Consider the following 57,671-nt stretch of genomic DNA (forward strand, 5'->3'; position numbering starts at 1 on the left):
TCGCGGCGTACATGACTGCGCGGGAGTTCCCGCGAACGACCACCGGCACCGCCAGTACCGAGCAGAGTCCCTCCGCGAGGACCGGGCCGTCGTAGTGGTGGGTGATGGTGCGGGCCCGCCCGTAGTCGTGCACCGCCGCGGGGTTGCGGCGCGCGACGACGTGTCCGCCCAGGCCGGATCTCTCGGAGACGGCCAGGCCGCGCAGGCCGTCGGTGTGGGTGCCGACGAACTCGCCCAGGTGCAGGGTGCCGTCGTAGACCTCCCCGCCGAACACGACCGGAACGATGCCGGTCGCGGCCACTTTTCGTAGTTCGGTGCGCAGTGCGTCGCGGTCACGCGGACGCAGCAGGGCCGTGGTGTGGGTGGGCACCCTCATCACCCCTTTCCGGGGGTAGCCGGTCGATGCTGTGACACGGATCATAGGTGGCACGACGGCCCCGCGGCGACGGGGCCCCGACGACGAGGAGTGACGATGACCGTCGACCCGACCACCCGCCTTCGCGAGCTCGCGGACCGGTACGACACCCCGCAGGCTTGTGCCGCGGAGTTGCTGTGCGATCGGCACCCGGCCGATGCGGTCGCGTTCACCGTTGTCGAGAGTGACCTGTCGTCGACCGATCTAACGTACGGGTGGCTGCGGGAGCAGTCCACCCGCTTCGCGGCCGCGCTGGCGGACCTGGGCGTCGAGCCGGGGGACTGTGTCGCGACCCTGATGGGCAAGTCGGCCGACCTCGTGGTGGCGCTGCTGGGGATCTGGCGTCGCGGCGCGGTCCACGTCCCGCTGTTCACTGCGTTCGCAACGCCGGCGATCGCGTTCCGGCTCGAGGCGAGTGGTGCGCGTGTCGTGATCGCCGATGCCAACCAGCTCGACAAGCTGGCGCCGGGCGAGGACATGCCGGCCGACGCAGCGTGGCGCGTCGTCGTGGCCGGTGGAGCCGCATCCGGCGCGCTGTCGTTCGATGCCCTGGTGCAGGGGCATGCGGCGGACGACCCGCGCGGCGCCGCGGTCACCATGGGTGGCGATGCCCCGATGGTCCGGCTGTTCACCAGCGGCACCACCGGCACCCCGAAGGGTGTCCCGGTGCCGATCCGCGCGCTCGCGTCGTTCCAGTCGTACATGGAGTTCGGACTCGACGTCCGCGAGGACGACGTGTTCTGGAACGCCGCGGATCCGGGCTGGGCGTACGGGCTGTACTACGCGCTGCTCGGTCCGATGGCGGCCGGCGTCCGCAGCATCCTGCTGCACGCCGGGTTCTCGGCGCCGCTCACGTGGCAGGTGATGGAGCGGTTCGGGGTCACCAACTTCGCGGCCGCGCCCACCGTCTACCGCAGCCTGCGCGCCGACGAGACCCCGGTGCCCGAGTCGGTGACGCTGCGCCGCGCCTCCTCCGCGGGCGAGCCGCTCACCCCCGACGTCATCGCGTGGTCGGAGGCCGAGCTCGGCGTCACCGTCCGCGACCACTACGGGCAGACCGAGCACGGCATGTTCATCATCAACGCCTGGGCCGACGGCCTGCGCGAGGACGTCGTCGCCGGGTCGATGGGCCGCCCGCTGCCCGGCTGGGCATGTGCCGTGCTGGCCGACGACGCCGACGAGCTCGCGCCGCCGAACACCCCCGGCCGCGTCGTGATCGACACGCAGGGCAGCCCGCTCATGTGGTTCACCGGTTACAGCGACGCCCCCGAGAAGACCGCGGCCCGCTTCACGCCCGACGGCCGCTGGTACATCACCGGCGACGCGGGGCAGGTCGACGAGCAGGGCCGGTTCTTCTTCTCCTCCCGCGACGACGACGTGATCATCATGGCCGGCTACCGCATCGGCCCGTTCGACGTCGAGAGTGTGCTGGTGATGCACGACGACGTCGTCGAGGCCGCGGTCGTCGGGATGCCGGACCAGCTGCGCGGCGAGGTGCTCGAGGCGTTCGTGGTGCTGCGCTCCGGCATCGAGGGCACCGACGAGCTGGAGAAGGACCTGCAGCATCTGGTGAAGAAGAAGTTCGCCGCCCACGCCTACCCGCGGACCGTGCACTTCGTCCCGCAGCTGCCCAAGACCCCCAGTGGCAAGGTCCAGCGCTACATCCTGCGCCAGGGTCAGTGACGTTCGGCCTGAGCGCCCATTCCTTGTCTCTTTCCGCGGAAGCCCGCGAGATCAGGCGAGGAGTGGGCGCTCAGGCTTGTCGGTGCAGCAGGGTCTCCAGTCGCGGATCGGCATGCGCTGCTGCGAGCCTCTCGAGATCTGCGGCGACGACGAGGGTGTGCATGTCGTCGATTCCGGTGGCGGCACACCACGAGTGGTCTGTCGGCCACCAGAAGTTCGGCGTGCGTAGTCGGACGGCACCCGCCTCGACGGACCGGGTGGCCCGCACCACCTGATACGACGGCCCGGTCGGGTCCTCCCGCACCCGGGCACACTGGCGGATCGGGTGGTCGAGCAAACCGTTCCACCCGTCCCAGAACAGGCCGTGAGCCGCGTCGTCGAAGTGCGAGTACACCGCGTCGAGCAGTCCGGCCGGCAGGGAGCCCATCTCGGGTGTCGCGTCGAACAGTCCGTCGACGGTCGCGCACGGATCGTCGAATCCGCTGAGTTCCGGGAAGGCCATGCCAGGCTCGAGGCGCACATTTCGCGCCTCGGCAATCTCGGCCCAGGTGGCCGGTTGCGCCTCCCCGTCCGGGCCCAGGTGAGCGGGGTGCAGGATCCGCAGGACATAGGGGAATCTATCGGCCGCCCACCCGCTCGCCGGTCCGGCGTCCGGGTAGCGGTAGGGCGCGAGCCACGTCGCGGCGTCGGGTGACGGATCGCCGACCCATCCGAGGGAACCGGGCATGAAGTGATTGTGCGACATCGGCCTGAGCGCCCATTCTTTGCCGTCGTCCGCGGAAGCCCGCGAGATCAGCGCAGGAGTGGGCGCTCGAGCTCGGTCGTTCGGGAAGCGAGCTGACGGCTCCTCGCGCACAGCGGACTCATTCGGTCTCCAGCTTGTGCAGGATCGGGCGCAGGCGGGCAACGGTTCGCGCGTCCTCGACAGCGATGTCGCCGGTGGAGTCGAAGCGCTCGTCGCGGTCGACGAGGGTTTGGAGCTTCTTCGCGACCGCGCGGCGGACCGTTGCCGGTGCGGCCGCCAGCCGTTCGGCGAGGCGGAGGCCGAGCTCGCGCGCCCACCGGTCGGTCACGGACCCCGCGACCACTTTCACGATTCGTGCGGGAGCGTCGGGCAGGGGCAGCCCGACGTCGAGGAGGGCGATCGCGGCGGCGGCGCTCGTCTTGACGATCGGGCCGTTGTAGTCCTTGCGGTCGGTGACGACGAGATCGGTGAGCAGCGCCTCGAAGTCGGTGCACGCCTCGGGCGGTAGCAACTGTCGGGCGCGCCAATCGAGCGCGAGACCGATCGCTTCCTCGATGGGGCCGCGACCGGCGTCGATGATGCTGCGGACCACAGGCCAGCCGGTTGCGGCCTCGTCCGAGTCGACGGCGGCGAGGATGCGCAGCGCGGTGAGCTGGTTACCTCGCTGGTGGTCGCTTGTCGCGGCCTTCGTGCCTACGAGGCCGCGACACCAGTCGAGGAAGCGACGGTCGGTGCGGTCAGCCCAGTGCGCGAGCACCTCCGACTCCTTGTGCTCGAGGTCGGCGTCGAGGACATGATGGAAGTCATCCGTGTCCTTCGTCAGGCGTGCGAGAGCGAGCAGCACGGTCGCGTCGCCGGTGACGCTCGCCTCGCGGACACGGTCGATACCGGCGGTGTCGCCCCACGTCGCCAGCGCGTCGGCGGACTGCCTCGGCGCGACCGCGAGAAGCTCCCGGACCTCGGGCAGCGCGTCCGCGGCAGCCTCGGCGGGCCAGGAGGCCAGCAACTCGACGAGGTGTCCGGCGCCGTCGCGGGACGGATCGGCAGGAGGCTTCTGCCGCAGCGCCTGCCGGATGCCGGCGACGACCATGGTGGAGGACGGTGCGTGCTCGCGCACGAGCGCGTAGCCGAGCGCGGAACGTCCCGACGCGGAGGTGGCAACCATGAGGCCGCGTGCTGCGGGGTTCGTGAGCAGGGCCTGGGCCATCGGGCGAGCCCACCGTCCGTCGCCGGCCCGCAGCAGGGCGAGCGCGGCATCTGTCCGAGCATCCGTGTCGAAGGTGCTCGACCCGATGGCGGAGGTGTCACCGGTGGTGACCCGCTCGGCGAGGGCAACGAGTGCGTCGCAGACTTCGGGTGTCGCCGGGCACTGCCGGAGCGCTGCGATCATCGACTCCGGCCCGGCTTCGGGGAGCGCCGCGAGTGCGAGCAGACGACGGACCGCGGCCGGAGCGTTGCTCCGGGAACCGACGACGACATCGACGAGCCCGGCGATCGTCGTCTCGTCCGGCATCGGCAGCGCAGCGAGTACGTGAGCCGACGCCTCGGGGTTGTTCGCGCTCAACCACTCCGGAAGGTTTCCGACATCGAACGCGATGTGCGAGGCCACCTCGACGGCGAGCTCCCATCCCGTGACGAGCGCGTCGAGGTCCGTGGTCTCGGTGCTCCCGGCCGCGATCCGCGCGAGCGTCGCCGCCATCATCAGGCCGGGATCCCCGTCGGCGAGAGCCGCCGCGACATCGGCACCGAGAGTCGTGAGCGCGGCGACACATGCCTGCTCGACCTGCGCGGCCGGGCGTGCGTCAGCCCGTGCCGAGAGTGTTTCTACCGCAGCGGAATCGGCCGTGCGGGCCGCGGCCTGCAGCAGTGCCGAGGCCGCGGCTTCCGGGCCGTCGTCGGCGATCAGTGGTCGTACGAGCGCTGCGATTCCGAGCAACGAGTCTCGGGCCGAGCGGACGAGGGCGGCCGTCTCGGCGTCGTCCGCCCCGACCTGTTCATAGTCGTGCACCGCGTCGGCGAACATCAGCAGCAACCACGCCGTGCCCTCAGCATCCGCGGTCTGCCGGGCGCCGAGCACCGACGCGATGGACGTCATCGCAGGCTCGGTCGAGTCGTAGAGGGTTCCCTGATGCAACACCGCCGACCACAGCTCGTGCAGCGATTCCTCGACTGTCTCCGCCCCGGTCAGTCCCTCGATCCAGCCGGGCACGTCGCTCGCATCACCGTATGCGTGCTCCAGCGTCGGCCAGTCGACATCGGCGAGGTGGGTGCGCCAGTGCGCGCTGTTCATGGGTCTCCTTGCCGTGGGACAGCCCGATGTCGGGCAGGCCGTTGTACAGCTTCGCCGCGTCCGCGACGGGCTGCACCGAGTCGGTGTGCCGCCGCCTGGCGTCGGTGGTCGCCGAGGAGTCTGCCATTGCCGGCGTGCGCTCGGCGGGGGAGGACGCGAGGTCTAGGCTCGTCGCACCGCAGAAGCTGAGATGAGGAGGGGCCGTGTTCAGTCGGTTCGTGGCGATCGGTGACAGCCAGAGCGAAGGACTCAACGACGGGGACGACCAGCTGGGCTATCGAGGCTGGGCGGACCGGCTCGCCGAGCGGCTTGCGGAGATCAACCCCGAGATGCTCTACGCCAACCTCGCGATCCGGGGCCGGCTGGCCCGCCAGGTGCGGGAGGAACAGTTGGCCCCCGCGTTGGCGCTCGAGCCCGACCTGGCATCCGTCGTCGCCGGCGTGAACGACCTGCTGCGACCGAAGTTCGAACCTGTCGCGATAGCAGCCGAACTGGAGATCGCGTTCGAGGCGCTGACCGCGTCGGGTGCGCGGGTGCTGACGATGACGTTCCCCACGCTCGGGGCGGGCATGCCGGGCGGCCGGGCGATCATGGCGCGGATCTCGGCGCTGAACGAGGAGATCCGGGCGGCCGCGGCACGGCACGGTGTCGCGGTGATCGACCTCGAGGTGTACCCGGTCGCGACGGACCCGCGGCTGTGGAGCTGGGATCGACTGCACCTCAACGCGGATGGCCACGACCGTCTGGCCGCGGCCGCGGCGACGGCGCTGGGAGTGCCCGGCACCGACCTGCGCTGGCAGGACAGTCTGGGTCCGCTGCCGCCGGTCACCGCACTCGGGCGAATCCGTGCCGACACCGAGTGGGCGGTCCGGTTCCTCGGGCCATGGCTCGGGCGTCGCGTGCGCGGGACGTCGTCGGGCGCCGGGCGCGTCGCGAAGCGACCGGAACTTGCTCCGGTCCGGCGGGAAGGCGAGCGGGATACGACATCGGCCTGAGCGCCCATTCCTTGCCTCGTTCCGCGGAAGCCCGCGAGATCAGAGGAGGAGTGGGCGCTCAGGCCGACAGGGGTCAGCGGGCCGCGCCGCGTCCGCGGATCCGTCCGAGCACCAGCAGCGCCACCAGGGTGACGAGCAGCAGCAGGGTGGTGTTCGCGGCGGCCTGGAACACCTGGCCGCGGTCGGTGAGGCCGAAGATGGCCACCGGCAACGTCTTCCACGTCGCCGGGTACACCATGATGGTGGCGCCCAGTTCGCCCATCGACAGCGCGACGGACAGGCCCGCGGCCGCGCCGAGGGCGGGCACCAGCAGCGGCAGCGTGATCCGGAACAGGACCCGGACGGGGCCGGCGCCGAGGGATTCGGCGGCCTGACGGTAGGCGGGGTCGAGACGGTCGAGTGCGGCGGAGACCGAGCTGAACGCGAAGGCCAGCACCAGCACGGCGTGCGCGAGGATGACGATCCACTTGGTGCCGCCGAGGAGCAGCGGCCGCTCGTTGAACGCGATGAGCATGCCCAGGCCGATCGCGACGGACGGCAGCTCCACCGGGAGGTGGAAGACCGCGTCGGTGACCTTGCGCAGCCACACCGGCGCCTCGCGCGCGGCCAACGCGGCCCAGGCCCCGAGGAACAACGCGATGCCGCCGGCAATGATCGCGGTCTGCAGGCTCACCGTCATGCTCGCGAGGTTGTCGTCGGACAGTGCCGCCGACAGGTTCTTCGTCCCCAGGTTCGAGGGCAGTGGGCCGTTCCACGCGCCCGCGAGCGCGGCGGCGATCACCGTCGCGATCGGGGCGACGAACACGGTCATGACGACCGCGCCGAAGAACGCCAGCGTGAGGTACCTAGCGCGTCGGGTCCAGAGCAGCACGGCTGCCTCCCATCAGTCGGGTGAACAGGAACCGGTAGCCGCCGTACAGCGTGAGCGACAGCGCCACCTGGACGGTCGCGATCACCGCGGCGCCGGGGAGGTCGAAGGTGACGATGCCGTGCGTGTAGATCAGCACCGGCAGGGTCATGACGTCCTTGGCTCCGGTGAACAGCACGATGCCGAACTCGTTGAGCGTCAACAGCAGTACCAGCGAGCCGCCCGCCATCAGTGCCGGCCAGGCCTCGGGCAGGATCACGGTGCGCAGCACCCGCAGGGGAGAGGCACCGAGGCTCGCGGCGACGTCGAGTTGCTCGCGGGGCATCTGGGTGAACGCCGCGAGCAGCGGTCGCACCACGAACGGGGTGAAGAACGTGATCTCGGCGGCGATCACGCCGAGCGGGGTGTTGAGGAAGTTCAGTGGCACCCGGTCGGCGCCCGTGATGCGGCTGATCAGTGCGTTCACGGCACCGGCGGTGCCGTACAGGAACGTGAACGCGAGCGTGACGAGGAACGAGGGCAGCGACAGGATGGTGTCGATCAGGCGTCCCACCACCTTCGACCCGGGGAACGGCACGAACGCGAGGACCAGCGCCAGGAACGTGCCGAGCACGAGGCACCCGAGCGTGGAGGCGAGCGCCACTTCGATCGTGCGCCACAAGGCCTTTCGGAACGACGCCGACCACAGCATGTCTGTCCACGCCGACCAGCCCCGGCCGGTGTCGGTGACGGTGGACTCGGCCAGCACTCGCGCCATCGGGTACACCGCGAACCCGATCACCAGCAGCAGCGGCGGAAGCACCCACAGCCCGGACCGCCACCGCGACGGCTCCGGCCGGGTCGGCGGGTCGGCGGCGACCGGGGCCTCGAGGAGGGCGGTCACGACACCGCCTCCGGGGCCGGCACCAGGACGGCGCCCCGCTCCGGGAAACGCAGCCCGACCTCGGTGCCCACCGGACGTTCGTCGTGGCCGGGCACGTCGACGTCGATCGGCGTCTCGGGCAGTCCGGGTAGCGCGATCGTGACCCGCGTCGACGACCCGCGCCACACGCTCGCGACGATGCGGGCCGGCAGCGCCCCGCGTTCGGCGGGGGAGGTGAGGGTGATCGCGTGCGGTCGCAGGCACAGCAGGGCGCCGGCGTCGGACTCCCACTCGGTGCGGCCGATCTCGGGCTGGGGTGCGTGCGCGGTGACGGGCGTGCCGCCCACGGACACCAGTGCCGACGTTCCGATCACCCGGGTCACCGTGCAGGGCAGCAGGTTCGCGCCGCCGAGGAACGCGGCGGTGAAGCTGCTCGGCGGGCGCTTCCACAGGTTCTCGGCGGTGTCGACGTCCACCAGGCGGGCGTCGCGCATGACGGCGATGCGGTCGGCGAGTGCCAGCGCCTCGGACTGGTCGTGCGTCACGTAGAGCATCGCGGTGTCCGGGAGCGCCGCCCGCAGTTCCTGCAGTTCGGTGAGCATGCTCTGGCGCAGTTGCGCGTCGAGGGCGGCGAGCGGCTCGTCGAGCAGCAGCACCTTGGGGCGGATGGCGAGTGCGCGGGCGATCGCCACGCGCTGCTGCTGACCGCCGGACAGCTCTCGTGGCAACCGCTTGCCGTAGGCCGACATGCCGACCATCGCGAGGGCGTCGGACACCCGGTCCGCGATCTCCGACCGCGGAACACGCTGTGCGCGTAGTCCGAATGCGACGTTGTCGGCGACCCGCATGTGCGGGAACAGGGCATACGACTGGACGACGACGCCGATGCCACGCTTGGCCGGGGGCAGATCGGTGACGTCGTCGCCGCCGAGTCGGACGGTCCCTGAGGTGGGCCGGGTGAAGCCGGCCAGTGCCTTGAGCGCGGTGGACTTACCCGACCCGCTGGGGCCGAGCAGGGCTACGGTCTCGCCGCGGGCGACCCGCAGGTTGAAGTCGACCAGGGCCCGGGTGGTCCCGCGGCCGCGGCCGTAGGAGACGGTGACCCGGTCGAACGTGATGGCCGGAGCGGAGTGCGCGGTCGCGCCGCCGTTGCGGGCTCTGGTGCCGAGGGACCGCCCGGACTCGAATCGAGACATGTCAGTTACCGGTGGCCTTCTGGTAGGCGGCGATGTCGGCGTCGAGCGAGGCGAGGACGTCGTTCCAGTTCGGGGTCCACACCTCGACACCGTTCACGAGCCCGGTCGGGGTGGACTTGTCGGTGGAGGTGCCCGCCGCGTCACGGACGTCGGTGCGCACCGAGACGCCGAGCGCGTCGGTGGCGACCGTCTTCTGCGCCTTCTCCGACAGCAGGTACTCCATCAGCTTCTTGGCGTCGTCGGAGTGCGGGGCGCCCTTCGCCAGGCCCATCACGTACGGCAGTGCGACCGTGGTGCGCTTGCCGCCGTCGGCGGGGAAGAAGATGTCGAACTCGGAGCCGTCATCCTTGATGGACGCGAGGTTCATCTGGACGTCGCCGTTCGCGACGAGCAGTTCACCGTTGCTGACCTTGGGCTGCAGCTTGCCGGTGGACGACGACGGTCCGACGTTGTTGGCCTGCAGCTTCGCGAGGTAGTCCAGCGCGCCCTCCTTGCCCTTGAGGTGCTGGAGCAGCAGCAGGACGGCGGTGCCGTCGCCGGCCTGGCCGGGGGTGGAGTACTGCAGCTTGCCCTTGAACTGGTCGGTGAGCAGGTCGTCCCACGTGGCCGGGGCCGGGTTGGCGCCGGGGTTGGCGATGAACGACAGGTAGTTGTCGACCAGGGGTACGTACTTGCCCTCCGGGTCCTGGACGTCGGCGGGGACGGCGGAGGTGTCGATGCCGCTGGGCTCGAGCAGTCCCTGTGCGTCGGCCTTCTGGATGAACGGCGGCAGCGTCACCACGACGTCGGCCTGCGGGTTGGACTGCTCCTTCTCCACGCGGGAGACGACCTCGCCGGAGCCGGCCTCGACGAGGTTGACGGCGATGCCTGTCTCCTCGGTGAACGCGGCGAACTGGGTCTTGTACCAGCCGGCGAGGCCGTCGGCGCTGTAGACGGTGACGGTACCGCCGCCGCCGGTCGCCGCGGTGCCGGTGCCGCCGCAGGCGGTCAGGGTGAGGGCCGCGGTCGTCATCGCGATCGCCGCGATACCGACACGGAAACGCTCGGTGTTCCTGCTCATTCGGATGTCCTTGTCTGGGTGAGGGATTCGAACGGTGACGGGAGGGATCAGTTGCTAAGGGAGAGAACGAGATCGGTGAACTCGCGGACCGACGGCACCACGTGGGTGGGATTCGCGGTGCGCAGTTGCTGCTCGTCGTGCGCGCCGGTGAGGGTGCCCGCCACGATGGCGGCGCCGGCACGCAGGCCGCTGGTGACGTCGTTGGCGGTGTCGCCCAGCACCGCAACCTCTTTCACGTCGTCGATGCCGAGACGCATGAGGGCGGTGAGGATCAGGTCCGGGTAGGGGCGCCCGCGTCCCGCCTCGGCGGGGGAGAGGGTGAGGTCCGCCAGCGTCTGCCAGCCCAGCGCGGCGAGGAGCTTGTCCTGCGTGGTGCGACTGAATCCGGTGGTCAGTGCCACCTTGACACCAGCATCACGCAGCGCCGTGATCGACTCGGCGGCATCGGGAATCGCGGTGGCGCCGCCCTCGTCGACGAGGCGGTCGTACTCGGCCTCGAACGCGCGGTTCGCGGCCTGGGCCCGGTCCTCGTCGCCGAACAGCGCGCGGAACACGACGATCTTGGACTGACCCATCGTGTCGAGCACGTACTGCCGGGCGGCGCCGGCCTCGGGGCCGGTCGCGGGCAGCCCGGCCGCGGCGCCGGCCGCGTCGAACGCGTGCAGGACGAGGCCGTCGTCGGCGACGGTGGTGCCGGCCATGTCGAGGACGGCGAGCTTGATGGTGGTCACGGTGGCTCCTGTGGGGTTCGGGGCTCAGAGGCCCAGCTGGTCGGCGGTCTGTTCGGCGAGGGCGGGGCCCAGGGTCATGCCGCGTCCGCCCGGCCCGGCGACCACCCACACGCCGTCGGCCGGCTCTGCGCGGTGCACCAGTTGCTGCGGGTCCAGGCACTGGCTGTACACCCCGGCCCAGCGCTTGACGATCGGCGGCAGGTCCCGGCCGAGCAGTTCCTCGACCACGCTGGTCAGGTGCCGGTACGGGGCCTCGTCGACGTCGAAGTCGAACGGCTCGTCGTACTCGTGGGTGTCGCCGATGGTCAGGCCGCCGTGCAGGCGCTGCACGCACAGCAACTGCATCCGGTGCTCGGCGGCGGTGGGCTCCTGCGGTTGGGCGTCGCGCAGGGCGTCGAGGGCCGACCCTGCGAAGGCAGGGTAGTAGCGCATGCTGTCGCCGTCGGCGATCGCGGTGGTGAGCGCCTCGCCGAGCGGTGCGGTCTGCATCATCTGCAGGCGCACCCGGCGCAGCGGCAGGTCGCCGGCGAGATCGCGGGCCAGGCCGCCGAGCGTCGCGCCAGGGCACACGATGACCAGGTCGGCGTCGAACGTGCGCTCGTGGTCGTCGCGGATGCGGACGCCGGTCGCGGTGGAGGTGATCTCGCGGGCCTCGGTGCCGGCGTGGAAGGCGTAGCGGCCCGACGCCTCCAGATGACGGCGGACGGCGGGCAGTGCGACGCGGGACTCCACGGCACCGTCCCGGGTGCAGTGCAGGCCGGCGAGGAACTTGCCCCGCAACGCAGGATTGACGGCGCGGACCGCGTCGGGCTCGAGCAGTGTGAAGCCGCGGACGTCGGCGTCGTCGCGGGCCGCCATGTCCTCGGCGACCGCGACTTCCTCGGGGGTGCGCAGCAGTGTCATCGAGCCCGCGGCGCGGAAGCCGATCCCGGGGACGCGGCGGGCCAGGTCGGCCCACAGTTCACGGGAGCGCAGCGACGCGTCCAGTTCGTGTTCGGCCCGACCGGACACCCACACCAATCCGAAGTTGCGCACGGTGGCACCGCGCGCCTCGAGTTCGCGTTCGAGATGGATGACGTCGTGTCCTCGACGGATCGCCTCGTCGGCGTGTGCCGTTCCGAGGATTCCTCCGCCCACAATTGCAATTCGCATGGGACACAGCATGCGCATTGGTCTAGACCATCTGGGGGATGTTCGGGAAACGTCGGATGAACAATTGGTATAGACCGTATTTGTGTAGTCTGCAGGCATGAACGACAACACGATCGTGCTCGAAGAGACTGCCGCGCTGATGGATTCGTTGCGTGGGATCTTCGACGGGGAAGCGGTCGACGAACTCGCCCACGCGCTGCAGGCGGCGGGCCACGCCATCGCCGACGGGGCCGACGACGAACTGGTACTGGCCTGCGCGCTGCACGATCTGGCACGCAGCCCGCTCGTCGGCGTCGAGGCCGCGACCGCGCACGACCGGTTCGCCCGGGAGTGGCTCACCCCGCGCTTCGGTGAGCGGGTGGGCTGGCTGGCCGGCGCACACGTCGCGGCCAAGCGGTTCCTGGTGGCCACCGAGCCGGGCTACGCGGACGGGCTGTCCGCGGAATCCGTCGCGACCCTGGGGCTGCAGGGGGGTCCGGCGGTGGAGGAGGCATGGACCTCGCACCCGTGGTGGCCGGATGCGGTGCGGTTGCGCCGGTACGACGATCGCGCGAAAGTGCCGGGCGCGCAATCCCCGTCGATCGACGACGTCGTGGTGGCACGACGCGTGCGCGACGGGCTGGGGGTGTCCCGATGACCGCCGAGAGCCTGCCCAAGCACTACCTGGTTCGGACGCATGTCGAGGATCTGCTCGCCGACCTGTCCGAGGGCGATTCCGTCCCCGCCGAGCGGGAACTCGCCGCGCGGTGCGCCGTCTCGCGCGAGACGGTGCGGCAGGCGCTGCACGAGTTGCTCGTGGCGGGCCGCATCGAACGCCGCGGTCGGGGGACCGTCGTCGCGCGACCCAAGCTCGTCCAACCGCTCTCGCTCGGTTCCTACACCGAGGGTGCGCTCAGTCAGGGCCGGGAGCCGGGGCGTTTCCTGGTGCGGTGGGAGGAGATCGACGCTCACGCGAAGCTCGCTGACATCCTGGAGATCGCAGTCGGTGAACCGGTGATCCACCTCGAACGTGTGCTCCTCGCGGACGGTGAGCGCATCGGTCTCGAGAGCACGTACCTGCCGCAGCGGCGGTTTCCGGATCTGCACGACACGTTCGATCCCGAGACGTCGCTGTATGCCGCGATCCGGGCGCGGGACATCGTGTTCACCACGGCGACCGAACGCATCGAGACCGCGCTGCCGACGCCGCGGGAGGCGGCGCTGGTGGAATCGAGCACCGCGATGCCGATGCTGAAACTGCACCGCGTCTCCCGCGACGCCGACGGTGTGCCGATCGAGCGCGTCCGGTCCCTCTACCGCGGGGACCGGATGGCGTTCGTCACCGAACTGCGCTGATCACGAAGCCAGGATCCGGGCCTTCTCGGCGGCGAACTCGGCGTCCGTGAGCACGCCCTGGTCCCGGAGTTCACCGAGTTGTTTCAGGGCGGCGATCCGGTCGGGGCCTCCGGCGGGCGGTGGGGCAGGCGGCGGGGGAGGTGGTGGCGCCTGGGGTGCCGCATATTGCGGGGCCGGCTGTTCGGCCGCCCACCGCTGGCCCTGGCGTCGGGACACTCGATTCGAGACCGCCGTCGCGGTTCCGGCCACTGCGGCGGTACGTGCGATTCCGCGGAGAAGTCCGGGCATGGTGTGCTCCTTGATCGTCAGCTGGCGGTGTCGAGCGACTCGAGGTTCTCCAGAATCGTCTGGAGGGGGATGCGCCCCGTGGCCACGAGCTGTGCGCCGCTGTGGCGCAGTGCTGCCGCGAAGGGGGCAGCCCAGCGGTTCTCGTACACGAGAACCGCTGCGGAACAGCCTGGTTCGAGGATGGCGGCGGCTTCCTCGAGGTCGGTCTCCTTCAGCAGATCCGACGACGCCTCCGCGAACAGCGTCACGTCGATCTCACCTTCGAAGCCGACGTCGTCGATCTCGATGCCCGACAGCGATCCGTCGGCCTCCTTGCGGACGAACGCGAGGTCGAGCACGCGGATGATGCCGCGCTCGACGAGCCCGCGGAGGATCGGTAGTGCGGAGCCGTCGGGTTGCCGATCGGCAGGAAACTCCACGACGAGATAGTCGATGGGCCCGAGATCGTCGAGTTCGGTGTCGTTCACTGCGGAGCCTCTCTTTTCGGAAAACAGGTGGACCGCTCGGTCGACGTGAAGTACCTCCCCGTCCCCGTTCGCCCAACAATCGTCTGGGTCTGCGCGGCCCGGGGTCAAGCTCGAAACGGCATCGAAGTCAGTGCAATTCGAGGCGAACGAGGCGAGTGTCTCGAACACCCCCGACCGGACAAGAATCGCTCGGCGGTCGTGTCGAATTCCGCAACGAGCGACCCCTGCGGGGAGAGAGAATGGGGTGCGCGGCCCGGTCGGGCCGGCACCCAAGGGATGGCCATGTCGCGAGGACGTGTCCGTCGCGCGACGTACTGAGGGCCGTGGATGTCGTGAGCAAGAAGGCTGGGGCCGGGAAGCCCGGCAAGCGCGCGGGGCCGCCCGGTGGGCGCACCCCCGACGCCGGTGAGCTGACGGAGACCGGCACCGTCGCATCTGCGGCGCCGATGAAGAACAAGGACTACCGCCGGGAGCTCAAACCCCTCCACGCCGAGCTGGTGGCGATGCAGGAATGGGTCAAGGCGTCCGGCGCGAAGGTGTGCATCGTGTTCGAGGGCCGCGACACGGCCGGCAAGGGCGGCGTCATCAAGGCGATCACCGAGCGGGTCTCACCCCGGGTGTTCCGGGTGGTAGCCCTACCGGCGCCGACCGATCGTGAGAAGTCGCAGATGTATGTTCAGCGATACATGCCGCACCTGCCCGCGGCCGGCGAGGTCGTCATCTTCGATCGCAGTTGGTACAACCGCGCGGGCATCGAGCGCGTCCTCGGCCTGTGCACCGAGGACCAGGCGCGGCAGTTCCTCCAGATCATTCCGACCGTGGAACGCGCGATCGTCGAGTCCGGCGTCATCCTGCTGAAGTACTGGCTGGAGGTTGGTCAGGACCAACAGACGCTCCGTCTGCAGAGTCGCATCGACGACCCGCGAAAGATCTGGAAGCTGTCCCGGATGGACCTGGAGTCGTACAGCCACTGGTTCGATTACTCGCGGGCCAGGGACGAGATGTTCCGGTTCACCGACACCGGCTGGGCGCCGTGGTACGTCGCGCTCAACGACGACAAGAGACGCGGACGCCTCAATGTGATCAGCCACCTGCTGAGTCAGGTTCCCTACGAGCCGCTGGAGCATCACGACGTCTCCTTGCCCGAACAGCAGAGCGCCGAGGGCTACCGACCGCCCACCCAGCCGCTGCACTGGATTCCGACGCCGTTCTGACATCCCCGAGTCACCGGGCAAGGAGGAGGCGCGATGGCCACCGAACACCCCGTGCCCGATCGGGCGCAGGCCCCCACGGACGGGGAGCCCCGATCGGATTGGCACATCCGTGACGCCGACGCCGTCGTGTCGGCCCTGGGCTCCGACCGTCGTGCCGGACTGACGACCGCCGAGACCGATGCGCGGCGCGGGCGGTACGGCGTCAACGAGATCGCCTCCGAGCCCGCCCCGTCGATCTGGGCCGTGGCTCTGCTGCAGCTGAAGGATCCGATGAACCTGATGCTGGTGGCGGTGGTGATCGTCAGTCTGATCATCGGGGAGATCCCGACCGCGCTCGTGGTGGTGGCGCTGGTCGTCCTCAACATCGTGCTGGGCACGCAGCAGGAACTGAAAGCGCGAGCCAGCGTCGACGCCCTCGCCAGGATGCAGATTCCACAGGCGCGGGTCATCCGAGACGGCACGCTGATCCAGCTGCCCGCACCGGATCTCGTCCCCGGCGACATCGTCGAACTCGAGGCCGGTGACCTTGTCCCGGCGGACGGCCGACTGCTGCGCTCGGCCACCCTGGAAACCCAGGAGGCGGCGCTGACGGGGGAGAGCGCGCCCGTCGCGAAGGATCCGCAGACACTCGATGCCGTGGATGTCCCACTCGGCGATCGCAGCAACATCCTGTTCCAGAACACCTCCGTCACCCGTGGCACCGCGACGATGGTCGTGACGGAGACCGGCATGCGGACCGAGATGGGTCGGATCGCGTCGATGCTGTCGGCGATCGCTCCCGTCAAGTCTCCGCTGCAGCGAGAACTCGATTCGCTGACCAAGGTGCTCGGCATCATCGCGTGGGTTGCGGTGGCGATCATCGTCGTCATCGGACTGCTGCGTGGACAGGACCTCACCACGGTCATGTTGCTCGGCATCTCGATGGGGGTGTCCGCGATCCCGACCGGTCTGCCGACGTTCGTGCAGGCCATGCTGGCGTACGGCGCTCGCCGGCTGGCCGATGCGAAGGCGGTCGTCAAGAACCTCAGCGATGTCGAAACCCTCGGCGCCACAAGCGCGATCAACTCCGACAAGACCGGCACTCTGACGATGAACCAGATGACGGTCCGGTCGCTGTACTTCCACTGCCGGTGGTTCACGGTGGACGGCGAGGGCTACAGCAAGTCCGGGACTGTCGCGCACGTCGCGGGGGAGCCGGTTCCGGACTTCACGCTGCTGGCGTACGGGCTGTGTCTCGACAGCGATGCCACCGTCACCGACAGCGGGGAGGTGGTCGGCGATCCGACCGAGGCCGCGCTGGTCGTCCTCGCGGCCAAGCTGGGGGTCGACGCCCCGAGCACCCGGCGCACGTATCCGCGGGTGGCGGAGGTTCCGTTCGATTCCGCGTACAAGTTCATGTCGACGTTCCACCATCTACCGGTCGACGGCGACACCCGGTTCGTCGAGCTCGTCAAGGGCGGACCGGACGTGGTTCTCGCGCGGTGCGGGTCCGCCTTCCGGCCGGGTCGGGAACTGGTTCCCCTCGACGACGTCCGCGACGAGATCACGGCTGCCAACCGCGTGATGTCCGAAAAGGGCCTTCGTGTCCTGGCTTTCGCCGCCCGCATCCTCGACGGCCAGGAACGAGCGGTGGCCGACGATCCGATGGCGTTCGTCGAGGACCTCGTCTTCGTCGGCATGGTGGGCATCATCGACCCGCTGCGACCGGAGGCGATCGATGCCGTCCGCACAGCGCACACCGCGGGCATCGACGTCCGCATGATCACCGGCGACCACGCGGTGACCGCGTCCGCGATCGGCGCCGAACTCGGACTCGGGCCCGGGGCGATCGGCGGCGCCGAACTCCAGGCCATGACCGATGAGGAACTTGCGGCCGCGCTGCCGGAGCTCCACGTCTTCGGCCGCGTCACACCGCAGGACAAGCTCCGTCTCGCGGGCGTCATGCAACAGGGCGGCGCGATCGTCGCGATGACCGGTGACGCGGTCAACGACGCCGCCGCGCTGAAGAAGGCCGACATCGGTGTCGCGATGGGGTCGGGCAGCGAGGTGACCAAACAGGCCGGCAAGCTCATCCTCACCGACGACAACTTCGGGACCCTGGTCACCGCGATCCGTCTGGGCCGCAGCATCTACGACAAGATCGTGTCGTACATCCGCTACCAGATGTCCAAGCTGTTCTCCCTGGTGCTGCTGTTCCTGGTGGCCAGCGTGTTCGGGATCAACGACGGCGTCGCACTCACTCCGCTGATGGTGCTGTTCCAGCACTTCTTCATCACGCTGTTCCCGGTGATCGTCATCATGCAGGACCCGCCACCACCCAATCTGATGGACAAGCCGCCCCGGGACCCGGGCCGGCCGATCGCCAACAAGCGGTCGTTCGTGCAGTGGTTCGCGTACGGTGCTCTCCAATTCGCGGTCACCCTGGCGGCGATGCTCCTGGCCCCCGGATCGATGAGCCCGACCGAACCGAACGTCCCGATGACGATGGCGTTCGTCGTGCTGTCCTTCGGTTCCATTCTCGCCGGGCTGGTTCTGCGGCGTGATCCCGACTCCGGTCTCACCGCACCGATTCTCGGCGCGATCAAGATCCTGTCGATTCCGACCGTCGTGACGGTGCTCGCAGTCGAACTCGGCTTCCTCCAGGACCTTCTCACCACCACGACGCTGACCGGCGGCCAGTGGCTCGCGTGTCTCGGGTGGTCGCTGATCGTCCCGGTCGTGATCGAGGCGGAGAAGGCGCTGCGGCGCCGTCGCCGACGGAGGTCGGCGCCGCCCGCACCGATTCCCGCGGCGGAGGTGGTCGCGCCGCAGCGCGCACATCTGCGTTGATCCGCTTCTCGCGCCCGCCGACCGATAGCCGCGAATCCCCGTGCCGGCAGCGGGTGTGGGGGCGATAATTCGAGGATGCCCTGGAGGGAGAGCCTCGGACGGCTACCCGGGGTGGCGACGGCCCGGGAGTACCAGCGCGGCTGGTTGCGCACCGACGTCACGGCCGGCCTCGTCCTCACCGCGCTGCTGATCCCGGCCGGCATGGGCTATGCGGAGGCCGCCGGACTCCCCGCGTACGCCGGGCTGTACGCGACGATCGTGCCGCTGCTCGCCTACGCCGTTGTGGGCCCGTCGAAAATCCTTGTGCTCGGTCCTGATTCGTCGCTGGCGCCGTTGATCGCCGCGGCGGTGCTGCCGCTGGCGGCCGTCGGTGACCCGGAGAGCGCACTCGCCCTCGCCGGGGTACTCGCCATCCTGGTCGGGGCGATCCTCATCATCGGTGGGTTCCTGCGTCTGGGCTTCGTGACCGAGCTGCTCTCGAAGCCCATCCGGCTCGGCTATCTGAACGCGATTGCGCTGATCGTCGTGGTCGGACAGTTGCCGAAACTGCTCGGTTTCTCCGTCGACGCGTCCGGCCTGCTGGGCGAGATCGCCGCCATCGGCACGTCGATTCTCGCGGGCGACAGCACCCCGGTCGCCGCCGCGGTGGGTATCGGTTCGTTCGCCGTCATCATGGCCTTCCGTCTGTGGCTGCCCCGCGTTCCCGGTGTCCTCGTCGCCGTCGTGGGATCGATCGCGCTCTCCGCGGCGATCGGACTCGACGAGGAGATCGGGATGGTCGGTGCGCTGCCCAAGGGGCTGCCGCTTCCGCAGTTCGGCGGCGTCGACTGGCAGGACACACTGGCACTGATCGGTCCGGCCGCCGGCATCGCGCTCATCGCCTTCGCCGACACCGGCGTGCTGTCCCGGACGTTCGCGGCCCGCCGCGGTGAGGAAGTGAACGGCAGCACGGAGATGAAGGCGATCGGGGCGGCCAACGTGGCGAGCGGCCTGTTCGGCGGATTCCCGATCTCGGCCAGCGGTTCCCGGACCCCGGTGGCCGAGCAGAGCGGTGCGCACACGCAATTGGCGGGGGCGGTCGGAGCGGTGGCGGTGTTGGTGTTCGTGCTCGTCGCCCCCGGGATCACCGCCTACCTGCCCGACGCCACCCTGGCAGCGGTGGTGATCGTCGCGGCGTCGGCGTTGATCGATGTGCGCGGGATGATCTCGATGTGGCACATGAGTCGGGTGGAGACCGGTCTCGCCGTCGCCGCGTTCCTCGGTGTCGCACTCGTGGGAGTGCTCCAGGGCATCCTGGTCGCGATCGGGCTGTCGTTCGTCGCGGTCGTCGCGCGGGCGTGGCAGCCGTACCGCACGGAATTGGTCGAGACGTCCGGGACCGGATTCCACGATGTCGCCCGGCATCCGGAAGGGCACCGCATCCCCGGTCTGGTGCTGGTCCGGTTCGATGCGCCACTGTTCTTCGCGAACGGCGGTATCTTCGACGACTACGTGCGGTCGGTCGTGGCGCGGGCGCAGACCCCGGTCGAATGGGTGGTGATCGCCGCCGAACCGATCACCGGTCTGGACACCACGGCCGTCGACGAACTCGTCGATCTCGACCGCTATCTCGAAGGTCGAGGCATTCGGTTGGCCTTCGCCGAGATGAAGGGGCCGATCAAGGACCGCCTCGTCCAGTTCGGTGTCGGCGATCGGTTCGATGCCACCCACTTCTACCCCACACTCGACGCCGCGGTCGCCGATTTTCACCGGCGTGCACATCCGCGCGGAGGCACCTGACGCCGCGATGGAGCCGGAATCGGGAAACCGCCGCGGGCGCACCGAGGAGCGGCGGACAATATCTTCATCGCACCCGATGGTCGGGCCTCGACCCGCGCGGCAGGACGGTTCACCATGCCGGACACCGACAGACAGCAACCTGGAGAGGCGACGCTCAGCCGGGCCGAGCGCGCCGAGCGTGGTCTGGCTGCCAGGCGCGCGACTCCGTTCTCGGCCCTCGCCGAATGCACGACGGGCGCTCGGCGCGATCCGATCGGCCTGCTCGAGCAGCAGTCCGCGGCCCGCATCCCGGACCTCGTCCGGGTGCGGTACGGGCGCATGGCGAGCGGTCCGTTCGCCTTCTACCGTGGCTCCGCGCTGATCATGGCCGACGACCTGTCGAGCGCGCCCCGGACGGGACTGACTGTGCAGTTGTGCGGGGACGCGCACCTGAGCAACTTCGGGATCTTCGCCACCCCCGAACGGATGCAGGCGTTCGATATCAACGACTTCGACGAGACGTACCCGGGACCGTTCGAGTGGGACGTCAAGCGGCTCGTCGCGAGCCTCGCGGTGGCGGGCCGGGAGCGGGGGCTCGGCGGCAAGCAACGGACCAAGGTCGTCCGCGCGTGCGCCGCGGAGTACCGCGAAACCATGCTGCAGCAGGCGGAGCGGGGAAATCTCGCGGTCTGGTATTCGCACATCGAGCCCTCCGCCGAACTGGTCGCGCTCCGCGACGAACTCGACACCTCCTCGAAGAAGAACATGCGCAGAACGCTCGAGAAGTCGTGGCACCGGGACAGCGTCCACGCGCTGGCCAAACTGACCACGGAGGTGGACGGCCGCCGGCGGATCGTCAGCACGCCGCCGCTGATCGTGCCGATCGAGGAGGTCTTCGCCCAGGCGGACGCCCAGTCCCTCTTCGAGGAGCTGCGTGGACGGCTGGACGACTATCGGGAGACGTTGCAGGACAACCGGCGGGTGCTGCTGCGACAGTTCGAGTTCGTCCAGGCGGCCCGCAAGGTGGTCGGCGTGGGCAGCGTGGGAACCCAGGCGTGGATCCTGTTGCTGCAGGGCGTCGACGGTGACCCGCTGTTCCTGCAGGCGAAGGAGGCGCGGCCGTCGGTGCTCGCGAACTACGTGGACGGTCCGTCGTTCACGAACCAGGGGGAGCGCGTCGTGGCGGGACAGCGGTTGATGCAGGCCGCGAGCGACATCTTCCTCGGATGGCAGCGGGGGGCGGACCCGGACGGGGTGGTCCGGGACTTCTACGTGCGTCAACTGCGCGACGGCAAGGGCTCGGCGGTGGTCGAAGCGATGACGCCGTCGGGGATGGAACTGTACGGGCGGCTGTGCGGACGGGTACTGGCCTACGGCCACGCCCGCTCCGGGGACCGGATCGCGATCGCCGCCTACCTCGACGCCGGAAGCGAATTCGACAAGGCCGTCACCGAGTTCGCCGAGTCGTACGCCGACCGGAACGCCCGCGACCACGCGGTCCTGCTCGAGGCCATCGACGAACGCCGTATCGCCGCACAGTTCGGGGTATGACCAAAGTGCGCGGCGCAGTGTCCGATACCGATGAGGACTGAGATGGGCAACGAGAACACGGACACCCGGCCGCGGGTTCGCCGATGGTGGGCCCGAGCCGCATTCGTGGCGGCATTCGGTGCGGCCGCAGCGCCGATCGCGTTCGCAGGGTTGTTCGGCACCGCCGCCGTGCTGGCGGTGGGCACCGGCGGCGTCGCGGCGACAGTGGCGGCGTCGTACTGGTTTCTCACCAGTCACGGCGTGCTACGCGCGATCTCGTCGGTCCTGGTGGTGCTCGCGCCGATCGTCGTACTCGTCCTATTGCTCCGTGCCGATCTGCTGTGGGCGGTGGTGCTCTCGTGCGTGCTGCTGCTCGCGGCCGTCCTGTGCGCCCGCGCCGCGCTGGGGGAGCCCGAGAAGAACGCGATGCCCGAGTACACCGCCCCTGCCCCACGTCGGCCGTTCCTCCTGATGAATCCGCGCTCGGGCGGCGGCAAGGTGGCGAAGTTCGGTCTGCAGCGCAAGGCCGAAGACCTCGGGGCCGAGGTGATTCTGCTCGACGGACCGGAGAACGCCGACGTCGCCGCACTGGCGCGGCGGGCCGTCGAACGCGGCGCGGATCTGCTCGGTGTCGCCGGCGGCGACGGCACACAGGCCCTGGTGGCCGCCGTCGCGGCAGAGCACGACCTGCCGTTCCTGGTGATCAGTGCCGGAACCCGCAACCACTTCGCGCTGGATCTCGGGCTGGACCGAGACGACCCTGCCACGTGCCTCGATGCGCTGGCCGACGGCGTCGAGGTGCGTGTCGATCTCGGATGGATGAACGGGCACCCGTTCGTCAACAACGCCTCGTTCGGGGTGTACGCGGAATTGGTGCAGAGCCCGGCCTACCGCGACGACAAGACGGGAACCGTGCTGGAGATGCTGCCCGAGCTGCTCGACAGCCATCGGGGCTACCTGCTGACGGTGGAGATCGGCGACGTCACGGTCGGCGGTCCACAGGCGGTCCTGGTGAGCAACGGCCCGTACCGCACCGGTGATCTCGTGGGTATGGGACGGCGAGAGCGCCTGGACGACGGTGTCCTGGGCGTGGTGACGATGTCGGTGAACAGTGCCCGGGAAGCCGTCGGTCTGCTGCAGGGCGCTCATGCGCGGGGGGTGAGCACGGCCCGCGCGGCCGAGGTCGTCGTCGACGCCGATCAGTCGGTGATACCGGTGGGCGTCGACGGAGAATCCCGGATGGTCCGCACCCCGGTTGTGTGCACCATCGCGCCCGCGGTGCTGCGGGTGCGTCTGCCGCGGCACCGGCCGGGTGCGCTTCCGAAGAAGCCGGGAATCGAACTGGCGCGCCTGTACCGGCTGACGGGCTGGCCGACCGGGTTCTCCCAGCGGAATCGGGTCCCGCGAGGGTGACCCCTTCCGGCGGGCGCCGGTGGAACCCGGGGCTATCGACCGACGAGTTCGAGCGCCAGCCGTACGTAGAGGTTCACTTCCTCCACGGCGTACAGGATGACGATCTCGGGACTGTCGCCGTGGTCGCTTCGCGCCACCAGGGTGATGCGGGGCGGCTCGGCGTCGGCGTGAAGCGCGAGATCGCTCCGCCGGCTTCGGCTCATGCGCTCGAATGCCTCGGCCCACTCGGGGCTGATGTCGCCGCCGAGTTCGGCGTCGACACGGACGGTGTCGCCCGACACGGTCGAGACGACGTTGCTGACCTTGACCGGAGCCCACCGACGTTCGGTGGCCCGCGACTGCTGGCCCATTGCCACCCTCACTTCTGATCAGGTTGACCCGTCACCATACCCAAACTGGGGACAAACGCATCTCCGCCGAAATCGACCCCAAAACTGGAACGCGTTCTACTCTGGGCCTCTCGGTACATCATCGCGAGGGGGAGACATGACGATCGACGTGAGCTACGAGGGCACCAAACGGGAGTTGGTGACGGACGAGGGGGTTCTCCGCTACCACGTGGCCGGCGCCGAGGATGCGCCGCCGCTGCTCCTGCTGCACGGCTCCGGGCCGGGTGTGTCGGGATGGCGCAACTACCGCGGCAACCTCGGGGTCTTCGCCGAGCACTACCGCTGCCACATCCTGGAGTTTCCCGGGTTCGGCGTGAGCGACCCCACCGAGGGACACCCGGTTCTCGCGGCCGGGTCGGCGGTCACCCGCTTCATGGACGCCCTCGGGATCGCGTCCGCGGCGATGGTCGGCAACTCGATGGGTGGGATCGTCGCCGTCAATCTCGCGATCCACTCCCCGGCCCGGGTGAGCAGGCTGATCACGATCGGCGGGGTGGGCCCACACATCCTCAGCCCCGATCCCAGCGAGGGTCGACGGTTGCTGCACGACTTCGTCGCCGACCCGTCGAAGGAGAATCTGGCCCGCTGGCTGCGGGCCATGGTCCACGACTCCGGGGTCGTCACCGAGCAATTGATCGAGGAGCGATGGGAGGCGGCGCGTGACCCGCAGTCGCTCGAGGCCGCGCGGGTCATGTACGGCGCGGAATCCTTTGCGCTGCAGCAGCAGTCCCTGCTCCAGTCCGGACGGCCGCCGTACTGGGCGATGATGCACAAGGTGTCGTGTCCCACGATGCTGACGTGGGGCCTCGACGACCGGATGAGTCCTCCCGACATGGGGATGGCGTCGATGCGCCTCATCCCGGACGCCGAGTTGCGGGTCTTTCCCAAGTGTGGGCACTGGGTGATGATCGAGGCGAAGACGGCGTTCGAGCGCTCCGTGCTCGAGTTCCTGCAGCGCTGATCCTGCGGCGGCCGGCTGCGACCGGGCACGCGGTCAGGGCCGAAGGATCCTGCGAGCGTGACGGATCTCCGGAACCCCGATGAGCTTCGCCGCCAGCGCGAAGGCGGCGATTCCGGTGAGGGTCCCGGCGACCAGCGCCGCGGCCGCACCGGTCCGGGGATCGCCCAGATGGGACTTCGTCGCGTGCGTGACGACGAAACAGATGGCGCCGGAGATTGTCGCCGCGGCGACGACCCGGACCGCGGTGTGGCGCACGTGATGGAAGCCCAGCAGCCCGAACCGCCTTCGCAACAGGACATGTCCCAGCATCGCCCCGACGACGTAGGAGACGGAACCGGCGACGCACAGCATCAGCACCACGCCCTGATCAGGCAGTGTCGTCACCGCGACCGCGATGACCGCGATCTTCGTGGTCACCATCGCGATGTTGATCAGTGCCGGTGTGCGGGTGTCGTGGTCGGCGTAGAAGACCCGTAGTTGGAGCATCACGAGTGCGAACGGCGCCAACCCGAACGCCGAAACGGCCAGCGCCGTGCCGATCAGGTGGGCGTCGGCCGGGTCCACACGACCGACGAAGATGACCGCCGCCAACGTCGGTCCCAGGACCATCAGGGCGGCCGTGACCGGGACGAGCGCGACCACCGAATACCGGGCGCCGCGCCCGAGGTCGGCCAGGACTGCGGCGTGATCGTTCTCGGCGACAGCGCGCGCGATGCGCGGCATCAGAACCGTCAGGAGCGAGACGCCCAGAATCCCGTACGGCACCTGGAAGAGCAGGTCCGCGTAGGTGTACGTGGAGACGCCGCCGTGGCTGAAGGCGACGCGCAGCACCACGACGACGCCGATCTGGCTGGTGACGACGTAGGCGAGGACCCATCCGATCAGCGGTAGCCCGGCGCGCACGGGACGCCACGTGTACGGCAGCAGACGAACCCTCCAGCGCCAGCGGAAACCGTTGCGTCGCAGAGCGAGGACGACGGTCGCCGCCTGTCCGACGATGCCCAGGGTGGTGCCGACACCGATCACCGCCACCTGGGCCACGGTCATCGACTGTGGCGTGAGCGTGACCGGCCCCGGCAGCAGGACGAACACGGCCACCGTGGCCAGGACGATGCCGTTGTTGACCACGGGCGCCCAGGCCGCGGGGCCGTGGACGCCACGGACGTCGAGCACCGCCGTCGCCAGGGCCGCCAGTCCGTAGAAGAAGATCTCGGGCAGTAGGAGGTACGCGAACACGGTCGTCAGGTCCCGCTGCGCGGCGTCCTTGACGAACACCGACGAGACGAGCGGGGCGCACAGGACGGCGAGCACGGTGACCGCCGCCATCACGACCGTCGCGCCTGCCACCAGTCGCTGCGTGAACTCGACGTCCACCTGGCCGCCACGTAATCGTGAGCGCGTCAGGACGGGGATCAACACGCTCGTGAGCACACCACCGAGCAGCAGTGCGTACACCATGTTGGGAAAGCTGTTCGCGCCGTTGTAGGCATCGCCGACCAGTGCAGTCCCCAGCACCGCCGCCAGCGCCGCCGTGCGAACGAAACCCGTCACACGGCTGACCGTCCCGGCGACGGCGACTCGTCCCCCAGCCCGCGCGACCAGGCGTTCCGGCTCGTCATCCTGCCTTCGATGTCTCCCCATGATTTCAGGCTCTCACGGCGCACCCGACCGGCGCGTTGCCTCACCGTCCAGGGGACGGGCGGATCTGGGCTGGGGCAGGATGTCGACGGCACGGCGGCGCTGTCGCCGTCGAGGCGTGTAGCGGGGAAGTCGGAAAGCTCCGGGACCACCGGTCTACCCTGAACCCATGTCTGTTCGCACTGCGCTCGTTTCCGGAACCGTCTCGCCCACCCTCGCTGTCCCGAAGGACATCGAGCGTCCCGAGTACGTGTGGAAGGCGACGGCCCGGGAGGGCAAGGAGCCGTGGGTGCAGACGCCCGAGACCATCGAGAAGATGCGGGTGGCGAGCAAGATCGCGGCGCAGGCGCTGCAGGAGGCCGGTAAGGCCGTCGCGCCGGGGGCCACGACCGACGAGTTGGACCGGATCGCGCACGAGTACATGTGCGACCACGGCGCCTACCCGTCGACGCTGGGCTACCGCGGCTTCCCGAAGTCGTGCTGCACGTCGCTCAACGAGGTGATCTGCCACGGCATCCCCGACTCGACGGTGATCCAGGACGGCGACATCGTCAACATCGACGTCACCGCCTACATCGACGGCGTGCACGGCGACACCAATGCGACGTTCCTCGCGGGCGACGTCTCGGAGGAGAACCGCCTGCTGGTCGAGCGCACCCACGAGGCGACGATGCGTGCCATCAAGGCCGTGAGGCCGGGCCGCGAACTCAACGTCATCGGCCGCGTCATCGAGTCGTACGCCAACCGCTTCGGCTACGGCGTCGTGCGTGACTTCACCGGCCACGGCATCGGTGAGACCTTCCACAACGGCCTGGTGATCCTGCACTACGACCAGCCGAACGTCGACACCATCATCGAGCCCGGCATGGTGTTCACGATCGAGCCGATGATCAACCTCGGCACCGTCGACTACGACATCTGGGAGGACGGCTGGACAGTCGTCACCAAGGATCGCAAGTGGACCGCCCAGTTCGAGCACACCATCGTCGTCACCGATGAGGGCAACGAGATCCTCACGCTGCCGTGACAGCGGCGCTGACCGGCGCACTGCTGGTCGCCGGCACCACCTCCGACGCCGGCAAGAGCGTCCTGGTGGCCGGGCTGTGCCGGATGCTGGCGCGGCGCGGGGTGAAGGTGGCGCCGTTCAAAGCGCAGAACATGTCGAACAACTCCGTCGTCACCCTCGACGGCGGGGAGATCGGCCGGGCCCAGGCGCTGCAGGCGCGGGCGTGCGGCCTCGAGCCGAGTGTCCGGTTCAACCCGGTGCTGCTCAAGCCCGGCGGCGACCGGACGTCGCAGCTGGTGGTCCGCGGCAAGGCCGTCACCAGTGTCGGCGCCCGCGACTACATCACCCACCGCGAGTGGCTCCGGGACATCGTCGCCGACGAGCTGGCGTCGCTGCGCGACGAGTTCGACGTCGTGATCTGCGAGGGTGCCGGATCGCCCGCCGAGATCAACCTGCGCGCCACCGACCTGGCGAACATGGGGTTGGCGCAGGCCGCGCAGCTGCCGGTGATCGTGGTCGGCGACATCGACCGCGGGGGAGTGCTGGCTCACCTGTTCGGGACGGTCGCGGTCCTCTCTCCTGAGGACCAGGCGCTGATCGCCGGGTTCGTGATCAACAAGTTCCGCGGGGACGTGAGCCTCCTCGAACCGGGCCTCGAGCAACTGCGTGCCCTCACCGGACGGCCGACCCTCGGCGTCGTCCCGTTCGCCGAGGACCTGTGGCTCGACGCCGAGGACTCGCTCGGCGTGGTCGGCGACGCACCGGTGGGACGGCCCGGCCCGCCCGCCGGCGACGAATGGTTGCGGGTGGCCGCGATCCGGCTGCCGCGGATCTCGAACTCCACCGACGTCGAGGCCCTCGCGTGCGAACCGGGCGTTTCGGTGCACTGGGTGAGCGAGCCGTCGCGCCTCGCCGACGTCGACCTCGTCGTCGTGCCCGGCAGCAAGTCGACGGTGGCCGATCTGGAGTGGATGCGGCGCAACGGAATCGGTGACGCTCTCGTCCGCCGTGCGGAGACCGGCGGCGCGATTCTCGGCATCTGTGGCGGCTACCAGATGTTGGGCACGGTGATCGACGACGGTATCGAATCCGGCGTCGGCGCGGTACCCGGACTGGGGCTGCTCGACCTCGAGATCGAGTTCGCCGCCGACAAGGTGCTCGCGCAGGTCGACGGTCACGCCGACGGAATCCCGGTGCGCGGCTACGAGATCCATCACGGGCGCATCCGGCGCAACGGCGACGCGCCGCTGTTGAGCGGCGCGGACGGCGTCAAGGAGGGTAGCGTCCGGGGGAGTGTCCGCGGCACCCACTGGCACGGTCTGCTCGAGAGCGACGACTACCGGCGGCACCTGCTGACCGAGATCGCCGACGCGGCCGGCCGGCCCGGGTTCCGCGTCGCGCCCGGCACCGACGTCGCGCGGGTGCGGGAGGCGCAGTTGGATCTGCTGGCCGACCTGGTGGAACAGCACCTGGACCTGGACGCGCTCGACGCGCTGCTGGGAGGCGGCGCGCCGAGCGGAATGCCCATGATCAGGTCGTCGCTCGCCTGAGGACTGCCCAGGTCGCGGCGATCGCCGCGACCGAGGCTGCCAGCGGAACCACCGCGAGCACCACCGTCCGGGGCGCATCGACGAACCATGATCCCACCGCCGGCCACCAGCGTGCCCACGTGATGACGACCGCGGCGATGCCCAGTGCTCCGATCGTCCCGATTCCCGCGATGAGGAACCCCGGTGTCCTCCAGCGCTGGTACACCGCGCCGAGCAGCATCGAGATCGATGTGGTCAGCAGCAGGCTTGCGAACAGCGTGACGGTCTGGAGCACACTCGAATCCGTCGCGTAGCGGAGGACTCCGAACATGCGCATCCGGACTCCCCACCCGTCGGTCGCCGCCTCGATCACCGACAGCAGCTGCAGCACCGCGGCGAACGCGGCCGACTGGACCACCGCCACGACGACGGTCGAGGTGAAGAACTGGCGCCGCGTCACGCTCAAGCCCAGCGCGAACGGGAACGACTGTGTCATCGCCTGCGCGTAGAACGCCACGACGAATCCGTACAGCGAGAGCACGGCGCCGGTGCCGTGGGTCTCGCTCTCGGCGTCGATCAGCGCGAAGATCGTGAGATTGATGGCGAACGTGACCGCGAGGATCGCGGCGGGCAGGGCCAGCAGCAGCGGCCACGCCACCACGTGGAGTCGGCATACCGCCAGGAGGCGTCGGACACCGGTGGGCGAGGGGCCCGCCGAAGCGGCGGTGCGGGTGGGGGTGGCGACGGTCATGACCGGGTCTCCTTGCCGATGTCGGTGCGGCTGTCGAGGGCGTTGCGAATCGTGATCTGCTGCAGGGAGACCGGCGACAGTTCGATGTCGTTTCGCGCCGCCTCGGCGCGGTCCGCCGCGGAGATCGTGCCACGCACGGTTGCGCGTGCGAAGCCGCCGATGTCCTCGCGGTGCAGGACCGTCCGTCCCGCTGTGAAGGCGTCCACGGCCGCGGCACGACCACTGGCCAGCACATGCCGGCTGCGCAGGTCGTCGGAATCGGCGTCGGTGGCGACCCGGCCGCCGTCGATCACGATGACGTGTTCGAGCAGGTCGGCCACCTCGTCGATCAGATGCGTGGACAGCACGACCGTGCGCGGGTGGTCCACGTAGTCGGCGAGCAGTCGGTCGTAGAACAGTTGGCGGGCAACCGCGTCGAGGCCCAGGTAGGGCTCGTCGAACAGCGTCAGCGGCGCCCGCGATGCGAGCCCGATGACGATGCCGAGCGCAGACGTCATTCCGCGCGAGAGCTTCTTGACCCGGCGGCACTCGGGGAGTTGGAAGTCGTCCATCAATCGGCCGGCGAACTCGCCGTCCCACCCCGGTAGCAGGAGGGCCGCGGCGGACAGGACGTGCTTGACCTTCAGATCGTCCGGATACTTCTGGCTCTCCTTGACGAAGCACACGTTCTGCAGGACGTCCGCGTTCTCGAACGGTGCCCCGCCGAACGCACTGACCTCCCCGCTGCTCGGCAGTTCCTGGCCGGTGAGGATCTTCATCAGCGTGGTCTTGCCCGCGCCGTTGCGGCCGAGCAGCCCGTAGATCTTCCCTTCCCGCAGATCGAACGAGATGTCGTCGAGCGCGGTGACGTCGCCGTAGCGCTTCCCGAGCGCCCGTACCGAGACGATGGTGTCCCGGTCGATGTCTGTGATGGTCATGGACGTTCCTCCCACTTGTCCAGCATGGATTTGAGTTCGGCGATGCTCATTCCGAGCTTGTCCGCCTCGCGGACGAGCGGCGCGACGTATTGCGTCGCGAACTGTTCGCGCCTGCGGAACCGGAGCGCGTCCCGGGCGCCCGTGGTGACGAACATGCCGATACCCCTTCTCTTGTAAAGGATTCCGTCGGCGACGAGCTGGTTGAGTCCCTTCGCCGCCGTCGCCGGGTTGATCCGGTGGAAGGCCGCCAGTTCGTTGGTGGACGGCGCCTGCGACTCCTCCGGCAGTGAACCGTCGATGATCGCGTTCTCGACGAGCCCCGCGATCTGCTGGAAGAGGGGCTTGCCCTCCTCGTTCAGCACCGTGACCCTCCGGCCGCAGGGCTGATTGGTTCATTACTCATGTAATGAACCATAGAGCCGGTGTGGTGTGCGGTCAACCCGATTGCGCCGGGCGTGAGGCGGTTTCGTCCGTTCGGCACGGAGGAGTGGTTCCGGCACCTAAGATCCGGAGCGATGCCGAACGGCCTGGACATCCGCGTGAGGGGAGTCGACGTGCGCAGCAGATTCGATACCGGGACGGGGATTCGTGTCGCGTGCGGCGCGCTGGTCGCGGCGCTCGCGATCGCCGGTTGTTCCTCCGGTGATTCGGGATCCGGCGAGACGGCCTCGAGTAGCGCGACGTCAAGCAGTACGGCGTCCGCGACCACCACCGTGGCGCTGCAGAAGATCGACGCGGCCACCCTGAACGAGACCGTTGCGTCGATGGCGAAGGACCTGCAGGTCCCGGGTGCGGTCGCCATCCTCAAGATGCCCGGCGGGGACCTCACGGCGACCTACGGCACGGGAAAGCTCGGCGCGTCGACGGCGGTGACCACCGTCGACCACATTCGCATCGGCTCCAACACCAAGACCATGACCGGCACGGTGATCCTGCAGCTCGTCCAGGAGGGCAAGATCGCGCTGACGGATCCGGTCTCGAAGTACCGGCCGGACGTGCCGAACGGCGACAACATCACCATCGAGCAGTTGCTCGACATGCGCAGCGGCCTGTTCAACTACACCGAGACCGCCGAGCTCAACGAGACCCTCGACAACGACCCGCAGAAGCAATGGAAGCCGGACGACCTGCTGGCGATCGGGTTCGCGAATCCGCCGTACTTCCCGCCGGGGCAGGGGTATCACTACTCCAACACCAACATCGTGCTGCTGGGTCTCATCGCGGAGAGCCTGGACGGCAAGCCGTTGCCGCAGATCTTCCAGTCGCGGCTGTTCGGTCCGTTGGGGCTGACCGGAACCTCGTTCCCGGACACCGCCGACAGTTCGATTCCCGCGCCGCACTCACAGGGTTACGTGTACGGGACGAACATGGACACGTTGACCGATCCGGCGCTGCCGGCAGACATGCAGGCCGCCGCGAAGGACGCAACGCTGCAGCCGAACGACGTCACCGACGTCAACCCGTCGTGGGCATGGGCGGCCGGCGCCGGCATCTCGACCGCCAACGACCTCGTGACGTGGGTGCAGGCCCTGGTCGGCGGGAAGCTGCTCGACGCCGACCTGCAGGCCCAGCGCCTCGCCAGCGTGCAGCCGACGGGCCCGGACAGTGCGTCGGCCCAATACGGTTGGGGTATAGCGAAAATGGGTCCGATGTTCGGGCACACCGGGGAGCTTCCGGGATTCAACTCCTTCATGGGTCACGACCCCGAGAACAAGGTGACCCTGGTGGTGTGGACCAATCTGGCTCCGGCCGCGAACGGGCAGGATCCGGCGACCACCATGGCGAAGGAGATCATCGGCAAGGTCTATCCCGCATAGGCGTCCGATTCCGTGACGTGGATCGCGTACCGTTTCCAGCCATGGAGTCGACGCGTGTTGAGGTGGGAAGCGGGACCTGGACGGTCCGTATCGGTGGGCCCGAGAGCCGACACACAGTTCTCTTGCTTCCCGATGCGGGCGATACGGCTGACGTCTTCGACGCCGTCTGCGCGCGCCTGCACGACTCGGATCTGCGGACCGTCGTCCCGGAGAACGTCGACGGGCTCGACGAGCCGTCGGTGATCGCGATGCTCGACGAGCTGAAGCTGCCGTGGGTGAACCTCGTCGGCTCCGGGTCGGGCGCCGAGCTGGCGTGGCTGCTGGCCGCCAAGACATTCGGTCGGTTCGCGAGCCTCGTCGTCGCCGATCGTGGCCACCCCGCGGTGCCGGGGGCGGACGGCTCGGTTCGGGACGCGGCGTGCCCCGCCGTCGAACTGCCGACTACGGTCGTCGTGGGCACCTCGCTCGGCCGTCCCTGCGCGGACGCCAGTGGGCGGTACGCGTATTCGGAGTTCCGGATCGTCCAGCTCGACGGCATCGACAACGTCCCCGCGGACGCGGCCCCGGAGCTCGCCAGCGAGATCGTTCTCCGCACGAGCTCCTGGTAGCGGCTCGGGTGCGGGCTGACCCGCGGGCGCCGGCGGGAGGTTTCTAGACTCCTCCGGTGCACGACACCGTTCCCGCCCCGTCCGACGTCACGTCCGTTCGCGCCGCGCTGCGTTCCCCACGCCGACTCACCACCGAGGCGCTGGCCGGGCTGGTGACGTCCCTCGCGCTGATCCCCGAGGTGATCTCGTTCGCGGTCATCGCGGGCGTGGATCCCAAGGTGGCGCTGTACACGTCGTGCATCATGGCGATGACGATCGCGTTCGTCGGTGGCCGGCCGGCGATGGTCTCCGCTGCCGCCGGTGCGACGGCGCTGGTGGTGGCCCCGCTCGTGGCCGCGCACGGGATCGACTACCTGATCGCGGCGGTGTGGCTGGCCGGCGCACTCCAGATCGCCTTCGCGGCGGCGGGCATCGCCCGACTGGTGCGGTTCATCCCGAGGTCGGTGATGATCGGGTTCGTCAACGCGCTCGCGATCCTCATCTTCAGCGCGCAGTTGCGGCATCTGTTCGACGTGCCGTGGCTCGTCTATCCGCTGGTCGTGGCCGGGCTGGCGATGATCGTGTTCGTGCCCAGGCTGACGACGGCGGTGCCCGCCCCGCTGATCGCGATCGTGGTGCTGACCAGTGTGGTGGCACTGTTCCGTCTCGACGTGCCCGACGTCGCGGACCAGGGTGAGCTGCCGTCGGGCCTGCCCACGTGGATGATCCCGGACGTGCCGTGGACGTGGGAGACGCTGACGATCGTCGCACCGTTCGCCCTCGGCCTGGCGCTGGTCGGTCTGCTCGAGTCGTTGCTGACCGCCAAACTCGTCGACGACATCACCGACACCCCGTCCGGCAAGACCCGCGAAGCCTGGGGGCAGGGCGTCGCGAACATCGCCGGCGCGTTGTTCGGCGGCATGGGTGGCTGCGCGATGATCGGCCAGACGATGATCAACGTCAAGGAGGGGCGGGCCCGCACCAGGATCTCCACGTTCCTCGCCGGATTCTTCCTGCTCGCGCTGTGCGTGACCGTCGGCGACGTCGTCGGGGCCGTCCCGATGGCCGCACTGGTGGCGGTGATGCTCGTGATCGCGGTGACGACCTTCGACTGGCGCAGCATTGCACCGCGCACCCTGAAGCTGATGCCGCGCAGCGAAACCCTCGTGATGCTGGTGACCGTCGCGGGCACCCTCGCGACCGAGAACCTGGCGGTCGGTGTCGTCCTCGGTGTCCTCACCGCGATGGTGGCGTTCGCGCGGCGGGTCGCCCGCACGGCCCGCGTCGACGTCCACGACCGCGACGACCGTGAGGCCGGCGGGGTCGTAGAGCGGACCTACCGGGTGACCGGGGAGTTGTTCTGGGCGTCGAGTAACGACCTGATCCGCCGCTTCGACTACGGCGGCGACCCGGACTCGGTGGTCATCGACCTCACCGACGCAGAGGTGTGGGATGCCTCCACGGTGGCCACGCTCGACGCGGTGCGGCGCAAGTACGCCGCCAAGGGGACGTCCACGCGCATCGTGGGCCTCGACGGTGCGAGTCTGCACCGCCTCGAACGGTTGTCCGGGAAGCTCGGCTAGATCGCTCGACCGTGCCGCCCACGACCGTTCGTCGAACAAATGTCGCCGTTCGTCGCCGTGCGTATACGTTCGATTTGATCGAACGGCTGAAAGGGGGTTAGCCTCCAGGCACGGACACGCCGAACCCGGTGTGTCGGTTTCTCGATCCTGTCCGGGAAGGACCTCGATGCGCGGCACTGCAGCCACCGCCACCGTGACGCGAATGCGTTGCGCGTGTTGTCGCTGCATGCGCGTGAGCTGAGACGAGATCCCCGCGCGACGGCACCTCGAAGGCCGTCCCGCATCCCCGTGCTGATTCTTCCCACCGGGCACCGAAACGTCGCAGCGTGAGTTTTCCGCCGGTGCCCGTGGGGAAAGGATCCGTTCCATGTCCGCCCGTTCCCTCCCGATCATCGATCTGGAAAACCTCGACATCGACGCCCTGCGCACCGTCACGCACGAGATTGGATTCTTCTACCTGACCGGTCACGGCATCGACCAGCAGCTCACCGACGACCTGATCGCCGCGGCTCGCGAGTTCTTCGCGCTGCCCGAGGCCGACAAGCTCGAGATCGAGAACAGCAACTCGCCGCACTTCCGCGGCTACACCCGCGTCGGCGGCGAGCGCACCCAGGGCTACATCGACTGGCGCGAGCAGCTCGACATCGGACCCGAGCGTGCCGCGGTCGAGCCGATCGATCCGGACCGCCCGTGGGACGTGCTGCACGGACCCAACCTGTGGCCCACCCGCGTCCCGCAGCTGCGCGACCTGGCGCTCGAGTGGTCGGCCCAGGCGCAGACCGCCGGACTTCGCCTCATCAGTGGATGGGCGCAGTCGCTCGGCGCCCCCGCGGACTTCTTCGATGCCGCCTTCGCCGACCCTGATCCGCTGCTCAAGATTGCCCGCTACCCGGGCCACGACGGCTCGGTCACCGACCAGGGGGTCGGCAGCCACAAGGACGTCGGGGCCCTGACCCTGCTCTACCCCGAACCGACCAGCGGCGGCTTCCAGGTGGAGACCGAGAACGGTTGGCTCGACGTCGACCCGATCCCCGGGCACTTCCTGGTCAACATCGGTGAGCTCCTCGAGGTGGCCACCGGCGGCTACCTCAAGGCCACCGTGCACCGGGTGCTGCCGCCGGCCGCAGGCACCGATCGCGTCTCGCTGCCGTTCTTCCTCAACCCCGGCTACGACCACGCCCTGCCCACGGTGCCGCTGTCGCCCGCGCTGGCCGCCGAGGCGGCCGGTGTCGGACCCGACCAGCACGGCGGCACCCTGCACGCCCGCTACGGACTCAACGCCCTCAAGTCGCGCCTGCGCGCCCATCCCAACGTCACCGAGCGGTACCACCGCGACCTGCTCGACCTGCCCGCACTGCGTGGCTGACCATCTCGACCCGATCGGAAGGTACCTCCCAATGTTCTTGCGCCGCACTGCTGTTCTGTCCGCCGCCGCCCTGCTCACCGCGGGCCTGGCTGCTTGCTCCTCGAGCGGTGACGGGGAGACGCTGGTGATCTCCGCGTCGAGCACCCCGCACGTGGAGATCCTCGAGCACATCGCCGACTCCGGCGCTCTGGGCGACGTCAAGCTCGACATCAAGCCGGTCACCGGCGAGATCGATCCCAACGAACTGCTCGTCGCCGGCGACGTGCAAGCCAATTACTTCCAGCACGCGCCGTACCTCGCGGACTGGCAGAAGCAGAAGGGTGTCAGCGACCTCGTCTCGGTCGCCGACGTCCACCTCGAGCCGATGGGCCTGTACTCCGAGAAGGTCACCGCGATCGACCAGATCGCCGACGGGTCGACCATCGCCCTGCCCAAGGACACCACCAACTTCTCGCGCGGGCTGTACCTGCTCGAGTCGGCCGGACTGATCCAGATGGACGTGCCGTTCGCGGACGCCGATCTGTCCATCGTCACGCAGAAGAACATCAAGGCCAACCCGAAGAACCTGAAGTTCGTCGAGATCGAGCGCTCGCAGATCGCCCGCAACCTGGGCGACCCGCAGATCACCGCCGCGGTCATCAACTCGAACTACGCGATCGAGGCCGGCCTGATCCCGGCCGACGACGCCCTGCTCTCGGAGAACGTCGAGAACAACCCGTTCGCGAACCTGCTCGTCGTCCGCGCGGCGAACGAGAACGATCCGGGCGTCAAGGCCCTCGCCGACGCGCTCGTCTCCCCGGAGACCGCCGCGTGGATCCAGGAGAACTACAGCGGTTCCGTCGTCCCGGTCCACCCCGCGAAGTGATGATCACCGTCGAGAATCTGGTCAAGACCTTCCCCGCCGCCGCCGGCGCGGGGGAGGTCTCGGCCCTGCGCGGCATCGACCTCGAGATCGCCGAGGGCGAGATCTTCGGCATCGTCGGACCGTCGGGTGCGGGCAAGTCCACGCTGCTGCGGTGCCTGAACCTGCTCGAGCGCCCCACCAGCGGGCGCATCGTGCTCCGCGGCGACGACGTCTCGCAGCTCACCGGTGCCGGCCAGCGGCAGGCGCGCCGCCGCATCGGCACCGTGTTCCAGCAGTTCAACCTGCTGCACTCGCGGACCGTGCGGGCCAACATCGAGTTCCCGCTCGAACTGGCCGGACTGGACCGCAAGCAGCGCCGGGCCCGCGCCGACGAGCTGATCGAGTTGGTCGGTCTCGCGGGCAAGGAGAAGACGTTCCCGTCGCAGCTGTCGGGCGGGCAGCAGCAGCGCGTGGGCATCGCCCGCGCCCTCGCGTCCGAGCCCGACGTGCTGCTCTGCGACGAGGCGACCAGTGCGCTCGATCCCGACACCACCGATCAGGTGCTCGACCTGCTCGCCGAGCTGAATCGCAGGATCGGCGTCACCGTCGTGCTCATCACCCACGAACTGGGTGTGCTGCGCCGCATCTGCACCTCCGCCGCCCGGCTCGAGGACGGCCGGATCGCGGAGACCGGACGGATCCTCGATCTGGTCGGTACGCCCGGCTCGGTTCTGGGCGCGGCGATCGTCCCGGTCGGGGACGACCCGTCCGCGGGCGCCGACGCGGACACCGCACTGGTCACGACGATCGGTGACGAGGCCCACGGACCGTGGCTCGCGCAGCTCGTCCGCAAGCTCGACGTCGACATCTCCGTGGTCGGCGGTCGGGTCGAACAGGTCGCCGGCGTCACCGTCGGCCGACTGCGTCTGCGTTTCGGTCCCGACGTGGACCGGGCGGACGTCGCCGCGTTCGTGGACGCCCAGCCGGGTACCACCCTGGCGTGGGGTGAAGGACCGGAAACGACCGGCGCCGTGACGCAGGGAGCCACCGCATGAACAAGCTGACCTGGTACGACTCGCTCCCCGAGGTGTGGGAGGCGACGCAGGAGACCCTCTACATGGTGGGGATCTCCTTCGTGCTCACCGTGCTCGGCGGGATCCTGCTCGGCGTCGTGCTGTACGTGACCGCGCCGAGCGGACTGTGGCCGCAGCGCGTCGTCAACGTCGTGCTCGGCACGATCGTCAACATCTTCCGCTCGCTGCCGTTCCTGATCCTGATGATCGCGCTCATCGGGCTCACCCGCTTGATCGTCGGCACCGCGATCGGGCCGACCGCGGCGATCGTGCCGCTCACGATCGGCGCGATCCCGTTCTATGCGCGCGTGGTCGAGTCGGCATTGCGGGAGGTGCCCGTCGGTCGCATCGAGGCCGGTCAGGCGATGGGGGCGACGAACATGCAGGTCGTCCGGAAAGTGCTGCTGCCGGAGTCGGTTTCGTCGCTGGTGGCGGGTGCGACGCTGACCGTCGTCCTGCTCGTCGGGTACTCGGCGATGGCCGGGGTCATCGGCGGCGGCGGTCTGGGCGACTTCGCGATCGTCTACGGCTACCAGCGGTTCAACACGCCGGTGCTCCTGGTCGCGGTGGTGGTGCTCATCGTGCTGGTGCAGATCCTGCAGTCCATCGGAGACGGGGTGGTCCGGGCGCTCTCGCACCGGAAGTAGGCCTCTGAGACGACGAACGCTCCGCACCCGATTTCGGGTGCGGAGCGTTCCTCGTTGCTGGGGTGTCGACGCGGCCCGCCGACGCCGGACGCCGGCAAGTGCAGCGGCTCACCGGATCCGGCGCATGACCTGGCCGACGTGCAGCACACCCTTGCTGTCGTGCTCGTCGGCGAGCGCCCTGAGCCAATGAGCTGTGTCGTCGTCGTAGGTGCGCGCAATCCTGTCCGGATCGGCGCTGGGCGTGAAATTGGGCAACGAGCCGCCGGTGGTCCACTGTGACAGTGCTCGATCGATGTCGTGGGCATGTCCGACAACGGCATCCGCCGAGGGGGGCACCAAGGCTCCGACGACCATCAGCGCAAAATCGGCATCGCGATGGCAGAAGGCGCTGCGATGACGCGGTTCGCGAGCGAGCGCGCCCCCGAGAAGCCGCAGTTCGATCACGGTCTGCGGGGAGTGTGAACCAGGCCCGGCGACCGACAGGAGAGCATCGATCGCTTCGTGTGACAGTTCGTGTGTCAGAGCGCTGAATTCGTGGACCGGCATCGGATCGACGGGATCAGCATGCACCGCCGCGATGGCCGCATAGGGCATCATTCCGACGGCGTCGATCAACGGGGTGGCCACAGAACGTATTCGGCTGATGAGCGCCTCGGCCTCCGGTTCTTCCACGAGGCTGGCGAACCTGACGGCAAAGGTCAACCGGCCCGCGAGGGGTGGGGGAACCTGCGGTAGCGGCGGAAGCTGCAGAAATGCGATCGACGTCGAACTGTGCTCGGGGAGATCGGCACACCAGTCGAGCCACGCGTGGGCGACCGCGGCAGCGTCCGCACCGTCGAAATAGATTGCACCACCGTAGAAGTGGGAGATCGGTATGAGATCGATCTCGACTGCCGTGACGATTCCCAGTGTCGCCTTGCCACCGCGCAGTCCCCAGAAGAGTTCGGCGTGTTCGTCGGGGGTTACTCGAAGGAGTTCGCCGTCGCCGGTGACGATCTCGAAGGCACGCACGTGATCGGACGACAGTCCGTAGGTGCGCACCATCGGGCCGATTCCCGCACCGGTGAGGAATCCCGCCACGCCGACGGTGACGGAGGAACCGGCCAACGGCGCCAATCCGTGCGGTGTCGCGGCATCGATGACGTCCTGCCACACCAGCCCCGCTCCGACGCGAGCAGTGCGACCCTCCGGATCGACCACGCATTCGGCCAGGCGTCCAGTGTGGATGAGCAGGACATCGCCGTCCAGGGGCACCGCGCCGTGACCGGTCCGCTGGACGGCGACCCGCAGACCGTGATCCGCCGCGAATCGCACGGTCGCCGCGACATCGCGTGCGGTGTCCACGGCGACCACCGCATACGGACGCACCGGTACCGCGACATTCCAGGGTGTCGCCAACCCGTATCCGGCCTCACCGGGCAGTGCCACCGATCCGGACACCATCTTTCGGAGCGAGTCGATCGGCACGGCGTCGATCGTCGGTGTCTGAGGATTCATCGGAGCTTCCTTCCATCCGCGTTTCGGGTGTGAAGAAAGAATGTCCGAGCTCTCTTGGGTGGTTCTTGCCCCGAGTTTCGGAAACCATCCAAGGTTTCGCCAAGACCGTTACGCCAGGTCAGGCCGCTATCGAGCGCGCATAGGCGGCGAGCGCGAGCATCCCGAAACGCTGGGCCTCATCCGCGATCTCGGCGATGGCCCGATCCCGCTCGGGCGACGCCGCGCACAGTTGAGCCCGCAGCAGGCGGCACCGCAGCAGGGTCGGCGGGCTCGACGTCCTGGTCGCGATGTCCTCGGCCTGCGCGAGCAACGCCACCGCGGCCTCGGTGCGGCCGAGCATCGCATGCAGGCGGGCAGCGACTTCCGCCACCGATCCGATCACCCCGACCTGGCCCACCGTGGCGATGCGGTCGTGGAACGGTGCGAGCAGGTCGATGAACATCTCGGCGTACTCGACGAGCCCCAGATCGGCCACCACTCGGGCGATCAACGTCTGGTGCCCCAACGTCGTCCAGGTGAACGGACCGCCCTTGGCCGACCACCGGGCGATCTCGTCGACCGCCACCGCCCGGTCGCCCCGCGCCCCGGCGATCGCGATGCTCCACGAATCCGGCTCCACGATGCCGGGATCCGCGTCGCCGAGGCTGCCGTGTTCCCATTCCAGGGTGTGCGCGGCGAGGTCGGCGCTGCCCGCGGTGTACAACTCGGTCTGCAGGTGGATCTGGCGGGCCGTGTCGTACTGCCGCCGCGTCTCCTCGAAGTCGCCGCGCCAGGCGGCCAGAGTTGCCTCCATCCACCGCAATTGGACCCGCAACACCGGCAGCCGCAGCAGGTCGCAGCCGGTGATCCCGTGCCGCACGTGCACGACGGCGGCATCGACGTCCGCCAGATTCATCTGCGTCATGCTGGCCGCGGCGTGCGCGATCACATCGTCGAACCGGGACTGCCGGTGCGGCAGCGCGAAAAGCTCGTCGATCAACCGCACCGATTCGTGGCTGTGGGTCGCCACGCCGGAGTAGAGGAGGATGCGGCCCAGCAGAGCGTCGGCGATCACGTCCGGATCGTCCAACTCGCGGGCGATCGTGAGCGCCGTGCTGCTCATCGCGTCGGGGACGGACGAGTCGGGGTGGTAGCAACTGCCCACCGCCAGCGCCGCGAGCACCCGCGCATGCGCGGTCCGATCGGACGCGACGAACGGCTCCAGGCCCGCGAGCCGCTCGAGCAGCGGGCCCGGGTCCTCCCCGTAGGACACCCACGGCCACGCACCGGCGGCCCGGAGCAGCGCCGCGGCCAACCGTCCGGCCGCCGACATCCGCCCCTCGCGGACCGCGTCGAGGAGGCCGGCGTCCACCACGTCGAGCACCGTCTGGCCCCGTCCGGCCCGCGCGAGCGCCTCCACCCGGGCCACCAGCAGGTCGTCGCGGTCGTCGGCGGACTGCTCCGACCCCGGCAGCAGATCGAACGCCTGCACGGCGGCCTGCCACCACTGGGCCGCGGTCTCCGAACTCCACCGCTCGGTCGCCACCCGGGCCGCGTCGGTGCACGCGTCGAGGACGGTGCGCGGATCGACCAGCGGCAGGGCCGCCATCAAATGTTGTGCGCGTCGGCTCGAGCGGTCCGGGTCGGAGGAGTCCGCCAGCACCTCGGCGATGCGGGCGTGGATGCGTTGGCGGCGCAGTTCCGGGATCGCGGCGAGCACCTCGTCCCGCAGCAGGCCGTGCGCAAAGGCGTATCCCCCGATCCCCGGATCGGCGACGAGGATCCGTTCGTCGGCCGCGTCGTCGATGTAGTCGGCCAGGGTGTCCAGGTCGAGGCGGGTCGCGGCGGCGAGGATGTCCATCTCGACGGTGTCGCCGATGACCGCGGCCACCCGAAGCACCTGCAGCACCGCCGGTTCCACGGCCGTCAGCCGTCGGCCCAGGACCGATCGAACGGCCATCGGGATCCCGCCGCCGAGGCGTTCGTCCCGCGGCAGCCTGGCGTACTCGGACACGAACAGCGGATTGCCGCCCGTGCGTTCGGCCAGCACCCGCGCCTCGGTCACGCTGAGCCGCTCCCCGCAGACGTGACTGGCCAGCGCCGCCACCTCCGTCTCCGCCAGCGCGGGCACCACGATGTGCCGGTTCCCCTCGCGGTGCAGGACCGCGTCGACGAAGGCTCGGACGGTGGGCGTCAGTTCCGAGTCCCGCAGCGTGAGCACGAACCAGACGCGTTCCCGGTGCAGCGCGCCCACCAGGTACATCAGGCACCGCAGCGAGGTCGGGTCGGCCCACTGGATGTCGTCGACGACCACGGTGAGCGCGGGCACACCGGACGCCGCCGACTCGATCACGCCCGCCACCCGTTCGTACACCGCGAAGCGCGCCTCGTCCGGTTCCACGTCGGTCGGGGGAATCAGCACGGCGTCGGCGTCGGCGCCCAACTCCCGCAGCAGGCGCCGGATCGGCCACCACGCGGGCGCACCGTCGTCCTCGAGGCAGCGCGCCCACACCGCCGTACCGTCGATCGACGTCGTCCGGGCGTCGCATTCTTCCGCCAGTCGGGTCTTACCTATCCCGGCCGGACCGGTCAGCACCAGCCAGCGGGGTGCACCGCCGCGGACGTCGTCGAGCATCTGGTCGATCGTCCCGGCTTCCGGCATGCTCCCGACGAACACGCGCCCGGACTCGGCGTCGGGAGCCTCGGGCGCGGTCCCCGCCGACGCCGGTGCTGGAACCTGCTCCGCCCCAGTCCATCCCGGGGTGCGCGGCCAGGCCGCGAGGCCCGGCTCGTGGCGCAGGATCGCACCCTGCAGGGCGACCAGTTCGGTCCCGGGCCGCAGCCCCAACTCGGTGTCCAACCTCGCCGCATGGATGCCGAACTGTTCCAACGCTTCCGAGGACCGACCGGCCCGGTGCAGGGCCAGCATGCGCAGCCAGCAGGTGCGGTCCCGGAACGGAAACTCGCTGCACAGTTGGGCCGCCTCGATGAGGGCCGGGGCCAGGCGCCCCAACGCGAGGAGCGCCGTGATCCGGGTCTCGCGGCACTCGGTGCGGACCTCCTCGAAACCGGCGGCCTCCGTCACCACCCACGGTTCGTCGCTGAGGTCCTCGAGCAGGTGCCCCCGGACCGAGGCCAGGCCCCGATCCGCCATCGTCAGTGCGAGTTCCCACTCCGCGGCGTCCGCATGGCGGCGCGCGGACTCGGCGTCGTCGAGGAACGCGGACAGGTCCACGTCCTCGGCTGCGATGTCGAGCACGTACCCGGGTGGCTGGCGCACGATCGGGGACGTCCCCCCGGACTCGCCGCGCAGCGCCCTGCGCAGGTTGGAGATGTAGGCCTGGATGCTCGCCATGGCACTCGCCGGAGCATCGCCCTGCCACAGCGCGTCGATCAACCGATCCGTGGAGACCACGCGGCCCCGGTGCAACAGCAGGACTGCCAGAACCGCGCGTTGCTTCCGCGGACCCAGATCGACCACCCGCTCGGCGCCACCCGGATCGACCGCACCGCCCGACTCCGGGCGTCGAACCACCTCGAGCGGTCCCAGCAGTCGAAAGATCATGCGTGGCTCCTTTTACAAGGACAGCAACCGTTGAAGTGTAGGGACCGGATTCGGCAGCTGTCCGGCAAAATCGTCAGACGGTCATGGGTGCGGACCCGCCCGTTTGCTCAGCAGGTTCGTCAACCGATCGGGTCGTGCGCAGCGTGGCGGCGCACACCAGCGCCCCGAGCGCCGCGATGAACGCGGCCACCAGCAGGGCCTGCTGCAGGCCGTCGACGAACTCGTGCGGCGATCCACCCAGCAGCATCGACTGTGCGGGCAGGAGCGCGCCGAGCCCGGCGACGCCGACCGCGATTCCGGTCTGACGGAACGCATCGTTGATGCCCGCAGCCAGTCCGGAGTGGTCCGACGTACTTTCGCCGAGCACCAATCCGCTCATCACCGGGTTGAACACACCGGCCCCGACACAGGCCACGACGAACCCGGGGAGCAGCACGTACTTGGACCCGGTGACGTCGACGGCGGTCATCATCACCAGACCGACCGCCACCAGCAGCAGTGAGCAGGTCAGGGAGACGGACACCGGGACACGCCCGTCGAACTTCGCGGTGGCGCCCGCGACCACGAACATCGCGACGGTCGCCGGCAGGTACACCAGTCCGGCCTCGACCGGCGACAGGTGCAGCACATTCTGCAGGTAGATCGTGGTGTAGACGAACACCGCGAACAACGACGCGGAGATCGCGAAGGCCGCGATCTGCGCCCCGGCGAAGGCCCGGTTGGCCAGCAGGTGCGGGGGCAACATGGGCTCACTCGTGCGGAGTTCGTGCTGGACGAACCCGACCAGCGCGGCGGCCGCGACGATGAGGGCGACGACCGGTTGCGGCTCCAACCAGCCGGCCTCGTTTCCGCGCAACAACCCGAACACCAGCGCCGCCAGGCCCGTGGACACCAGGATCTGTCCCGGCACATCCGCCCCACGCGGGTGCGGATCGCGCGACTCCGGAACCCAGCGCACGGTGACGGCGAGCGTGATCAGGCCGATCGGCACATTGACCAGAAAGATTGCGCGCCAATCCAGCATCTCGGTCAGCAGCCCGCCGACGAGGGGGCCGATGGCGAACGCGCTGCCGATGGTGGCGCCGTAGGCGGCCAGGGCAGACGCGCGCGCCGGCCCCTTCTCGAAGACATCCGCCAACAGGGCCAGCGAGCACGCGAAGAGTACGGCTCCGCCGACGCCCTGTGCGGCGCGGGCGAGATCGAGAACCCAGATGGTCGGTGCCAGCGCGCACAGCAGCGACGCCGCGGTGAACCACAGGATGCCGATCAGGAACACGTGCCGTCGGCCGCGGCGGTCCGCCCAGGATCCGGCGCTGAGGACCACCGTGGCCAGCGCCAGGGTGTAGGCGTCGACTACCCACTGCAGGCCACTGACGCCCGGCTCCAGATCGGATGCGATAGATGGCAGGGCGGTGTTGACGACCGCGATGTCGAGCATCAACATCGCCGTCGTCACGCACACCGCGACCAGGGTGGCTCGTCGCGTCGCGACATTTCTCGGAACGATCGGTGTGGTCATGGTCTGTCCTGACTCTCCGAAGGGAAGGTGTACCTCGGACACCCTCCGCCTCCCCGCTTGGGACAGGTCAGGAGAAACTCTTGGAACAGTCGCTCGCCCCGCGAGAACCGTGATGCGGATCCAAGGGATCGCCAACGCGGTTGGGCCCCACCCGAGAACACCCCACCCGAGTCCGACGGCCACCACCGTGCGCTGACGCGCTGGTGGCGCCGCGGTCAGCTCGACCCGATGGAACCCGCGGAGGCCGGCTCGCACCCGGGGTCGTCCGATCCGCGGTCGCATTCGAACACCTTCGTGACGAATGTGACCGCGTCCGCCTCGTTGGCGAACAGGCTGCCGATGTGGTCGGCCGGATAGATCCTGAAGTCCGGTCGGGTGCCGGCCAGGTTCATGTCCGCGACCAGCTTGACCGTCAACGGCAGCGGCACGGTCAGGTCCGTGGCGCCCTGTGCGATCATCAGCGGCCGGTCGAATCCGGAGGTCGGCACCTGCAGGTAGTCGCGTAATGCGGCCAGCAGTGCCGGATCGTTGAGTGACCGCGATAGCATCTGGGCCACAGAGACATTCGCGGCAAGTCGGGCGAACTGCGGGTATGGCAGCTCCGGCGCCGCGTCGACCAGCGTGCGCCCGATCGGCGTCAGGAAGCTGTTCACGTCGAGTTCGGGGTGGGTATCGCGGAATCCGGCGATCACGAACGTCATGAAGTTGGTCAGCCCGGCGAGGCCCTGCGGCGGGAAGTTCGGTCCGGCCAGAGGGGCGATCGTCTCGATGTTCGACGGCACGCCGGCGGCGACCGCGCCGCGGTAATCCAGTTCGGGCGCATACTCGGTGGCGGCGTGCGCGGTGAACACCGCCGCCTGCCCGCCCTCGGACAGGCCGACGACCGCCCACCGCGACGAGAGTCGGTCGTCGACGGCGCGGGCCGCGCGCACCGAATCGATGACACTGTGCGCCGCGGACTTCCCGTCCAGATAGGGCGGGACACCGGGAGTGCCCAGGCCGATGTAATCGGTGGCCGCGACGGCGTACCCCCGGGCCAGCCAGTTCGCCACGTAGCGACTGCTGGCCGCGTCGACGCCGTTGACCGACGGGGCATCGGTGTCGGAGTCGCCGATGGTTCCGTGCGCCCAGGCGATGACCGGCCAGCCGCCCGGCGGCGGCGGGCCGGCCGGGACGAACACCATGCCGGTGCAGGGCGTGTCGCCGCGGGGGCCCGTGGTCAGGTAGGTGATCCGGTGGGCGGCGCCGGTGCCCGGCAGCCAGAACGACCGGGGCAGTGGGGCGGACTCGAGGACTGACCCGGGATCGTCGCGCGCCGGCGTGACGGCGGGGACGGCCTGGGCGGCCGGAGCGAGGATTTGAGGTGCGCCCGCGATCAGTGCGACAGCGATCGCGGTGACGATACGGCGGCCGATCCCGGAACCCGTCATGCGCCGAATCTAGCTGAGCGCCATCACTCGTCGAGGTGGTTCGCCGGAACCGACCCCAACGGAAGGCGTGCGGGCGACCTTCCTCAGATCTCCAGGCCGAGTAGCGCGTTCTCGACCACCTCCGGCATCGCCGGGTGGATCCAGTACTGCCCGGTGGCCATGTCCTGTGCCGACAGGCCGAAGGTCATGGCCTGGATCAGCGGCTGGATCACGGTCGGGGCCTGCGCGCCGATCACGTGGGCACCGAGCAGCCGTCCGGTGCCGCGCTCGGCGATGACCTTGCAGAATCCCTCGTCGTCCTCCATCGCCCAGCCGTATGCGACATCGCCGTAGTTCTGCACCTTGACGGTGATGTCGAGGCCGGCCTCGCGGGCCTGCTCCTCGGTCATGCCGACGTCCGCGATCTGCGGATCGGTGAACACCGCCGCCGGGACGAACCGGTGGTCGGTGCGCCGCAGCCCGGCGGTGGAGCTGTTCCAGGCATCGTGGAGCAGGTTGTGCTGGACGGCGCGCATCTCGTGGTTCGCGACGTGCTTGAGCTGGTACGGCGACGACACGTCGCCGAGCGCGAACACGCCCTCCGCGGTGGTGCGCTGGAACTCGTCGACGATGACCCGCCCGGTCTCGTCGACGGCAACTCCGCCGTGCGACGCGTCGAGCCGGTCCCCGTTGGGGGTGCGGCCGACCGCGACCAGCAACTCGTCGCCGGCGACGACGGTGCCGTCGGACAGTTCGATCTCGATGCCGTTGCCGGCAGGGCGCGCGGCGACCATCGGGTTGCTCAGGTGGACGTCCCACTTGCGGTGCGCCAGTTCGGTGAACCACTCGGAGACGTCCCGGTCCAGGTGACGCAGCAGTCGCTCGCTGCGGCCGATGATCGACACCTGGACGCCGAGCGCCGAGAACACGTGCGCGAACTCCGCAGCGATGAAGCCGGATCCGAGGATCACCAGGCGCTCCGGCAGTTCGGGTAGCCGCATGATGTCGTCGTTGGTGTGGAAGCGGACGCCGCCTTCGAGGATCTCCTGCGGGATCGTCGGCCGCGAACCGGCCGCGATCACCACCTGGTCGGCGGTGATGACCTCGCCCGTGCCGGTGTCGATGGTGCGGGGGCCGACGAACCGGGCGTGCCCGCGGAAGACCGTCACGTTCGCGCAGTCCTCGGTGCGGTACCGCTCGCCGCCGGCCGCGATCGGATCGATCCGGCCGAACACGCGCTTGACGATGTCGTGCCAGCGCACGTCGTCGAGGGTGGCGTCGATCCCCAGCTTGGACGACTCGGTGATCGTGCGGGCCACCTCGGCCGCGTAGACGTACATCTTGGTGGGGATGCAGCCCACGTTGAGGCACGTGCCGCCGAACGTACCTTCCTCGAGGATCGCGACCTTCATCCCGTCGTAGCGCTGGTCGAGGATCGAGTTGCCCGATCCGGTCCCGATGATCGCGAGGTCGAAGTGGGTCGTTTCGGGGTGATTCACGCGGGGGCTCCGGACTCTCGATCGGACAGGTGATGGGCGTCGAGCCAGTCCAGCCACAGATCCACCTCGGTGAACGCGGCCGCGAGCGGCTTCTCGGTGGACAGGAACACGTCGTGGCGGGCGCCGTCGATCGGCACGATCGTGGTGCGGTTGCCGAGGCAGCCCGCCCACTTGGCGATCTGGTCGACGTCGAGCACGGCGTCGGCGGCGTCGACGGTGGGGTTGTAGCGGGACGCGAAGACGGTGTTCTTCGAGCGCAGGATCAGCGACGGCACCCCGATGTCGAGGCCGCGGTGCAGGTGGGCGTGTCCGCGCCGGATCGCGCGCAGCCAGCCGAACCTCACCGGGAACCCGGTCAGCGGCTTCCAGTCGAGGTTGTACTCCCACGGCCCGTTGGAGCTGACGTGCAGGCTCGAGCCGTACGTGTCGAGCTTCTGCCCGGGGATCGGGGTCTTGCTCGACACCCGGCCGAGTGCGTCGATGGCCGCGGTCGTGCCTGCGGCGCGCAGCAGGGCCGGGCCCTGCAGGTCGAACCACGGGCTGTTGAGGATGAGACCCGCCACACCGGCGCCGGCGGAACCGCCCGGCTTGCGCTCGAGCCGATCGAGCCACAGCGGCAGGATCAGCCCGCCCGTCGAGTGCGCGACGAGCAGGACCTGGCCGCCGCCGATCTGCTCGCGCACCAGGCGGAGGGCCTGGTTCAGCTCGTCGTCGTACATCCGCAGATCGGTCACGAAGTGCGGCGTCTGTCCCGGACACCGCGACCGTCCGCATTTACGCAGGTCGAGTGCGAAAAACGAGAAACCCTGCTCGGCGAAATGCTCGGCAAGATGCTGCTGGAAGAAGTAGTCGGTGAACCCGTGGACGTACAGCACGGCCCGGTTCGCGGGTGCAGACGAGGGCTGGTAGCGGACCAGGGTGGCCTCGACGTCTCCCTCCCCGTCGGGATCGGTCCCCAAAGGGATTGTCAGCTGCTGGTATCCGTCGCCGAGGACGTCGGGAGCCCAAGTAGTCACGATCACACTCTATTGGGCGAACAGAGTCGTTTGCGAGGGGCACAATTGGGGGAGGTGACGCACAGGTAACCTAAGCGCCACAGGCGCGCGAATTGCGGTCTGTGCACGCGATGCCTTCAGTGGATTCGGTCGTCGGTTTCGGAACTCCGGTGACAGCGAGGATTCTGCGCCGGCGATGCGTGCGAACAGGTCGCGTGTGAACAGACAAGGAAGTCGATTCTCCAGTGTCAGAGCAGAACGTAGTGGTGAAGACCGATGTAGTGCTCGTGGGTGCGGGCATCATGAGTGCGACGCTCGGCGCGATCCTGCGTCAGCTGCAGCCGGACTGGTCGATCACCACCTTCGAACGACTCGACGCCGCTGCCGCCGAGAGCAGCGACCCGTGGAACAACGCGGGTACCGGCCACTCCGCACTGTGTGAGCTCAACTACACGCCTGCGAAGTCCGACGGCACCGTCGACATCACCAAGGCGATCAACGTCAACGAGCAGTTCCAGGTCTCCCGCCAGTTCTGGTCGTACGCCGTGGACAACGGGATCCTCACCGATCCCAAGGAGTTCATCAACCCGATCCCGCACGTGAGTTTCGTGCACGGCGCGGACAACGTGAAGTACCTGCGTGCGCGCTACGACGCACTCGCGGGTCACCCGCTGTTCGCCGGCATGGAGTACTCCGAGTCCGAGGACTTCTTCACCGAGCGCCTGCCGCTGATGGCCAAGGGCCGCGACTTCTCCGATCCCGTCGCACTCAACTGGACCGAGTCCGGCACCGACGTCGACTTCGGTGCCCTCACCAAGCAGCTGCTCAACCACGTCGCAGCGTCCGGTGGCACCGTCCACTTCGGTCACGAGGTCCGCAACCTCACCAAGCAGTCCGACGGCAGCTGGATCGTCAAGGTCGAGAACCTGCGCACCGGCGCCAAGAAGACCGTCAACGCCAAGTTCGTGTTCGTCGGCGCCGGCGGCGGCGCGCTGCACCTGCTGCAGAAGTCGGGCATCAAGGAGGCCAAGGGCTTCGGTGGCTTCCCGGTCAGCGGCCAGTTCCTGCGCTGCATCAACCCCGAGCTGATCGACCAGCACCGCGCCAAGGTGTACGGCAAGGCTGCGGTGGGTGCGCCCCCGATGTCGGTGCCGCACCTCGACACCCGCGTCATCGGCGGCAGGCCGGGCCTGCTGTTCGGCCCCTACGCCGGCTGGTCGCCCAAGTTCCTCAAGCAGGGCAAGATCACCGACCTGCCCGGCTCGGTCAAGCCCAACAACCTGATGTCGATGCTCGGTGTCGGCCTCACCGAGATGAGCCTCACCAAGTACCTCATCGGTGAGCTCATGCAGTCGCCCGCCGACCGGATCGGCACCCTCGGCGAATTCGTGCCGAAGGCCATCGGCAAGGACTGGGAGCTCATCACCGCCGGCCAGCGCGTCCAGGTGATCCGCAAGAAGGGCAAGGGCGGCGTCCTCGAGTTTGGCACCGCCGTCGTCAACGCCGAGGACGGCACCATCGCCGGCCTGCTCGGTGCCTCGCCCGGCGCCTCGACCGCCGTTCCGGCCATGCTCGACGTCCTGCAGCGCTGCTTCCCGCGCGAGTTCGAGGCGTGGAAGCCGAAGCTGCAGGAGATGGTCCCGTCGCTGGGCCAGAAGCTGTCCGACAACGTGGACCTGTTCCAGCAGGTCTGGGACTGGAGCACCCGCTCGCTGCAGCTCGGCGATACCCCCGCGGCCGCCCCGGCGCACGCCGCGCCCGTGGTCGAATCCGCATCCGTCTGACGACGATCGGCCGACATCCACTACCGCGGCTCGGAGGAAACTCCGGGCCGCGGTATTGTGCTGCAACAGAGAAACGTCTGCGGGGAAGACCTGTGAGAACCAGGCGCGGTCCCGCCACTGTGAGGGTGCTCGATCGGAGCGACCCGAAGCCAGAATGCCGCAACGTTTCGCACCGCCAAGCTCTCGGCGAGGAAACCGAGACGTGAAGGGATTCGATCGTTGCGTCACAGTCATGACCTGGCCGCTCACGAGCCTGCCGGCTTCCCGTTCAGTGCCGTCGTCGGACAGGACCGGCTGCGCCTGGCGCTGATCCTGTGCGCCGTCCACCCCGGCATCGGCGGGGTGCTGGTCCGCGGCGAGAAGGGCACCGCCAAGTCGACCGTCGTGCGCGCGCTCACCGCGCTGCTGCCCGAGATCGAGCACGTGGGGGAGCGCCGCCGGGCACGCCTCGTCGAGCTCCCGGTCGGTGCCACCGAGGACCGCGTCGTCGGATCGCTCGATCTGGAGAAGGTGCTCCGCGACGGCGAGCGCGCCTTCCAGCCCGGACTGCTGGCCGACGCGCACCAGGGCGTGCTGTACGTCGACGAGGTCAACCTCCTGCACGACCACCTGGTGGACGTGCTGCTCGACGCTGCCGCGATGGGCCGCGTCCACATCGAACGCGACGGCGTCTCACACTCGCACCCGGCCAAGTTCGTGCTCGTCGGCACCATGAACCCCGAGGAGGGGGAGCTGCGCCCGCAGCTGCTGGACCGGTTCGGTCTCGCAGTGGACGTGGCCGCGTCCCGGGACGTCGACGTGCGCATGGACGTCGTGCGCCGCCGCCTCGACTACGAGCGCGACCCCGACGCCTTCGCCGCCCGCTACGCCGAGCAGGACGCGGAGCTGGCCCGGCAGATCGCCGCGGCCCGCGCTCGCATCGACGACATCGAGCTGTCCGACGGAGAACTGCGTCGGATCGCGTCGCTGTGCGCGTCGTTCGACGTCGACGGAATGCGCGCCGATCTGGTCCTCGCACGCACCGCCACCGCTCATGCCGCCTGGCGGGGCGCGGACGCTGTCGCCGAGGAGGACGTGCGCGTGGCCGCGGAACTCGTTCTGCCGCACCGTCGTCGGCGCGACCCCTTCGACGAGCCGGGCCTCGACCAACAGCAGCTCGACGACGCGATGACGCAGGCCGACGCCGACGTCAAGGCGCACGACGAGCCCGACCCCGACCCCGATCCCGATCCGGACGGGCCCGGCGGCGGCGAGTCCCCGTCGGATCCGGCGCCGCAGTCGCCGTCCGGCGAATCCGAAGGGGAATCACGCGAACAGGATTCGCCCGCTCCGGGATCCGGACCGGGGACCGGTCGCAACGCCGGCACCCCCGGCCCGCAGTTCCGGACCCGCATGCTCGAGATTCCCGGCGTCGGCGACGGCGCCCCCGGCCGGCGGTCCCGTTCCCGCTCGACCCGGGGCCGCACCGTCCGGACGACGACCGAGTCCGGTCACGGCCTGCACCTGGTGGGGACGCTGTTCGCCGCCGCCGAACACCAGGCGGACCGCGGGCGGTGCGACGGTCCGATGCGGCTGGCGCCCAGTGACATTCGGGGAGCGATCCGGGAAGGTCGCGAGGGCAACCTGGTGCTGTTCGTCGTCGACGCGTCCGGCTCGATGGCCGCCCGGGACCGCCTGTCCGCGGTCACCGGTGCGGTGGTGTCGTTGCTGCGCGACGCCTACCAGCGGCGCGACAAGGTCTCAGTGATCACCGTCCGCGGCCGCGACGCGGAGCTGGTCCTGCCGCCCACGTCGTCGGTGGACGTCGCGGTGCGGCGTCTGCGGTCGATGAAGACCGGCGGCAGAACCCCACTGGCGGAAGGCTTCCTGAGTGCCCGCGACGTCGTGTTGCGGGAACGGGTCCGCGATCCGCGCCGCCGCGCGCTGGTGGTGTCCCTGACCGACGGCCGCGCCACCGGCGGGCCGGACGCTGTGTCGCGGGCCAAGCGCGCCGCCGCGATGCTCGCGGACACCGGCGCCGCCTCGATCGTCGTGGACTGCGAGACAGGAATGGTCCGGCTCGGCCTGGCCGCCGAACTGGCCCGTGACCTGCGTGGCGGCTACGTGCGGCTCGCGGAGCTGTCGGCGCAGCAGGTCGCCGGTGTCGTCCGCGCCGCCGCCTGACCCGCCCGAACATCCGAGTCCGAGGAAGGGACTGCACATGCCCAAGGGCGTACCCGAGAACGTGCCCGTGGACGGGCTCACCACCCGTCAGCGCCGCAACCAGCCGGTGCTCGCCGTGCACACCGGACCCGGCAAGGGGAAATCCACCGCCGCCTTCGGCATGGCGCTGCGCGCCTGGAACCAGGGCTTCGACGTCGGTGTGTTCCAGTTCGTCAAGAGCGCGAAGTGGAAGGTGGGCGAGGAGGCTGCCTTCCGGGCGCTCGGCGAACTGCACGAGAGCAGCGGTGTCGGCGGCGCCGTGCAGTGGCACAAGATGGGCGAGGGCTGGTCGTGGACCCGCAAGCAGGGTTCCGAGGAGGACCACGCGGCCGCCGCGGCCGAGGGTTGGCAGGAGATCGCCCGTCGGCTCGCGGCCGAGACACACCGCTTCTACGTGCTCGACGAGTTCACCTACCCGCTCAAGTGGGGCTGGGTGGACGTCGACGAGGTGGTCGAGGTGTTGCGCGACCGGCCCGGCAACCAGCACGTCGTGATCACCGGCCGGGACGCCCCGCAGGCCCTGATCGACGCGGCCGACCTGGTCACCGAGATGACCAAGATCAAGCACCCCATGGACGCCGGCCGCAAGGGCCAGCGCGGAATCGAGTGGTGATCACCCCCAGCACCCCCGCCGTCGTCATCGCGGCGCCGGCGTCCGGCAGCGGCAAGACGACCGTCGCGACCGGACTGGTCGGGGCGCTGCGGGCCGCCGGGGACCGGGTGGCTCCGTTCAAGGTGGGCCCCGACTACATCGATCCCGGCTACCACGCGCTCGCCGCGGGACGGCCCGGCCGAAACCTCGACCCGGTCCTGGTCGGCGCCGACCGGATCGGGCCGCTGTTCCGGCACGGCAGCGCCGACTGCGACATCGCCGTCGTCGAGGGCGTGATGGGCCTGTTCGACGGCAAGATCGACCCCGGATCGTCGGAACCGTCGGCGGAGGGGTCCACCGCGCAGGTGGCCGCCGCGCTGGGCGCGCCCGTCGTGCTGGTGATCGACGCCCGCGGACACAGCCAGAGCCTCGCCGCCGTCCTGCACGGCTTCTCGACGTACGACTCGGCGGTCCGGATCGGCGGGGTGATCCTCAACCGGGTCGGCAGCGCCCGGCACGAGCAGGTGCTGCGGCAGGCGTGCGAGCGAGTGGGCCTGCCGGTCCTCGGGTCGGTGCCCCGGCTGGCGGAACTCGAGGTGCCGTCGCGCCATCTCGGGCTGGTCCCGGCCGTGGAACACGGCAGGGCGGCGCTGGACGCCGTCGCCGCGATGACGGAACTGGCGGCGGCGCACCTGGACCTGATCGCCATCCGATCGCTCGCGCGCTCGTCGGTCGACACGCCCACCTGGGACCCGGCGAGCGAGGTCGGTCCGGTGGCCCCCGGCACGCGGCCGGTGATCGCGCTGGCCGGCGGTGTCGCGTTCACCTTCGGCTACGCCGAGCACCGCGAACTGCTCACGGCGGCGGGCGCCGACGTCGTCACCTTCGATCCGCTGCTCGACGAACTGCCCTCCGGTGCAACCGGTCTGGTGCTGCCCGGCGGATTCCCCGAGGAACATGCCGTGGCGCTGTCGTCGAATGCTGCACTGCTGCAGCAGGTTCGGCAGCTGGCCGCGGACGGCGCACCGATCCACGCCGAGTGCGCGGGGCTGCTGTACCTGGCCCGTAGCCTCGACGGGCATCCGATGGCCGGAGTGGTCGACGTCGACGCGCGGTTCGGCTCCCGGCTCACCCTCGGATACCGCGATGCCGTCGCGCTCACCGAGTCGACACTGTTCGCCGCCGGCACGCGGGTGACGGGCCACGAGTTCCACCGCACGTCGCTCACGACCGACACCGCCGACGGAACGGGCCCGGCGTGGGGGTGGCGCGCGTGGGACGCCGGCGCCACCCGCGAAGGGTTCGTCGGCGGGCCCGCCGGACCCGGAGGCTCCGCCGGCACGGTGCACGCGTCGTACCTGCACACCCATCCCGCCGGGAACCCGGAGTCTGTGGGCCGATTCGTCGAGGCCGCCCGTGGCTGACCGGGCCGGGTGGTGCGTCGGGGTCGGCGCGGGCAGCCGGGTGGGGGCGGCGGACATCGTCGCCGCCGTCCTGGACGTGTGCGGTGACGAACCGGTGCGCAGGCTGGCCACGCTCGACCGGAAGGTGACAGCCGACCCTTTCGTGGACGCCGCAGAGGTCCTCGGCGCGACGCTCGTCGGGTACACCGCCGATCGGCTCGCCGCGGTTCCGGTGCCGAATCCGGCGGACGCTGTGGCCGGGGCGGTGGGGACGCCGAGCGTCGCCGAGGCTGCCGCCGTCCTCGCCGCGGACGGCGGTCGCCTGGTCGTGTCGAAGCGGGTCACGAATGGCGTCACTGTCGCAGCTGCCCGTAGTGTTTCGTGATCTGTCGTATGAACAACAATCCGCAATTCGAGAACAGGGAGTACGCAGTGTCTGCTGCCGCCGGTGACGAGACCAGCTACCTGGTCGGACTCAACCTGACGGACCGTCGTGTCGTGGTGGTCGGGGGCGGCACCGTCGCGCAGCGCCGCCTCGGTCTGCTGATCGCGTCCGGGGCCCGAGTGCACCTCATCAGCCGCGCGGTCACCCCCGCGGTGGAGGGCATGGCCACCGCCGGGCAGATCACGCTCGAACTGCGCGACTACGTCGACGGCGACCTCGACGGCGCCTGGTACGCCATCGCGTGCACCGACGAGCCCGAGACCAACGCCGCGATCGTCGCGGAGGCCGAGCGCCGCCAGTTGTTCTGCGTGCGCGCCGACAGTGCCCGCGAGGGCACGGCCGTGACCCCGGCGACGGGAATGTTCGACGGCCTGAGCATCGGCGTCCTCGCCGGCGGCGCGCACCGGCGTTCCGCGGCCGTGCGGACGGCGCTGCTCGAGGCACTGCAGTCCGGCGCCGTCTCCGACACCGACGAGGCGCCCGCACCCGGCGTCGCGCTGGTCGGTGGGGGACCGGGCGACCCGGACCTCATCACCGTGCGTGGCCGACGGCTGCTCGCCCGTGCCGACGTCGTCGTCGCCGACCGCCTCGCCCCGCCGGAGTTGCTGGCCGAACTCGGTCCGCACGTCGAGGTGATCGACGCCGCGAAGATCCCGTACGGCCGCGCCATGGCGCAGGAGGCGATCAACGCCGCCCTGATCGAGGGCGCGAAGGCCGGCAAGTTCGTGGTCCGGCTCAAGGGCGGCGACCCGTACGTGTTCGGCCGCGGCTACGAGGAACTCGAGGCGTGCGCGGCCGCGGGTGTCCCGGTAACCGTCGTCCCCGGCATCACGAGCGCCATCTCGGTGCCGTCGGCGGCCGGGATCCCCGTCACACACCGCGGCGTCACACACGAGTTCGTCGTCGTCAGTGGACACGTCGCGCCCGACCATCCGGATTCGCTCGTCGACTGGTCCGCGCTCGCGAAGCTGCGCGGCACGATCGTGCTGCTCATGGCGGTCGAGCGGATCGAACAGTTCGCGACCGTCCTGGTCGCCGGCGGCCGGCCCGCCGACACCCCGGTCACCGTCATCCAGGAGGGCACGCTGCGCACCCAGCGGGTGCTGCGCGCCGACCTCGCGACCGTCGCGGCGCGTGTCCGGGAGGAGAACATCCGCCCGCCTGCGATCGTGGTCATCGGCACTGTGGCCGGGTTTTCCGCCGACGCTCGGTAACGTGAACTCTCGTGTCTGACTCCATCGTCGTGAAGTACCCCGTGACCACGCGGGCGTTCGGCCTCGCGATCGTCGTCCTCAGCGGAATGCAGCTGATGATGGTGCTCGACGGCACGGTCGCCTCGCTCGCGCTCGCCAAGATCCAGGAAGACCTGGGACTCAGCGATTCCGGTCGCAACTGGGTCATCACGTCGTACGCGCTGACCTACGGCGGGCTGATGCTGCTGGGCGGCAGGCTCGGCGACTCGTTCGGCCGCAAACGGGTGTTCATCGGCGGCGTCGCATTGTTCACGGTCACGTCGCTGCTGTGCGGACTCGCCGTCAACGAGGCCACGCTGGTTGTGGCGCGCGCACTCCAGGGCGTCGGCGCGGCGATCGCGTCACCGACCGCGCTGGCGCTGGTGGCCACAACGTTTGCGCCCGGCCCGGTCCGGAATCAGGCGATCGCGATCTTCGCGGCGATGACCGGCATCGGCTCGGTGCTGGGGCTGATCATCGGCGGTGCGCTCACCGAAGTGTCGTGGCGGTGGATCTTCCTCATCAACGTGCCGATCGGCCTGGTGATCCTGGTGTTCGCGTTCCGCGCGCTGGAGGAGACCAACGCCGAGCGCCTGAAGCTCGACGTGCCGGGCGCGATCCTGGCAACCCTCGGCTGTGCCGCCGTCGTCTTCGGGTTCACCGAGGGCCCCGAGATGGGCTGGGGCAGCCCCCTCGTACTCACCGGGCTGATCGGCGGCGTGGTCCTGCTGGGCGCCTTCCTCGCGGTCGAGCGCCGTGCGGAGAACCCGCTGCTGCCGTTCTCGCTGTTCCGCAACCGCAGTCGGGTCGCGACCTTCGTCTCCATCGCCCTCGTCGGCATGGTGATGTTCTCGCTGGCGCCGTTCGTCGCGCTGTTCGTCCAGGACATCCTCGGCTACACGCCGCTGCGCGCGGGCCTCGCGTTCGTGCCGTTCGCGTTCGGCCTCGGTGCCGCCGCGTTCGTTGCGTCGAAGCTCGCGGTGAAGGTGCAGGCGCGCTGGCTGGTGGTGACCGGCACCCTCATCACGTTCGTCGGCCTGCTTTACGGATCGACGCTCGACGCGTCCGCGACCTATGTCGGCAACATGTTCTTGCTCGTCGTCGGAGTCGGCTTCGGCGTCGGTCTCGCGGTGGTGCCGCTGCCGCTGTGTGCGATCGCCGGCGTCGGCCCGCAAGAGATCGGCCCGCTGGCCGCGATCGCGCAGGTCGCGCAGACGCTGTTCGGCCCGGTCGGTCTGGCGATCGTCGGCGCGATGGCCACGTCCAAGACCCTCTCGCTCGGCGGCACCTCGGGTGTGGCCGCGGACATGACGTCGGATCAGCTGTTCGCACTGAGCGAGGGCTACACGTTCGCGCTGCTGGGCTGCGCCATCTTCGCGCTCCTGGCGGCGCTGACCGCGCTGTTCATCCGGTTCACCCCCAAGCAGGTGGCGCAGGCCCAGGCCGCGGAGAAGGCCGCGCAGGAGGCATAGAAGGCCGCGGGTCGGCCGTGCGCGGGCCGGCGGCGTCGGGATCCATCCGGGACACACGGGTGCGCTGTGCCCGAAATGTCCTGGCTGAACGGGCCGCCGCCCCGTAACGTGCCCTCGGTGCTGCTGACACTGACTGCTA

General features: G+C 69.6%; 49 protein-coding genes (2 of these 49 running past the window's edge). 27 read left to right on the forward strand and 22 right to left on the reverse strand.

The features are described from left to right. Positions 1 to 376 carry the beginning of a helix-turn-helix transcriptional regulator gene (locus HUN07_RS10590; RefSeq protein WP_114719581.1) on the reverse strand. Its footprint begins 500 nt before the window's first position, so 376 of the gene's 876 nt are visible here — the first part of the coding sequence; its start codon is at positions 374 to 376; its stop codon lies beyond the left edge, outside the window. 96 nt (positions 377 to 472) lie between these two features. On the opposite strand from HUN07_RS10590, the gene HUN07_RS10595 reads away from it, so the two are divergent. After that, a complete protein-coding gene (locus HUN07_RS10595) occupies positions 473 to 2,098 on the forward strand; it encodes an AMP-binding protein (RefSeq protein ID WP_174909588.1) in 1,626 nt (541 codons plus the stop codon). A gap of 70 nt (positions 2,099 to 2,168) precedes the next feature. On the opposite strand, the gene HUN07_RS10600 is transcribed toward HUN07_RS10595, so the two are convergent. Further along, positions 2,169 to 2,825 carry a hypothetical protein gene (locus HUN07_RS10600; RefSeq protein ID WP_174909590.1) on the reverse strand — a complete coding sequence of 219 codons (657 nt, stop codon included), beginning with the start codon at positions 2,823 to 2,825 and terminating at the stop codon, positions 2,169 to 2,171. 136 nt (positions 2,826 to 2,961) lie between these two features. Next, a complete protein-coding gene (locus tag HUN07_RS10605) occupies positions 2,962 to 5,133 on the reverse strand; it encodes a hypothetical protein (protein ID WP_174909592.1) in 2,172 nt (723 codons plus the stop codon). Between the two features lie 203 nt (positions 5,134 to 5,336). Between HUN07_RS10605 and HUN07_RS10610 the strand changes: the two genes are divergently transcribed. Further along, complete coding sequence (locus HUN07_RS10610; protein ID WP_174909594.1) at positions 5,337 to 6,128, forward strand: SGNH/GDSL hydrolase family protein; 792 nt, start codon at positions 5,337 to 5,339, stop codon at positions 6,126 to 6,128. A gap of 73 nt (positions 6,129 to 6,201) precedes the next feature. Here the strand turns inward: HUN07_RS10610 and HUN07_RS10615 are convergent, their stop codons facing one another. Genes HUN07_RS10615 through HUN07_RS10640 form a run of 6 tightly spaced genes read right to left on the reverse strand, consistent with a single transcriptional unit; the run spans position 6,202 to position 11,997 of the window. Then, positions 6,202 to 6,999 (reverse strand): ABC transporter permease, encoded by a 798-nt coding sequence (locus HUN07_RS10615; RefSeq protein ID WP_174909596.1) that lies wholly within the window; start codon positions 6,997 to 6,999, stop codon positions 6,202 to 6,204. Further along, a complete protein-coding gene (locus HUN07_RS10620; RefSeq protein WP_174909598.1) occupies positions 6,974 to 7,879 on the reverse strand; it encodes a 2-aminoethylphosphonate ABC transporter permease subunit in 906 nt (301 codons plus the stop codon). Before HUN07_RS10620 ends, HUN07_RS10615 begins: the two co-directional genes overlap by 26 nt. Then, positions 7,876 to 9,054, reverse strand: a complete 1,179-nt coding sequence (locus HUN07_RS10625) for an ABC transporter ATP-binding protein (RefSeq protein ID WP_174909600.1) — start codon at positions 9,052 to 9,054, stop codon at positions 7,876 to 7,878. Before HUN07_RS10625 ends, HUN07_RS10620 begins: the two co-directional genes overlap by 4 nt. 1 nt (position 9,055) lies before the next feature. Continuing rightward, a complete protein-coding gene (locus HUN07_RS10630; protein ID WP_174909602.1) occupies positions 9,056 to 10,114 on the reverse strand; it encodes a 2-aminoethylphosphonate ABC transporter substrate-binding protein in 1,059 nt (352 codons plus the stop codon). Between the two features lie 47 nt (positions 10,115 to 10,161). Next, entirely contained in the window at positions 10,162 to 10,845 is a 684-nt protein-coding gene (locus HUN07_RS10635) for a phosphonatase-like hydrolase (protein WP_174909603.1), read from the reverse strand. Between the two features lie 24 nt (positions 10,846 to 10,869). After that, positions 10,870 to 11,997, reverse strand: a complete 1,128-nt coding sequence (locus HUN07_RS10640; RefSeq protein ID WP_174909605.1) for a TIGR03364 family FAD-dependent oxidoreductase — start codon at positions 11,995 to 11,997, stop codon at positions 10,870 to 10,872. A 97-nt stretch (positions 11,998 to 12,094) separates the two neighbouring features. Between HUN07_RS10640 and HUN07_RS10645 the strand changes: the two genes are divergently transcribed. Together HUN07_RS10645 and HUN07_RS10650 are read left to right on the forward strand one after the other, a co-directional pair. After that, a complete protein-coding gene (locus tag HUN07_RS10645) occupies positions 12,095 to 12,634 on the forward strand; it encodes an HD family phosphohydrolase (RefSeq protein WP_174909607.1) in 540 nt (179 codons plus the stop codon). Next, positions 12,631 to 13,332: a GntR family transcriptional regulator gene (locus tag HUN07_RS10650; protein ID WP_114719603.1), complete on the forward strand. Its 702-nt coding sequence runs from the start codon at positions 12,631 to 12,633 to the stop codon at positions 13,330 to 13,332. Before HUN07_RS10645 ends, HUN07_RS10650 begins: the two co-directional genes overlap by 4 nt. Here the strand turns inward: HUN07_RS10650 and HUN07_RS10655 are convergent, their stop codons facing one another. After that, positions 13,333 to 13,620 (reverse strand): SHOCT domain-containing protein, encoded by a 288-nt coding sequence (locus HUN07_RS10655; RefSeq protein ID WP_114719605.1) that lies wholly within the window; start codon positions 13,618 to 13,620, stop codon positions 13,333 to 13,335. A 17-nt stretch (positions 13,621 to 13,637) separates the two neighbouring features. Further along, on the reverse strand, positions 13,638 to 14,087 hold the full coding sequence (locus HUN07_RS10660) for a DUF6325 family protein (protein WP_174909609.1): 450 nt from the start codon (positions 14,085 to 14,087) through the stop codon (positions 13,638 to 13,640). 410 nt (positions 14,088 to 14,497) lie between these two features. Between HUN07_RS10660 and ppk2 the strand changes: the two genes are divergently transcribed. The 5 genes from ppk2 (at position 14,498) to HUN07_RS10685 (ending at position 22,831) form a co-directional block, all read left to right on the forward strand. Beyond that, a complete protein-coding gene (gene ppk2, locus HUN07_RS10665; RefSeq protein WP_254622974.1) occupies positions 14,498 to 15,301 on the forward strand; it encodes a polyphosphate kinase 2 in 804 nt (267 codons plus the stop codon). Positions 15,302 to 15,334: 33 nt separating this feature from the next. Continuing rightward, entirely contained in the window at positions 15,335 to 18,130 is a 2,796-nt protein-coding gene (locus HUN07_RS10670) for a cation-translocating P-type ATPase (RefSeq protein ID WP_174909611.1), read from the forward strand. 75 nt (positions 18,131 to 18,205) lie between these two features. After that, positions 18,206 to 19,909 carry a SulP family inorganic anion transporter gene (locus HUN07_RS10675; protein WP_174909612.1) on the forward strand — a complete coding sequence of 568 codons (1,704 nt, stop codon included), beginning with the start codon at positions 18,206 to 18,208 and terminating at the stop codon, positions 19,907 to 19,909. Positions 19,910 to 20,023: 114 nt separating this feature from the next. Then, on the forward strand, positions 20,024 to 21,439 hold the full coding sequence (locus tag HUN07_RS10680) for a DUF2252 domain-containing protein (RefSeq protein WP_174909614.1): 1,416 nt from the start codon (positions 20,024 to 20,026) through the stop codon (positions 21,437 to 21,439). Positions 21,440 to 21,481: 42 nt separating this feature from the next. Then, positions 21,482 to 22,831: a diacylglycerol/lipid kinase family protein gene (locus tag HUN07_RS10685; protein WP_174909616.1), complete on the forward strand. Its 1,350-nt coding sequence runs from the start codon at positions 21,482 to 21,484 to the stop codon at positions 22,829 to 22,831. 32 nt (positions 22,832 to 22,863) lie between these two features. On the opposite strand, the gene HUN07_RS10690 is transcribed toward HUN07_RS10685, so the two are convergent. Beyond that, positions 22,864 to 23,193 (reverse strand): hypothetical protein, encoded by a 330-nt coding sequence (locus HUN07_RS10690; RefSeq protein ID WP_254622890.1) that lies wholly within the window; start codon positions 23,191 to 23,193, stop codon positions 22,864 to 22,866. A 130-nt stretch (positions 23,194 to 23,323) separates the two neighbouring features. On the opposite strand from HUN07_RS10690, the gene HUN07_RS10695 reads away from it, so the two are divergent. Next, complete coding sequence (locus HUN07_RS10695) at positions 23,324 to 24,181, forward strand: alpha/beta fold hydrolase (RefSeq protein ID WP_174914620.1); 858 nt, start codon at positions 23,324 to 23,326, stop codon at positions 24,179 to 24,181. A gap of 33 nt (positions 24,182 to 24,214) precedes the next feature. On the opposite strand, the gene murJ is transcribed toward HUN07_RS10695, so the two are convergent. Then, positions 24,215 to 25,822: a murein biosynthesis integral membrane protein MurJ gene (murJ, locus tag HUN07_RS10700; RefSeq protein WP_174909618.1), complete on the reverse strand. Its 1,608-nt coding sequence runs from the start codon at positions 25,820 to 25,822 to the stop codon at positions 24,215 to 24,217. A gap of 166 nt (positions 25,823 to 25,988) precedes the next feature. On the opposite strand from murJ, the gene map reads away from it, so the two are divergent. Both map and HUN07_RS10710 read left to right on the forward strand, forming a co-directional pair. After that, on the forward strand, positions 25,989 to 26,846 hold the full coding sequence (map, locus tag HUN07_RS10705) for a type I methionyl aminopeptidase (RefSeq protein ID WP_174909620.1): 858 nt from the start codon (positions 25,989 to 25,991) through the stop codon (positions 26,844 to 26,846). An 8-nt stretch (positions 26,847 to 26,854) separates the two neighbouring features. After that, positions 26,855 to 28,375, forward strand: coding sequence for a cobyric acid synthase (locus HUN07_RS10710; RefSeq protein WP_174914622.1), 1,521 nt, complete (start codon positions 26,855 to 26,857; stop codon positions 28,373 to 28,375). On the opposite strand, the gene HUN07_RS10715 is transcribed toward HUN07_RS10710, so the two are convergent. The 3 genes from HUN07_RS10715 to HUN07_RS10725 are packed head-to-tail and all read right to left on the reverse strand — an operon-like array spanning position 28,356 to position 30,384. Next, the gene (locus HUN07_RS10715) at positions 28,356 to 29,105 is read right to left on the reverse strand and encodes an ABC transporter permease (RefSeq protein ID WP_254622892.1); all 750 of its coding nucleotides are present in this window, start codon (positions 29,103 to 29,105) and stop codon (positions 28,356 to 28,358) included. The two genes, HUN07_RS10710 and HUN07_RS10715, sit on opposite strands and share 20 nt — an antisense overlap. Next, positions 29,102 to 30,022 (reverse strand): ABC transporter ATP-binding protein, encoded by a 921-nt coding sequence (locus HUN07_RS10720; RefSeq protein ID WP_174909622.1) that lies wholly within the window; start codon positions 30,020 to 30,022, stop codon positions 29,102 to 29,104. The genes HUN07_RS10715 and HUN07_RS10720 overlap by 4 nt, the downstream gene beginning before the upstream one ends. Further along, positions 30,019 to 30,384 (reverse strand): GntR family transcriptional regulator, encoded by a 366-nt coding sequence (locus HUN07_RS10725; protein WP_441346808.1) that lies wholly within the window; start codon positions 30,382 to 30,384, stop codon positions 30,019 to 30,021. Before HUN07_RS10725 ends, HUN07_RS10720 begins: the two co-directional genes overlap by 4 nt. Positions 30,385 to 30,537: 153 nt before the next feature. Here HUN07_RS10725 and HUN07_RS10730 point away from each other — a divergent pair, with 153 nt between their 5' ends. The 7 genes from HUN07_RS10730 (at position 30,538) to HUN07_RS10760 (ending at position 37,939) form a co-directional block, all read left to right on the forward strand. Further along, on the forward strand, positions 30,538 to 31,839 hold the full coding sequence (locus HUN07_RS10730; RefSeq protein ID WP_174909624.1) for a serine hydrolase domain-containing protein: 1,302 nt from the start codon (positions 30,538 to 30,540) through the stop codon (positions 31,837 to 31,839). A 41-nt stretch (positions 31,840 to 31,880) separates the two neighbouring features. Next, positions 31,881 to 32,447, forward strand: a complete 567-nt coding sequence (locus HUN07_RS10735) for an alpha/beta fold hydrolase (protein ID WP_174909626.1) — start codon at positions 31,881 to 31,883, stop codon at positions 32,445 to 32,447. A 56-nt stretch (positions 32,448 to 32,503) separates the two neighbouring features. Beyond that, entirely contained in the window at positions 32,504 to 34,009 is a 1,506-nt protein-coding gene (locus HUN07_RS10740; protein WP_174909628.1) for a SulP family inorganic anion transporter, read from the forward strand. A gap of 367 nt (positions 34,010 to 34,376) precedes the next feature. Beyond that, positions 34,377 to 35,375: an isopenicillin N synthase family dioxygenase gene (locus HUN07_RS10745; RefSeq protein ID WP_114719635.1), complete on the forward strand. Its 999-nt coding sequence runs from the start codon at positions 34,377 to 34,379 to the stop codon at positions 35,373 to 35,375. Between the two features lie 31 nt (positions 35,376 to 35,406). After that, positions 35,407 to 36,240 carry a MetQ/NlpA family ABC transporter substrate-binding protein gene (locus HUN07_RS10750; RefSeq protein WP_174909630.1) on the forward strand — a complete coding sequence of 278 codons (834 nt, stop codon included), beginning with the start codon at positions 35,407 to 35,409 and terminating at the stop codon, positions 36,238 to 36,240. Then, positions 36,240 to 37,274: a methionine ABC transporter ATP-binding protein gene (locus HUN07_RS10755; protein ID WP_174909632.1), complete on the forward strand. Its 1,035-nt coding sequence runs from the start codon at positions 36,240 to 36,242 to the stop codon at positions 37,272 to 37,274. The genes HUN07_RS10750 and HUN07_RS10755 overlap by 1 nt, the downstream gene beginning before the upstream one ends. Continuing rightward, positions 37,271 to 37,939, forward strand: a complete 669-nt coding sequence (locus HUN07_RS10760) for a methionine ABC transporter permease (RefSeq protein WP_114719641.1) — start codon at positions 37,271 to 37,273, stop codon at positions 37,937 to 37,939. The genes HUN07_RS10755 and HUN07_RS10760 overlap by 4 nt, the downstream gene beginning before the upstream one ends. Positions 37,940 to 38,047: 108 nt before the next feature. On the opposite strand, the gene HUN07_RS10765 is transcribed toward HUN07_RS10760, so the two are convergent. From HUN07_RS10765 to HUN07_RS10790, 6 genes are all read right to left on the reverse strand, one after another. Continuing rightward, the gene (locus tag HUN07_RS10765) at positions 38,048 to 39,436 is read right to left on the reverse strand and encodes an FAD-binding oxidoreductase (protein WP_114719643.1); all 1,389 of its coding nucleotides are present in this window, start codon (positions 39,434 to 39,436) and stop codon (positions 38,048 to 38,050) included. Positions 39,437 to 39,554: 118 nt separating this feature from the next. Further along, positions 39,555 to 42,980: a BTAD domain-containing putative transcriptional regulator gene (locus HUN07_RS10770; RefSeq protein WP_174909633.1), complete on the reverse strand. Its 3,426-nt coding sequence runs from the start codon at positions 42,978 to 42,980 to the stop codon at positions 39,555 to 39,557. Positions 42,981 to 43,053: 73 nt separating this feature from the next. Then, positions 43,054 to 44,499 carry an MFS transporter gene (locus HUN07_RS10775; RefSeq protein ID WP_174909635.1) on the reverse strand — a complete coding sequence of 482 codons (1,446 nt, stop codon included), beginning with the start codon at positions 44,497 to 44,499 and terminating at the stop codon, positions 43,054 to 43,056. Between the two features lie 215 nt (positions 44,500 to 44,714). Next, on the reverse strand, positions 44,715 to 45,929 hold the full coding sequence (locus HUN07_RS10780; RefSeq protein WP_174909637.1) for a lipase family protein: 1,215 nt from the start codon (positions 45,927 to 45,929) through the stop codon (positions 44,715 to 44,717). Positions 45,930 to 46,012: 83 nt separating this feature from the next. Then, positions 46,013 to 47,407, reverse strand: coding sequence for a mycothione reductase (gene mtr / locus HUN07_RS10785; protein WP_174909639.1), 1,395 nt, complete (start codon positions 47,405 to 47,407; stop codon positions 46,013 to 46,015). Beyond that, on the reverse strand, positions 47,404 to 48,423 hold the full coding sequence (locus HUN07_RS10790) for an alpha/beta hydrolase (protein WP_174909641.1): 1,020 nt from the start codon (positions 48,421 to 48,423) through the stop codon (positions 47,404 to 47,406). Before HUN07_RS10790 ends, mtr begins: the two co-directional genes overlap by 4 nt. Positions 48,424 to 48,647: 224 nt before the next feature. Here HUN07_RS10790 and mqo point away from each other — a divergent pair, with 224 nt between their 5' ends. From mqo to HUN07_RS10830, 8 genes are all read left to right on the forward strand, one after another. Further along, the gene (mqo, locus tag HUN07_RS10795; RefSeq protein ID WP_174909643.1) at positions 48,648 to 50,186 is read left to right on the forward strand and encodes a malate dehydrogenase (quinone); all 1,539 of its coding nucleotides are present in this window, start codon (positions 48,648 to 48,650) and stop codon (positions 50,184 to 50,186) included. Between the two features lie 219 nt (positions 50,187 to 50,405). Continuing rightward, positions 50,406 to 52,349 carry a magnesium chelatase subunit D family protein gene (locus HUN07_RS10800; RefSeq protein ID WP_254622893.1) on the forward strand — a complete coding sequence of 648 codons (1,944 nt, stop codon included), beginning with the start codon at positions 50,406 to 50,408 and terminating at the stop codon, positions 52,347 to 52,349. Between the two features lie 37 nt (positions 52,350 to 52,386). Continuing rightward, positions 52,387 to 53,001, forward strand: a complete 615-nt coding sequence (cobO, locus tag HUN07_RS10805) for a cob(I)yrinic acid a,c-diamide adenosyltransferase (RefSeq protein WP_174909645.1) — start codon at positions 52,387 to 52,389, stop codon at positions 52,999 to 53,001. Then, positions 52,998 to 54,404 (forward strand): cobyrinate a,c-diamide synthase, encoded by a 1,407-nt coding sequence (locus HUN07_RS10810; RefSeq protein WP_441346809.1) that lies wholly within the window; start codon positions 52,998 to 53,000, stop codon positions 54,402 to 54,404. Before cobO ends, HUN07_RS10810 begins: the two co-directional genes overlap by 4 nt. Further along, entirely contained in the window at positions 54,397 to 54,768 is a 372-nt protein-coding gene (locus tag HUN07_RS10815; protein WP_114719661.1) for a cobalamin biosynthesis protein, read from the forward strand. Before HUN07_RS10810 ends, HUN07_RS10815 begins: the two co-directional genes overlap by 8 nt. Positions 54,769 to 54,815: 47 nt before the next feature. After that, positions 54,816 to 56,042 (forward strand): uroporphyrinogen-III C-methyltransferase, encoded by a 1,227-nt coding sequence (cobA, locus tag HUN07_RS10820; protein ID WP_174909649.1) that lies wholly within the window; start codon positions 54,816 to 54,818, stop codon positions 56,040 to 56,042. An 11-nt stretch (positions 56,043 to 56,053) separates the two neighbouring features. After that, on the forward strand, positions 56,054 to 57,532 hold the full coding sequence (locus HUN07_RS10825) for a DHA2 family efflux MFS transporter permease subunit (RefSeq protein ID WP_174909651.1): 1,479 nt from the start codon (positions 56,054 to 56,056) through the stop codon (positions 57,530 to 57,532). A gap of 117 nt (positions 57,533 to 57,649) precedes the next feature. Further along, positions 57,650 to 57,671 carry the 5' end (the start) of a 3' terminal RNA ribose 2'-O-methyltransferase Hen1 gene (locus HUN07_RS10830; RefSeq protein WP_254622894.1) on the forward strand. The gene runs 1,373 nt beyond the window's last position, so the window shows 22 of its 1,395 coding nt (coding positions 1–22); it begins with the start codon at positions 57,650 to 57,652; the stop codon falls past the right edge of the window.

It is taken from the genome of Rhodococcus sp. W8901 (assembly GCF_013348805.1).
GTDB lineage: Bacteria > Actinomycetota > Actinomycetes > Mycobacteriales > Mycobacteriaceae > Prescottella.

Bases quoted from the DNA above. Each gene is read 5' to 3' on its own strand.
- HUN07_RS10595 (WP_174909588.1), top strand. From the start codon at position 473: ATGACCGTCGACCCGACCACCCGCCTTCGCGAGCTCGCGGACCGGTAC.
- HUN07_RS10600 (WP_174909590.1), bottom strand. From the start codon at position 2,825: ATGCCCGGTTCCCTCGGATGGGTCGGCGATCCGTCACCCGACGCCGCG.
- HUN07_RS10605 (WP_174909592.1), bottom strand. From the start codon at position 5,133: ATGAACAGCGCGCACTGGCGCACCCACCTCGCCGATGTCGACTGGCCG.
- HUN07_RS10625 (WP_174909600.1), bottom strand. From the start codon at position 9,054: ATGTCTCGATTCGAGTCCGGGCGGTCCCTCGGCACCAGAGCCCGCAAC.
- HUN07_RS10630 (WP_174909602.1), bottom strand. From the start codon at position 10,114: ATGAGCAGGAACACCGAGCGTTTCCGTGTCGGTATCGCGGCGATCGCG.
- HUN07_RS10640 (WP_174909605.1), bottom strand. From the start codon at position 11,997: ATGCGAATTGCAATTGTGGGCGGAGGAATCCTCGGAACGGCACACGCC.
- HUN07_RS10645 (WP_174909607.1), top strand. From the start codon at position 12,095: ATGAACGACAACACGATCGTGCTCGAAGAGACTGCCGCGCTGATGGAT.
- HUN07_RS10650 (WP_114719603.1), top strand. From the start codon at position 12,631: ATGACCGCCGAGAGCCTGCCCAAGCACTACCTGGTTCGGACGCATGTC.
- HUN07_RS10655 (WP_114719605.1), bottom strand. From the start codon at position 13,620: ATGCCCGGACTTCTCCGCGGAATCGCACGTACCGCCGCAGTGGCCGGA.
- HUN07_RS10670 (WP_174909611.1), top strand. From the start codon at position 15,335: ATGGCCACCGAACACCCCGTGCCCGATCGGGCGCAGGCCCCCACGGAC.
- HUN07_RS10675 (WP_174909612.1), top strand. From the start codon at position 18,206: ATGCCCTGGAGGGAGAGCCTCGGACGGCTACCCGGGGTGGCGACGGCC.
- HUN07_RS10680 (WP_174909614.1), top strand. From the start codon at position 20,024: ATGCCGGACACCGACAGACAGCAACCTGGAGAGGCGACGCTCAGCCGG.
- HUN07_RS10685 (WP_174909616.1), top strand. From the start codon at position 21,482: ATGGGCAACGAGAACACGGACACCCGGCCGCGGGTTCGCCGATGGTGG.
- murJ (WP_174909618.1), bottom strand. From the start codon at position 25,822: ATGGGGAGACATCGAAGGCAGGATGACGAGCCGGAACGCCTGGTCGCG.
- map (WP_174909620.1), top strand. From the start codon at position 25,989: ATGTCTGTTCGCACTGCGCTCGTTTCCGGAACCGTCTCGCCCACCCTC.
- HUN07_RS10715 (WP_254622892.1), bottom strand. From the start codon at position 29,105: ATGACCGTCGCCACCCCCACCCGCACCGCCGCTTCGGCGGGCCCCTCG.
- HUN07_RS10720 (WP_174909622.1), bottom strand. From the start codon at position 30,022: ATGACCATCACAGACATCGACCGGGACACCATCGTCTCGGTACGGGCG.
- HUN07_RS10730 (WP_174909624.1), top strand. From the start codon at position 30,538: ATGCCGAACGGCCTGGACATCCGCGTGAGGGGAGTCGACGTGCGCAGC.
- HUN07_RS10735 (WP_174909626.1), top strand. From the start codon at position 31,881: ATGGAGTCGACGCGTGTTGAGGTGGGAAGCGGGACCTGGACGGTCCGT.
- HUN07_RS10745 (WP_114719635.1), top strand. From the start codon at position 34,377: ATGTCCGCCCGTTCCCTCCCGATCATCGATCTGGAAAACCTCGACATC.
- HUN07_RS10750 (WP_174909630.1), top strand. From the start codon at position 35,407: ATGTTCTTGCGCCGCACTGCTGTTCTGTCCGCCGCCGCCCTGCTCACC.
- HUN07_RS10755 (WP_174909632.1), top strand. From the start codon at position 36,240: ATGATCACCGTCGAGAATCTGGTCAAGACCTTCCCCGCCGCCGCCGGC.
- HUN07_RS10760 (WP_114719641.1), top strand. From the start codon at position 37,271: ATGAACAAGCTGACCTGGTACGACTCGCTCCCCGAGGTGTGGGAGGCG.
- HUN07_RS10765 (WP_114719643.1), bottom strand. From the start codon at position 39,436: ATGAATCCTCAGACACCGACGATCGACGCCGTGCCGATCGACTCGCTC.
- HUN07_RS10770 (WP_174909633.1), bottom strand. From the start codon at position 42,980: ATGATCTTTCGACTGCTGGGACCGCTCGAGGTGGTTCGACGCCCGGAG.
- HUN07_RS10775 (WP_174909635.1), bottom strand. From the start codon at position 44,499: ATGACCACACCGATCGTTCCGAGAAATGTCGCGACGCGACGAGCCACC.
- HUN07_RS10780 (WP_174909637.1), bottom strand. From the start codon at position 45,929: ATGACGGGTTCCGGGATCGGCCGCCGTATCGTCACCGCGATCGCTGTC.
- cobO (WP_174909645.1), top strand. From the start codon at position 52,387: ATGCCCAAGGGCGTACCCGAGAACGTGCCCGTGGACGGGCTCACCACC.